The organism is Pseudomonas sp. S09G 359 (genome assembly GCF_002843605.1).
GTDB lineage: Bacteria > Pseudomonadota > Gammaproteobacteria > Pseudomonadales > Pseudomonadaceae > Aquipseudomonas.
Genome location: NZ_CP025263.1, coordinates 5,608,271 through 5,664,157, shown reverse-complemented (window position 1 = coordinate 5,664,157; position 55,887 = coordinate 5,608,271). Strand labels below are relative to the sequence as shown.

Genomic DNA, 55,887 nt, shown 5'->3' with positions numbered 1-55,887 from the left:
GCCTCCGAGCTGTTGCATTGCTCAAAAATGCTGGCATTAGATGCCGCCATGGAAAAGGGCGCAGATCGCTACGCCTGGGCGGCGCATTATTTGGGGGAGATGGCTAAGGCTGTGGTGGATGACTTGGCGAACGGGATGTTGCCGAATGGGGGGGTGGAAGAGGCCAGTGTTTAAGACTTTGGTTTGATGGTGTGGGGGGGGCGCTATCGGGGGCAAGTCGAATCGTCGCACCGCCCCTCCCACATTTTGATCGGTGTATATCCGCTGATCAGCTCAGCAGATGCTTGGAGATAATCCGCGAAATCTCCACAATCGAAGTCTTCCCGGTGAATTCAAACTTCACCTTCCCCAGCGACGAAAAGTAAATCTCCAGTTCCGAATCCAGATCAAACGTCCCGGACGTTTCCACCGAATACGCCACAATATTTTTGTACGGCAGCGACGTGAAGTCCTTCTTGCTGCCGGTAATCCCCTGCACGTTCACCGCGATGATGCGTTTGGTAGTGAAGACCACGCCGTCGCGCATGGCTTTGTAGGCGTCGATGACTTCTTCGCCGTCCAGCAGCAGGGCCGAGACGCGTTCGGCGTATTCGTTGTTTTGTTTGAGCTTGAAGAAGCCTTTGTTGTTGAAGTCGATCATTTGACGGTCCTTGTGGTAGGTCAGTTAGAGCGCGTTATCGTTGACGTCCATCGGGGGCAAGCCCCCTCCCACAGGGATCGCGTCATTGGATGGCTTTTAGGTAATGCTTGAGTGCGTCGAGCGGTGAGTTTAGTTCCTCCAGCGTCGCGGCTTTCTGTACGTCGGCAGCCAACCTCCCCAACTCCCGCCCCAACACCGTCTCCACCCCACCCACCGCCACCAGCGCCTGCCCGACGCATTCATCAATCTTCAACAAAATCCCCGCCAACGCCCCCTGGCGCACCAACAACCCGAACACCTCCCGCTCATACCCACCCATTACCAGGTCGTCGCGCAAAAGCGGGCTGCCGTCCTCGGTCTCGTGCACCAGTTTCAGTGCAAACAGCGCAACCGCTTCCAGCGTCAATTCCATGGTCTCGGGTCCTCGGGTTTCTTGGGGGGAGGGCGATGATCACTGTTCTGCGGCAGAAAAAAAAGACCCTGGCCTTCAGCGCTCCAGGATCAGTTCGACGCGGCGGTTGCGGGCGCGGCCTTCGGTGGTGGTGTTGTCGGCCAGGGGGCGAGTGTCGGCGTAGCCGATGGCGGCCAGGCGCTCGGGGTGGATGCCGTTGGCTTGCAGGTAACGCACCACGCTGCCGGCGCGGGCGCCGGAGAGTTCCCAGTTGGAGGGGAAGCGCGCGCTGCGGATGTCTTGGGTGTCGGTGTGGCCGGCGACGATGACTTTGTGTGGCACGCTGTCGAGCACCGGAATCAGTTGGCGCAGCACGGCGAGGCCGCCGAGGTTGAGGTCGGATTGGCCGGAGGGGAAGAGGATTTCGCTGCTGATCCGAAAGCTTACGCTGCTTTCGTTGGTGACCACCTCGATGTCGTTGCCCAGTTTATCCAAGGGCAGTTCGTTGAGCAGGTCTTGGGTGGTCGGTTTGGCTGGCTCGGGCTCAACCACGGCGACAGGTTCAACCACGGGCTCAGGCTCCACCACCGGCGGCGCAGGCACCAACAGCAATGCGCCCGGCGCCTGCATCGAGGTCAGGCTTTTGGCGGTAAACACCGGCGGCACACGGTAGTCGCTGCTGTGCTGTGTGCGCGCATGGCCCTTGCCCGCCAACGCCAGCATGGCCATGGTCACTACCAGCAGCAGGGTCATCATGTCCAGGTAGGTCATCATCCAGGTCTCGCCGCCCGCGTCCTCAACCGGCGGCAGGCCGCTGGCAATCGCGGCGGCCTGGTTGCGGGTGCCAGGCCTCATGCGCGGGGTTTCCACTTCAGCGGGATCAGCGCGCGGGCCGGGCGAACGGGTTCGTCGCGCAGGTCGTTCTGGTAGTGGGCCACAAAAGACTTGAGTGTTTCGCGCATCAACCCCGGGCTGCGTTTGTTGGCCATCATCGCCACGCCTTGCAGCACCATGTTCATCACCACCACGCGCTGTTCGGTGCGGCGCTCCAGTTTCACCGCCACCGGCTTGCACAGCAGGTTGGCCAGCAGTACGCCGTAGAGTGTGGTCATCAAGCCCACGGCCATTTGCCGGCCGATGGTCACCATGTCGCCGTCGCCAAGCACGAACATCAGGTTCACCAGCCCCACCAATGTGCCGAGCATGCCGAACGCCGGGGCGTAGCTGGCCATGACGCGAAACAGTTGCGCCTCGGCGTGTTCCTTGGCGCGCAGGCGTGCGATGCGCCATTGCAGCAGGTCGAGGATGTCGTCCAGCGGGGTCTTGTCGATTACCAGTTGCACGCCGGAACGCAGGAAGGGGTTTTTCACCCGGTCGAGTACGTCCTCCACTGCGCGCAAGTCGCCGTCCAGCCACAGGCGCGACAGGCTCACCAGTTCGTCGATGTCTTCCTGGGTGTATTCGCGCTCGTGGCGCACCACGGTTTTGATCAGGCTGAAAATGCGCAGCACTTCGCGCAGCGGGTAGCTGATAAAGGTCGCCGCAAAGGTGCCGACCACCACAATGCCCAGCGCCGGCAGGTCGATGAACAAGCCGGGTTGTTGCGCGCTGAACACCAGCAGCACCACCAGCAAGAGCAGGCTGGCGAGCATGCCGATCAGGGTTGAGGGGTTCATGCAGCACTCCTGTTATGGGCCAAGGCAGGCTTTATAACGCGCAGGAGGCACATTCAAATCGGCTAATACAGGCACTTTCAGGGGCGAAATCGGGTGGCTGCACAAATTTTTTCGGGGGCTGCCTAAAGACGGCAGATCGGATCGCCGATGTTCGCTTTGTCTGTACGGCAACGGCGCTGGAGGTCATCCGCGCCGGGCCACGAATCTGTCCCAAGCGGCTCACCCACGAGAAGGAACTGCACCATGTCAGTTATCAATACCAACATCACGTCCATGATCGCTCAACAAAACCTGAACTCCTCGGAGAGCAGCCTGAGCACCTCGATCGAACGCCTGTCCTCGGGCCTGAAAATCAACAGCGCTTCCGATGACGCCGCAGGGCAAGCGATTGCCAACCGCATGACCTCGCAGATCACCGGCCTGTCACAAGCCAGCAGCAACGCCAGCGACGGTATCTCGCTGGCGCAGACCACCGAAGGCGCGCTGGACCAGGTGAACGACAACCTGCAGCGTATCCGTGAGCTGTCGGTACAGGCTGCCAACGGCACCAACTCCCAGTCCGACCTGCAATCGATCCAGGACGAGATCACCCAGCGTTTGGACGAGATCGACCGCATCTCCTCGCAAACCGCGTTCAACGGCGTGGACGTGCTGTCCAAAGACCAGACCATCACCATCCAGGTGGGCGCCAACGATGGCGAAACCATCGACATCAAACTCAGCGAGATCAACGCCGACACCCTGGGCCTCAGCAGCTTCAACGTGAATGGCTACGACACCACCCTCACCGCCAGCACCCTGTCGGACTCCTCGGGCACCGCGATCACCGCCACCAACACCAGCTATGTCGACAAGTCCGGCACCACCATCAGCGGCGGCACCCTGTCCACCGACGCCGACGGCGACTACTTCCTGACCGTCGACGGCAAGACCTACGCGGCCGAAGTCACCCTGACCACCGATGGCACCACCACCACGGCCAGCGTGAGCATCGACACCGACAACGCGGTGACCAAGAAATCCACCAACACCCTCACCACCCTCGACAACGCGCTGAACACCGTGGACTCCATGCGCTCGGACCTGGGTGCGGTGCAAAACCGGTTTGACTCGGCGATCACCAACATTTCCACCACCACCACCAACCTGACGTCTGCGCGTTCGGGCATCCAGGACGTGGACTACGCCACCGAAGTGTCGGCCATGACCAGCGCCCAGATCCTGCAACAAGCCGGTACCTCGGTATTGGCCCAGGCCAACTCCATGCCGCAACAGATGCTGTCGCTGCTGCAATAAGCGCATCGCTACACAAAGAAGGGGCCAGCGCATGCTGCGCCCCTTTTTTTCTGCGCGTTCGCCGCACAATCCTCGGTAATCGCCCCCTGCACAGGGGTTTATCCACGCTTTGCCGGAGCCGCCGGCGCGCTAGCATTTCGCCCAGAATTTTCCCGCACAAGGCTGCCTTTGAATGCCCAGATCCCCGCGCCCCGGCTCGCACAAAACCACTGCCACGCTGACGCTTGCCCAGGCGCGACGGCTCAGCGAGCAACGCCCCCGCGACCCGCACGTGTGGAAAGACCTCGGCCATCTGCAACTGGGCAGTGACCCCGAGCAGGCGCTGGCCAGTTACGAGCAGGCCTTGCAACTGGTGCCCGAAGAACCCCAGGCGCTGGAGCTGGTCGCCAAGGCCGCGCAAAAGCTCGGCCAGGCGGATCGCGCCGTGGAACTTATCCACAGGGCGCTGGCGATCAGCCCGGATTTCGCCGCCGGCCACCATCGCCTGGCCACGCTGTATTTCGAAAAAGGCCAGTTCGCCAAAGCCCTGCCGCACATCGACCAGGCGCTGGTTTTATCACCCGGCGACTGCCGCATGCTGTCGCGCAAAGGCTTGATCCTCAACCGCCTGGAACGCCACGGCGACGCCATCGCCGTATTCGACACCCTGATTGAGCGCGAACCCGGCGACTACAGCCACTGGAACAATGCCGCCAACCTCTACAAAGACATCGGCCAGTTGGCCACCGCCGACACGTACTACCAAAAGGCCGTGGCCCTGGCCAAGCGCAAGGACGTGCTGCCGTACTCCAACCGCCTGACTTCGCTGCACTACGACCCCGAGCGCAGCCGCGACTTCATTTTTGAAGTGTGCAAGGAATGGCAGTCACGCTTCGGCCCCAAGGCCGTGCCGCCACGCCCCGAGGTGGAGCGCACGCCCGACCGCTGCCTGTGCATCGGCCTGGTGTCCGACGGCCTGCGCCAGCACCCGGTGGGCAACATGATTGTCGGCGTGCTGGAAAAACTACCGCGCCATCAGTTCCAGCTCTACGCCTACAGCACCAGCCAGGTGTGCGACCACCTGACCCGGCGCATCCAGGCCTCGGTGCAGCAATGGCTGGCGATCAAGCATATGGACGACACCGCGCTGGCCCAGCGCATTCGCGACGACCGCATCGATATCCTTATCGACCTGTGCGGCCATAACGCTGGCAACCGCATGGGCGCCATGGCGCTGCAGCCGGCGCCACTGCTGGTGAAGTGGGTCGGCGGCTTGATCAACACCACCGGCCTGGACGCCATCGACTACCTGCTGACCGACCGCATTGAATCCCCCGCAGGCGAGGACGCGTTCTACACCGAAAAACTCATCCGCCTGCCCGACGACTACATCTGCTACGACCCGCCGCCCTACACGCCGGACATCCGCCCCTTGCCGGCGCTGGCCAACGGTTTTGTCACCTATGGCTGCTTCAACAACCCGACCAAGATCAACGATGTGCTGCTGGCGCGCTGGGCCGAACTGATGCGCGCTACGCCAGATTCGCGCCTGCTGCTCAAGGGCGGCGCCTTTGGTAATGCCGAGTTGCGCGCCCATGTGCAGGGTTTTATGGCGGCCCAAGGCATTGCCGAAGAACGCGTGCTGATCGAAGGTCCGGTGGGGCACAAGACCCTGCTCGAAACCTATAACCGCATCGACATCGCCCTGGACCCCTGGCCGTATTCCGGTGGGCTTACCACCTGCGAAGCCTTGTTGATGGGAGTGCCGGTGGTGACCTTTCCCGGCCCGACCTTCGCCGGGCGCCACTCGGCCACGCACCTGGTGAATGCCGGGCTGCCGGAACTGGTGGTACATAGCTGGGAGCATTACCAGCAGCGCGTGATCGAGTTGGCCAGTGACCTGCCTAGCCTGGCGCGCATCCGCAGCCACTTGCGCGAGGTGCTGATGGGCTCGCCGGTGTGTGACAGCCAGCGTTTTGCCAACCACTTCGGCACGGCGATGCGCGCCATCTGGCAGCGCCACTGTGAAGGCAAACCCGTAGCGGCGCTGACGCTGGACAACCATGGGCAAGCCCGGTTCGACGGCGAGGCCGCAGCGGTGGCGCTTCACCACCCCATGGCGCCGGTCAAGGACGCAGGTTTTCGCTTCCGCTTCCAGGGCAAGGTGGTGACCCTGGACCACGGCGGCACACTGATCGCGTCGGCGCAGTTTGTGGCGCTGCAAAAAATGGCGGCGTTCTCCACCGTGGCCTTCGACCCCGCCAGCCGCATCGACAATGCCCGGCACCTGGCCCAGCTCGGCGAGTTGCATTACTACCCTCACGCCGCGCTGGGCGATGGCCAGCCCGCCACGCTTTATGCCTGCCTCGACCCGGCCATGAGTGCCACCCTGGCCCCGCTGGCGGCGTCCGGCGTGTTGGCCAAACTCGCGTTGCCCACCCTTAAACTGGATGCGATCAATGGCCTGCCGGCGGTGGACTGGTTGCTGTTGGACAACCTCAACGACAGCCTGGCGGTGATCGAACACGGCCAGCGCAGCCTCGCCGATACCCTGCTGGTGCAGGCACGCGTCAACTTCACGCCGACCCATGACCAGCAGGCCGACGTGGGCTTGATCAGCCGCTGCCTGGCCCGGCGCGGCTTCAGTTTTTACCGCTTGAACAACCTGCAACATCAACAGCACGCTTCACACCTGGTGTGCGCCGACGCGCTGTTTTTACCGGACGCGACGCGCATGGCCGCGCTGTCGGATAACCAGCGTCTGAAGCTCGCCTTCCTGTTGCACACGGCCTACGGGGCCAGGGATGTGGCGGGCGAGTTGCTCACGGCCATCGACGCCGACCTGGCCGCGCAGTACCACAAGTATTGCCAGAGCCCGAGCGTCGCGCCGGAACCGGTCGAACTGCCCCGCGCGCCGATGCAGGAACCCCAGGTAACGTTCCCCGCTGAAGTCGCCGCCTACGTGAAAAACCTCTACACCCAGGCCACGGTGATCCTCGAATACGGCAGCGGCGGTTCCACCCTGCTGGCGGGCAATATGCCGGGCAAAACCGTGATCTCCGTGGAGAACGACGCGCGCTGGGCCGAGGACATGCGCGCCTGGATCGCCAACGCGACGCTGCCCTCCAAGCCGCGCATCTACCCGGTGGACGTGGGCGAGACCGGCAAATGGGCACGCCCGAAAAACGCCCGGCACTGGAAGAAATTCCACACCTATCCGCTCAAGGTCTGGGACGAGCCGTACTTCGAGCAGCCGGATGTGATCCTGATCGACGGGCGTTTTCGCATCGCCTGTTTTGTCACCGCCTACCTGCGTGCGACCAAACCGGTCATCGTGCTGTTTGACGACTATGTGGACCGCCCGCATTACCACGTGGTGGAACGGCTGCTGGCACCGACGGAGTGTGTGGGGCGCATGGCGCGGTTTGATCTGCAGCCGTTGACGCAGTTGCCGAGGGCGGAGCTGACTTGGTTGGTCGCCAGCTTCAACGAAGTCGCCTACGCCGAAGGCTGAAACACACCCTTCTGAATCGTCTGAGGTCAAATGTGGGAGGGGGCTTGCCCCCTCCCACATTTGATCTCCGGTGATTTTGAGAGGGGTGACTCACTCCTTCATGCTCACCCGCAACCGCGCAATCGCCTGGGCATGCAACTGGCACACCCGCGATTCACTCACCTCCAGCACCACACCAATCTCGCGCAGGTTGAGTTTTTCGTGGTGGCACAGCGCGAGCAGCAGGCGTTCGCGGGCGGGCAGGGCGTCGATGGCGCGGGTCAGGTTGGTGCGGTTGCGGTCGTTGAGCAGTTCGGCAAACGGCGTTTGCAGCCGCGAGCTGGTGCCTTCGCTGTGTTCTTCGTCGACATCGTCAAAGGGCAGCATCTGGCTGCCGTTGGTGTCATCCAGCACCTTCTGGTATTCGGCCAAGGTCAGGCCCATGGCCGACGCCACTTCGCGCTCCTTGGCCGGCCGGCCGAGGTTTTGCTCCACGCGGTGCATGGCATCCTCCACCGCCCGCGCGTTGCGCCGCACGCTGCGCGGCACCCAGTCGCGGGTGCGCAGTTCATCGATCATCGCGCCGCGAATGCGCTGCGAGGCGAAGGTGGCGAAGGTGGCGCCGACGCTCAAGTCATAACGCGTCATAGCGTCGAGCAGGCCGATGCTGCCGGCCTGGATCAAGTCGTCCAGTTCAATATTGGAGGGCAGTCGGGTCTTCAAGCCCAGTGCTTGGCGCCGGACCATGGGTAGGTACTGCTGGAGCACTTCCTGCTGGTTTATCTTGCCCTGTGCCGTATACATCGTGCGCGCCTGCGAAAGACAAAAAATCCACAGGATTATTACTGCTGGCCGAGGCGGCTTAAGCGCGGAACAGCCCTATGCCGGATGACGTGTTCCCTGCTTAATGCATATCCAATGTGGGAGCTGGCCTGGCTGTTCTGTTCATGGGCTGTTGTGGCGAGCGGGCTTGCCCGCGTTGGGCCGCGAAGCGGCCCCAAAACCTGAAACTGGGATCCACCAGGTAGAACGTGTTGAATAGGATGGGACTGCTTCGCAGCCCAACGCGGGCAAGCCCGCTCGCCACAGGGGTCAAGTGTGAGTTTCAGTTATCAGTAGCAAGCGCACTCCCAAATACCGCTGTACCGCCTCGCGCAGATTATTGAGTAGCCCCTGCTGCGCAAAACCCGCATGCAGCGCCAACACCTGCACCGGCCCGCCTTGTTCGCGTAACCGGCGCAAGGTGGTGAATGTTCGGCGGAACGCGTCCAGGTCACTGTCGATCCACACGCCCCAGCGCTCAGGCAAGTCGCTGCGATAGTTATCCACAGCCCGCACCTGCCAGCATGCCGGGTCGCCGACCCAGCGCTGGCCCTGGCGGTGCCAGCGCTCCAGGGTTTGCTCGGCCAGGGCGGCCTCTTTCGCCGAGCCAAACAGCATCAACGTAGGCTGCGCTACCCGTTGCTGCGCCCACTGGCGCAGGCCGGCGGCCTGGTCATGCTGGTTCAGAGGCTGCTCGTCACAGCGGACAGGTACAGCAAACCGTCGAGGATTTCACTGGCATGGCCCCTGGGTTTTTTCGGCAACAGCCCGAGCAGTTGCGCGCGGGCCTGGAAGGCCCAGTCTTCGCTGGCGTGGGTCAGGTGCACGGCGGTCGCGGCGAGGCCGGTGGCCAGGTGCTGACGCAGGTCGGCAGGCAGGTGCGGATGGAGGTCGAGCAGCAGCGCTGAACCGCGCTCGGTCAGGCTTTTTAGCGCTTCATGTTTGATGGCTTGCACCAGGTCAGCCGCCTGTTCATTCAGCGCCCCTTGGGCCTCGGCCAGCCAATAGCGCTGCCCCAGGCGTTGGCCGCTGTGGCTGTCTTGCAGCGTACCGAACCAGGCGCGCAGCGGGGTGCCTTTGTGCACCAGCGGCAGATGGCGCAAGGTCAGCCGCGCGTGGCGGTTACGGTAACGCAGTTCATGGCTGCCAAAGCCCTCGGCCTGCCCGGCCAGGCTGCTCAGGCGCTGTGGCGCGCCTTGATACACCACGCGCCGGCTGCCTCGGGTGGCGGGCGCAGCGCGGGATGTTGGCGCGTTCAAAGGCTGCTGGATGTGCACGGCCAGGCTGTCGCGCAAGGCCATCAGCGCCTTGCGCTGCCCCAGCAGCCCACGCACCAGTGCATTCAGGTGCAGGCCCGTCGACATGCCGGGGGCCTGGGCGAACCGCGATGGGCGGCCACTGTCCAGCGCCTGCTGCAAGAAATTCGACGCGCCCGGCAGTTGCAAGTCCTCCGGCACCTGCTGGCCGGTCGACAGGTAGTTCAGCCGCAAACCATGCCGAATCACCGTGTCCAGCACCGGCCCCAGCCGCGCGGCTTCGTCGCATTTGCTGATGATGCAATCGTCCAGGCGGCAACCGGCGGCGTGCGCGGCCTCACGATAGGTGTGCACCACCTCGTCGAGGGTGTCGCCGTGGCTGGCGGCGTTGAGCACCAGCATCAGGCGCAAGGCGCGGCCACCGTTGCCAAGCTGTTGGATCTGCGTGAGCAGGCGCTGGTCGCGCTGGCTCATGCCCGCGGTGTCGATGAGTACCAGGCGCTTGGCCGCCAACCCGCCCAGCAGCGGGCCGAGCGGCGCATCCGGCGCCAGGGCGTGCAGCTCTACACCCAACAGTTGCGCGTAAATATGCAGTTGTTCGTGGGCGCCAATACGGAAGCTGTCCGTGGTCACCAGCGCGACCTGGCCTGGGCCGTGGCGCATCACATAACGCGCTGCCAACTTGGCGGTGGTGGTGGTTTTACCGACGCCGGTGGGGCCGACCAAGGCAATCACCGTGGCGTCATCGAACAGCTCGGCCTCATTGGTTAACTGGTTCAATTGGCTGTCGAGCCGTTGCAGCAGCCAGGCCTTGAGCCGTGCCGGTGTGGCGTCGGGCAATTGGGTCGGCGCCGAGGCAACCAATGTTGCGCTGAAGCCCGCACTGAAGCCCGCCTCCAGTAGCCCGTCGAGCAACGAAGGCGGGTTCTGCGGGGCGTCGCCCAGCGCCATGATTTCCACCCCGGCGGCGGTCATGCGGCTCGACAAAATCAACGCCTCCTCACCCAGGGCCAGGCGCACCTGGTTCATGGCATCGCGGCTATTGGCGCCGATAAAGCGTTGCGCACTCACTTGGGTTTGCCTCCGATCACGTTAGTCATGCGCAGGGTGCGGTCGTCGGGGATCTCGCTCAGGGCGATCACCGTTAGCTGGCGCAGACGCCGGCGCAGGAAGCGCGACAGCACCGGCCGCAGTTTGTTGGGCACCACCAGCACCGGCGGTTCGGCGCTGTTTTCCTGGCGCTTGAGGGTCAGGGTGGTCTGTTGCATCAGGTTGTCCGCCAGGCTCGGTTCCAGCGCGCCGCCATTGCCCACGGCCTGCATCAGCACCTGTTCGAGGTTGAAGTCCAGGCCGATGACTTTCAGTTCGGTCTTGTTGCCGAACAGTTGGTTGACGATGGAACGCCCCAACGCCACGCGCGCCACGGCGGTCAGCTCCTGCACGTCGGGAGGCTGCTGCACACCGCCGTGCTCGGCGAGGGCATCGAGGATGGTGCGCATGTCGCGGATCGAGACGTTTTCTTCCAGCAGGTTCTGCAGTACACGCTGCAATACGGTCAGCGACACCAGCTTGGGCACCACTTCATCGATCAGGCCCTTGCTGTCGGGGCCGAGCTTGTCCAGCAGCTTCTGCACTTCGCCCCGGCCGAGCATGTCCTTGGCGTGCTGGTGCAGCAGGTGGTTAAGGTGGGTGGCGGTCACGGTGCTGGCGTCGACCACGGTGTAGCCATAAATCTGCCCGTGTTCGCGCAGGTTGGCCTCGATCCAGATCGCCGGCAGGCCGAACGCCGGGTCCACTGCCGCGGTGCCTTCCAGCTCATGGGTGACCTTGCCGGGGTTGATCGCCAGCCACTTGCCGGGGAACACCTCGCCACGGCCGATTTCCACGCCCTTGAGGCTGATGATGTAAGTGTTGGCGGCCAGTTCGAGCTTGTCGCGCACGTGCACCACCGGCGGCAGAAAACCCACGTCCTGGGCGAATTTTTTGCGCAGGCTCTTGATGCGCGTGATCAGTTCGCCTTGCTGGCGCGCGTCCACCAGCTGGATCAGGCGATGGCCGACGCGCAGGCTCAGGGTGTCGACCAACTGCACGTCGTCCCACGAGGCTTCGCTGCTTTGCGAGGCGGCCTTGGGCAGCAAGGTCTGGGTCGGCGAGCCTTCCGGAGCCAGCTCCTCCTGCTTGGAAAACCACCAGCCCAGCCCGGCCAGCAACCCGGTGAGGATCAGGAACACCAGGTTCGGCATGCCCGGCACCAGGCCGAGCAGGCCCATCACGCCGGCGGTCATCATCAGCACCTTGGGGCGGCTGAACAGCTGCCCCATCATCTGCTGGCCGACGTCCTGTTCGGTGTTGACGCGGGACACGGTGACGCCGGCGGCAATCGAAATCACCAGGCCGGGAATCTGCGCAACCAGGCCGTCGCCGATGGTCAGCATGGTGTAGGTGTGCGCCGCATCGGAAAAGGCCATGCCGTGCTGCAGGATACCGATGGCCAGGCCGCCGATGATGCACACGCCCATGATCACCAGGCCGGCCACGGCGTCACCGCGTACGAACTTGCTGGCACCGTCCATGGAACCGAAGAAGTCGGCTTCCTGGGCCACTTCCTTGCGGCGCTGGCGGGCTTGGGGTTCGCCGATCAGGCCGGCGTTGAGGTCGGCGTCGATCGCCATTTGCTTGCCGGGCATCGAGTCCAGGGTGAAGCGCGCGCCGACTTCGGCGATGCGCCCGGCACCCTTGGTGATCACCATGAAGTTGATGGTCACCAGGATCAGGAACAGCGCCAGGCCCACGGCAAAGTTGCCGCCCACCAGGAACTCGCCGAACGCCTCGATCACCTTGCCCGCCGCGTCGGGGCCGGTGTGGCCTTCCATCAGGATCACCCGCGTGGACGCCACGTTCAGCGACAAGCGCAGCAGCGTGGTAAACAGCAGCACCGAGGGAAACGCCGAGAAATCCAGGGGCTTTTCCGTGAGCATGCTGACCATCAACACCATGATCGCCAGGGCGATGTTGAAGGTGAACAACAGGTCGAGGATGAAGGTGGGCAGTGGCAGGATCATCATCGACAGGATGAGCACGATCAGCACCGGGCCGGTCATGACCTTGAGGTCGGTGGTGGCCAGCCAGGAATCGGGGCCGAATAAATCGGTCATGGCTTTCATGCGTTGGGTTCATCCTCAGGTGTCGGGGTGCGCGGGCCACGCTGGTCCATGCCGGGCGGTACGTTCAGGTTCACCGGGGTAGGCGGCAGGTCGCCGCCGTGTTCGCTGACACGCTTGAGGCGAATAGCCCAGGCGACGACTTCGGCGACCACGGTGTACAGCTCGATAGGAATTTCACGGTCGAGGTCGACGTGGAAATACAGGGCCCGCGCCAGTGGCGGGGCTTCAAGAATCGGCAGGCGGTGTTCCTCGGCAATCCCACGGATACGCAGCGCCACGTCGTCCGCGCCCTTGGCCACCACGCGCGGGGCGCCGTTCTTGTCTTTCTGGTACACCAGGGCCACCGCAAAGTGGCTGGGGTTGGTCACGATCACGTCGGCCTTGGGCACCTTGCTCATCATGCGGCGCCGCGCGCGGGCCTGTTGCACCTGGCGAATCTTGGCCTTGATATGCGGGTCGCCGTCGGAATTCTTGTGTTCCTGGCGCTGCTCTTCCTTGGACATGCGCAGGTTCTTGGCGTAGGTCCACAGCTGGTAGGGCACGTCCATGCCCACCACGATAATCAACGCGGCCACGCACATGGCGCAGGCGCTGGCGGTGAGGCTCATCATCGCCGCCAGGGCTTTGGGCGCAGGCATGTGCGGCAGGTTGAGCAACTGGTCGATATGGCTGCGCAAAAAGAAGTACATCACCGTGCCGATCAGGGTGGCCTTGGCAATGGCCTTGGCCAGCTCCACCAGTACCTGCACCGAAAACAGCCGCGCCAGCCCGCTCATGGGGTTGACCCGCGAGAACTGCGGCCGCGCCGCCGCCAGGGTGATCACCAACCCGCCAAGCAGGGCCGGCGCGGCGAGGGCGGCAAAGGTCATCAGGGCAAAAAACGGCGCCAGGGCCAGCAGCGCGGTTTGGCTGAGGGTCCATAGCGTGCTGAGCATGCGCGCGCTGTCGAACAGTTGCGCGCGGTCGAACAGCAGCGCTTGTTCCATCACCTGGCCGAGGTTGTCATACAGGCTGCCGCCCATCAGCCACAGCCCGCCGATGCCGGCCAGCAGCATGACGAAGGTGTTCATTTCGCGGGAACGCGCGACTTGGCCTTCTTCGCGGGCCTTCTCAATGCGTCGCGGCGTGGCCGCTTCGGTCTGGTCTTCTTTGCTGGTCTCGGCCATAGCCGCTATTTTGCGCAGCCGCGCAGGCTTGCGATTGCACAAATAGCACGCACAATCCCCCGCTATTCCCTGTACCCGTGGCGAGGGAGCTTGCTCCCGTTGGGTCGCGAAGCGGCCCCAAAAGATGGGCCTGCTGCGCAGTCCAACGGGAGCAAGCTCCCTCGCCACAGGTTACGGTGTGCCGTATTCGTCCTGGGACAAGATGCGTTCAGCGACACGGCGGTCCAGCACGATGATTTCGATGCGCCGGTTGGCCGCGTCATAAGGCCCGGCGCCGTGGAAGCGAATGCGGTCAGCCATGCCCGAGACGCGCAGCAGCTTGTCGGAGTCCAGGCCGCCGGCCACCAGTTCCTGGCGCGAGGCCTTGGCGCGGTCGGCGGACAGGTCCCAGTTGTTGTAGCCGGCATCGCCGCCGGGGTAGGGGTGGCTGTCGGTGTGGCCGCTGATCTGGATGCGGTTGGGCAGCTCGTTGAGTACCGGTGCGAAGGTCTTGAGCAGCTTGCTCAGGTACGGCGCGACGTTGGCGCTGCCCAGCTCGAACATCGGGCGTTTGTCGGTATCCAGCAGTTGCACGCGCAGGCCTTCGGGGCTCAGTTCAATCGCGATCTGCTGCTTGAGTTCGCGCAGTTGCGGGTCACGGTCCACCGCGTTGTTCAGGCGCTGCTTGAGCGATTCGAGGTGGCGCCGTTCTTCACCGGACAGGCGCGGCGTGTGTCGGGTTTTCTCACCTTGCGTGGTCCGTGGGTCGGGCCCGCCGCCCGGAATTGCGCTGGCGCTGTTGGCCGTGCGTTCGCCTTTGCTGATGGCTGCCAGCAGTGGCGTACTGAAATACTCGGCGATCGCCTCCTTGTCGTTTTTGCTGGCGTTGGACAGCACCCACAGCACCAGGAACAACGCCATCAAGGCGGTCATGAAGTCGGCGAAGGCGATCTTCCAGGCGCCGCCGTGGTGCCCATGCTTGGCGACTTTTTTGCGCCGGATGATGATCGGCCGGTCGCTCATGCGCCGCCGCCATTGCGTACGTAGGTCTCCAGCTCCAGCGCGCCGGGGCGTTCACTGGTGTGCAGGGCCTTGCGGCCGAACTCCACGGCCAATTGCGGCGGCAAGCCCTGCACGCTGGCCAGCAGCGTGACGCGGATGCACTGCAGCATCTTGGTCGACTCGGCGGCCTGCCGGTCGATGCGGCTGGCCAAGGGCGCCACCAGCCCGTAGGCCAGGTAAATGCCCAGGAAGGTGCCGACCAGGGCATGGGCGATCATCTGGCCCATCAAGTCCGGCCCCACGTTCACTGCGCTCAAGGCTTTGACCACACCCATCACCGCCGCAACGATGCCAAAGGCGGGCAGGGCATCGCTGACTTTATACAGCGCGTCGGAAGGCAAGCCTGCCTCGTGCTCGAAGCCTTCGATTTCGTGCAGCATCAGCTCGTCGAGTTCGTGGGCCTGCATGGCGCTGCTGACCAATAAGCGCAGGTAGTCAGTGATAAACAGGATGATCAGCGGGTCGGACAACAGCCGCGAGTACTGCGAGAAAATCGGGCTTTGCGTGGGGTCGTCGATATCCCGTTCGAGGGATAGCATGCCTTCGCGGCGGGCCTTGCTGAGCAAGGCGTAGAGCATGGCCATCAGCTCCAGGTAGAGGCTTTTGTCGTACTTGGCGCTGCGCTTGAAACGCGAGACAGCGGTGAGGGTGGCGCGGATCGCCTTGCCGTTGTTGGCGGCAATAAACGCGCCGACGCCGGCGCCGGCAATCATCAGCAATTCGGTGGGCTGATACAGCGGGCCAAGGCTGCCACCGGACAGGACAAAGCCACCGAACACGGATAACAGTACAACGATAAGCCCGGAGACGATGAGCACGTGGTCGTTCCTTAGATTCAAGCAATGGGTACTTGCTGACTATCGGCAACGGCACAGGGTGAATTGAGGGCTTTTCTTAGACGGTGAAATTGAAAACACCCTAGATCAAATGTGGGAGGGGGCTTGCCCCCGATAGCGGTGGGTCAGCTACAAATAAGTTAACTGACCCACCGCCATCGGGGGCAAGCCCCCTCCCACATTTGCCCTGTGTTCGGCTCAGGCTTTGCGTATTAACAACTGCGCATCAATATCCCTGCGCTTCAAGGTCTTCCCCGCCCGCGACGGTGGCTGGCAAATCCCGCACACATAATGCTGCGCCGGCGCATGGGAGTGGGCGACGAACTCGCCGGAGCAGCATGAGCAGCGAATCAGCTCGAGCATGTCGCTTTCAAAAAAACGCACCAGGGTCCAGGCGCGCGTGAGGCCCAGCACCAGCTCGCCTTCCTGGTCGCCAACCTGTTCCAGGTACAGGCGATAGGCTTTGACGAACGCATCGATGCGATGCCCGCCGATTTCCATCAGGCTGCGATAGATGCCGTAGAACAGCGACGAATGAATGTTCGGCAGCCACGTCACGAACCAGTCGGTGGAGAAGGGCAGCATGCCCTTGGGCGGGGAGGCGCCTCGCACTTCCTTGTAGAGACGGATCAGTCGACCTCGGCTCAGCGAGGTCTCCGTTTCCAGCACCTGCAGCCGCGCGCCGAGCTCAATCAGTTCGATTGCCAGCTGCACTTGCTGCATTTCGGTGACCAGGCTTTTGTCTGACATGGATCAGCCTTCCCCGATGCGCAAATCGCCCGTGCGGTCGGCGGCGGCCATCAGCAGTGCGGAGTGAATCTCCACCATGCCCAGTTCACGCGCGTTGCCCAGCACCCTGGACAAGCGGTCGGTCTCCTCGAACACCGGGCGACAGATCAACTGGTTGACCCGCGCCAGTTGGGTCATTTGCTTGCTGCTGAGTTTGGTCAGCAGGTCGGCCATGGGTTCGCTGAGTTTCAGTCGGAAAATGGCGATCTCGCGATCTTTGCGCAACAAGTTTTGGGCCAGTAGTAAATACGAAAGATTCAGGTCCTGGATGTCTTCAAGCTCAGTGTTGGTATTTGGCAACTTTCTACCCCTCCCGTTGGGTACTACAGTTCGGCACGCCTAATGGCGCGACCTCTGGCAGACAGTGCTGCAAATCGACAAGTACTAAAGTCAGGCATTTAGAGTTGTACAACGAGTGCCTGTTTGTAGCGTTATTCGGTTATTCATGCTCCCGACCATCCGCTAGCTGGCCGTGAATACCGATTTTTTTAATTTTTTCTAAAGTATCAAGTAAACCTTACGATAACAGACTGAGGGGTGTTATTTCTTGTCTGTTTTCAGTGATTTATCGTACCTCAAAGATAATTTCACACTTATATGTCGTGCGTAGGTGCAGCGTGTAAGTGCTTGTTATTTCTTTCGATACAAATAATGGCTTATTGGTATCACTTGATGGGATGATGCGCGATACGCGCTGTTCAAATTGCTCTTCTTGCGGTTGATCTGCATCAACTCGCCGAGGTCATTCTGGCGCGCGTGCAAAAAATAATTAACTTGCTCTTCCAGTGCCAGTATCTGGCTAAGAAGTTCAAGCTTGTATTGTTGGCCGCTGGCATCTAGATCAACTTGGTCTTGGGCGCGGCGCAAATAAGCAGCGTCGATCAAGCCTTGGGACTTGAGCGCAAATATCCCATCCCAGTCGGCCTTTTTTGCGCACTCGAGCAGGCGCTGGGATTGTTCGAGCAGTTGTTCGTAAGCGGCGATCAATTGTGTTTGCATCATGGCTACCGCTCTTCCTCGGTGTGCGACCCAATAGCCAGCCAGGCGGCGGCGACATTTTCCAGCAGCTCGGCGGCCGTGGTCAGTGCTGTGTCGTCGTTGTTCAGGTTGGCGCGCAGCAGCACACGCACCACGTAGTCGTAGAGTTGGTCCAGTTGCACGGCGATGTCACCTCCTTGTTCCAGGTCCAGCGAGGCCCGCAAACCCTGGCTGACGATGTTGATTGCCTTGGTAATGGCCTTGCCTTTTTCGGCAATGTGGCCGGCCTGCATATGCAGGCGCGCGATGCGGATCGAGGCTTGGTAACTGTCGAAGAGCATCACGATTCTTTGGTGGGGAGAGGCCGCCAGAATGCCGCTTTCCACGCCCACCTTGGCGTAGGCATTCGCGTCTCGAAGAGAATTCATCTGATTTGCTCCGCGTGTAGTCGTCAGCTGTCGCTGTTAAGGGCGTCGAACTGGGTGGTGAGGTAATCGGCCGTGGTGTTGAGCGACGAGATCAGGGTGTCGAGCTGGGTGAACTGCTCGGTCCAGCGCGCCATTTCGGAGTCGATCAGCGCTTGTTTTTCGTCGTAACGGTCTTCCAGCTGCTCCAGTTTGGAGGCCAGGCTGTCGGTGCGTGCGACGATCAGGCCATTGTCTTCGTCGAGGTAGTTGTCGAGGTCGTCGGTCATCTGGCCGATGAAGCCTGAGGTGCCGTCGGTGCCGATAAAAAACTCCGACACGGCGTCGATGTTGTCGGTGATGGCGCTGGTCAGGGTGTCTTCGTCAATCAGCAGGGTGCCGTCGACTTCCAGGGAAATACCCAGCTGCGACAGGTAGCTGAAGGTGCCGCTGCCGATAGCGGTGTAGAGGTCGCTGCTCAATTCCCGGCTGATGCGCCGGGTGGTCGAGTCGCCCAGCAGCTCGCCCGCCGTGTCGGCATCCGCGTCGTAGGAGGTGAGGGTGTCGACGCTGGAGACGTAGCTGTTGTAGGCCGAGACAAAGGTGGAAATGGCGTCGTAGATCGCGTCGGTGTCCTGGGCAATCGTCAGGGTTTGCGAGCTGCCGGTGGCGGACAGGCTCAAAGTCACGCCTTGCAGGGCGTCTTCCACGGTGTTGCTTTGGCTGGTGATGGCGATGCCGTTGATGGTCAGCTCGGCGTCCAGGGCTTCCACGGTTTCGGTCATGTTGCCGCTGCTGCCGTCGTAGCCGAACAGGCTGGAGGCCGTGTCGGTGCTGTCGGTGCCGCTGTAGGTCACGGTCATTTCCGACTCGGTGCCGGTGCTGTCCGAGGTCAGCACCAGGCGGTACGGCGTGTCGCTGCCATCGTTGACGATGGAGGCGGTGACGCCGGCGCCGGACGCATTGATCGCAGTACGAATGCCTTCCAGGGTGTTATTGCTGCTGTCGAGGGTGATCGACACCGCGTCCGCCGTGCCCACTTGAATGGTCAGCGTGCCGGTGCCCAGGGCCGTGGTTTTGCTGGCGATGCCGTCGGTGGTCAGGCTCTGTGCCTGGGCCAGTTGCGTCACTTCCAGCTTGTAGGTACCGGCTTCGGCTTCGCTGGTGGTGGCGGCCGTGACGCCGCTGCCGGAAAACGAGGTGGTCAACGACTCGTACAGGCTGGAGTCGGCCAGGGCTTCGGCGGCGGTTTGCAGTTTGGTGAGGGCGCTGGTCAGGGTGCCGTAGGCGGAAATTTCGGCGTTTACCGAGGTTTCCTGGTTGGTGATCGGCGTGAGCAGGCTGGCTTCCTTGGACTCTTCCAGGCTGGTCAGGATGCTGTCCAGGTCCAGCCCGGAGCCGACTCCCAGGGAAGTGATCGATGCCGTCGACGTAGTAGAGGTCGTGGTTGCCATGTGAATGCCTGTCCTGGTTTGTGTTCACCGAACATCGGCAAACGCTCAGCCCGTCTTTAGGAGCGCCGCGAGGTTTTTCACACCTGCATGGCCATCACGTCTTTGTAGGCGGTCAGCAGGCGGTTGCGCACCTGTACGCCCATCTGGAAGGCCACGCTGGCTTTTTGCGAATCGGCCATCACATCGCTCAACGACACCGACTCGCTGCCGGCCTGGAATGCATTGGACTGAGTGGTGGCGGTCTGTTGCAGGCGGTTGATGCGCTGCAACGACGACTGCAACTCACCGGCAAACCCGCTGGCGGGGGCCATGCGCTGGCTGCTTGCGCCTTCGGCCTGTTCGGCCAGCAGCGACAGTTGTTGCAGGGCATTGGTCAGGGCGGACGAATTCACGGCGCGGGCTCCATAGGTAGCGATCAGGCCAGCAGATTACCGCGCCCGGCCAGCGGCACATTCGCCCAATTGAGCACAAAAGCGGCGGCTTTTCCGGGGTTTAGCTTTTGGCATTTTCGCCAGAATGAAGCCCTTACTACTGTTACCGGACGCCGCAATGTCTTTCGCACAGGCCCTACCTTCGTGAGTACCGCAGTCCTGGCCAAAGGCGCGCAAAAGAACCTGGCAACCCCCTTGAAGGCCAAGCCCTTGGACGCGTTGGCCACGCTGTTTCGCAATCAGCCGCTGTTGCCATTGCTGCTGGCCGCCGCTGCCGCCATCGCGGTGGTGGTGGCGTTGCTGCTGTGGGCGCGCGAGCCGGAATACCGCGTGCTGTTTTCTGGGCTCAGCGAGGCCGATGGCGGGCAAATCATCAGTGAGCTGGACAAGCGCGCCATCCCTTATCGCCTGAGCGAGGGCGGCAACACCATCCTGGTGCCCGGCGACAAAATGAGCGCCCTGCGCCTGCAACTGGCCGAGCAAGGCTTGCCCAAGGGCGGCAGTGTCGGCTTCGAATTGCTCGACAAGCAGGCCTTCGGCGTCAGCCAGTTCGCCGAACAACTCAATTACCAGCGCGGCCTGGAAGGCGAGCTGGCGCGCACCATCGAATCCCTCGGCCCGGTGGCCAAGGCGCGGGTGCATCTGGTGATGGCCAAGCAATCGGTATTCGTGCGCGACCGCGAGGCGGCGCGCGCCTCGGTGGTGCTGACCCTGCAACCCGGCCGCGAACTCGGCCAAAGCCAGGCCAGCGCGATTGTGCACCTAGTCACCTCCAGTGTGCCGGAGCTGAGTGTGGATGCGGTCACCGTGGTCGACCAGAACGGCCGCCTGCTGTCCCAGGTCCACGGCGACACCACCGGCCCGGACGGCACCCAACTCGACTACGTGCATGAGATCGAGCGTTCCTACCAGCGTCGCATCGAAGACATCCTCACGCCGTTGCTCGGCAGCCAGAACGTGCATGCCCAGGTGGTCGCCCAGGTGGATTTTTCCACGCGTGAAAGCACCGCCGAACGCTACGCGCCGAACCAGGACGAAAACACCGCCGCCGTACGCAGCAAGCAAACCTCCGAGCATGTGGTGGAAGGCGATGACGCCGGCCGTGGCGTGCCTGGCGCGCTGACCAACTCGCCACCGAATACGCCGGCGCCGACCAAGGCCACCGCGCCGACACCGGCGGGCGCTGCTGCAACCACCGATACCAAAGCCGCCAAACCCGCCGGCGCCACCCAAAGCGAGCGGATGATCAATTACGAGGTCGACCGCAACGTCGAGCACGTCAAGTCGAGCCTGGGCACCATCCAGCGCCTGACCACCGCCGTGGTCGTCAACTACCGCACGGTGCTCAAGGACGGCGCGCCGAGCACCGAGCCGTTGAGCAAGGAAGAACTGGAGAACATCAACAACCTGGTGCGCCAGGCCATGGGCTTTACCGAAAGCCGTGGCGATGCGCTGCAGGTGATCAACAGCCCGTTCGTAAGCGAAGACACCTCGGTGGCCGAGCAACCGTGGTGGCGAACACCCGAGGCCTACAACCTGCTGATCAGCGGCTTGCGTTACGTGCTGGTGGCCTTTGCCGCATTCCTGTTGTGGTGGCTGGTGCTGCGTCCGATGCAAAAACGCAACGCCCGCCACACGGCGCAGATGCTTGCGACCAGCGCCGAACCGGGCACCGCGCTGGTGCCGACCAGCACTGACACCAGCCTGGTGGTTGCCGGCCAGGAAAGCGGCGCGCCGCATACCCTGCCGCGCAAGTCGGCGGTGTATGAACAGAACATGCAGAGCCTCAAAGAGATTGCCGCTGAAGACCCGCGGTTGGTCGCCATGATCGTGCGCGGATGGATGAAGAAAAATGACTAGCAAAATGACCGGCTCGCGCCGCAGCGCCATCCTGCTGCTGTCGCTGGACGCCGATAGCGCGGCGGAAGTGTTCAAGTTCCTGCCCAGCACCGATGTGGAAGCCATCAGCATGGAAATGGCGCGCCTGAGCCAGGTGTCCCACGAAGAAATGCGCCAGGTGCTCGAAGAGTTCATGGACGAGACCGACCAATATGCCGCCATCAATATCCAGACCAGCGACCATATCCGCGCCGTGCTTACCAAGGCCCTGGGCAGCGAGCGCGCCGCCAGCCTGATCGACGACATCCTGGAAAACACCAACACCGGCTCGGGTATCGACAAGCTCAACCTCATGGAGGCTTCGATGGTGGCCGAGATGATCCGCGACGAACACCCGCAGATCATCGCCACCATCCTCGTGCACCTGGAGCGCCACCAGGCTTCCGACATCCTGCAATTGCTGCCGGATCGGCTGCGCAACGACATCATCCTGCGCATCGCCACCTTCAGCGGCGTGCAGCCGGTAGCCTTGCAGGAACTGACCGAAGTGCTCGGCGTGATGCTCGACGGCCAGAGCCTCAAGCGCAGCAAAATGGGCGGTGTGCGCACGGCGGCGGAGATCCTCAACCTGATGAGTTCGGCCCACGAAGAGCTGGCCATCGGCACCGTGCGCGAGCACAGCGAGGACTTGGCGCAGAAGATCCTCGACGAGATGTTCCTGTTCGAAAACCTTATCGACGTGGACGACCGTGGCATTCAGACCCTGCTGCAACAGGTGGACCAGAACTCCCTGGCGATCGCCCTCAAAGGTTGCCCGCCGGCGCTGCTCGAACGCTTCCTGCACAACATGTCCCAGCGTGCCGGGCAGTTGTTCCGCGAAGACATGGAAGCGCGCGGGCCGATCCGCATGTCGCAGATCGAATCCGAACAGAAGGCCATTCTCGCGGTAGTGCGACGCCTGTCCGACAGCGGCGATATCGTCACCGCGCGCGGCAATGACACTTATGTCTGACTGGCAGCCCTGGCAGATGGACCCGTTGGGCAGCGCCGCCTCGCCCAGCGACGACCCCCACTCCAGCCACCGCGAGCGCCTGCGCAAGCAAGCCTTCCAGCACCGCCTGGAAATGCAGGTGTTGCGCGAAAAAACCATCGCCGAAGCCCAGCCCATCGGGCATGCCCAAGGCGTGGAGCAGGGCTATGCCCAAGGCTTGAACGAAGGGCGCCAGGCCGCTGCGGTGGAGTTGCAACAGCAGTTGGTGCACACCCTGCAACCGCTGCTGGAGTTATGCCGCAACTTTGACCAAGCGCTGAAGGCGATGGACGCGCAGATTGCCCGCCAACTAGTGCGCATTGCCCTGGAGGCCGCTGAGCAATTGGCCGGTGAGGCGCTGACCGCCCAGCCGGAGCAGGTGCTGACGTTGGTGCAAGGCATGCTCGACAGCGACCTGGAACTCACCGGCAAACCCAAGTTGTGGCTCCACCCCGAGGATGTGCAGCGCGTGCAGGCAGGCCTCGGCGAGCAGCTCGAATTGGCTGGTTGGGTGTTGCACGCCGACCCTTCGATGCTGCCCGGTGGTTGCCGCGTGGTCAGTGCCGGCGGCGAGCTGGATGCTACGCGGCCGTCGCGTTTGGGCCTGCTGCAATCGAATGTCGAGCGCAGCCTGGAATGAATGCCCATGTCGCACGCTGGAGCCTTGTGCTCGACGCCGTCCAAGGCCCAGCCTTGCAGGTTGCGCCGCACCTGCGCAGCGGGCGTATCACCCGCGCCACCGGCATGGTGCTGGAGGCCGTGGGCCTGCGCCTGCCGCTGGGTGGCGCGTGCCGCATCGAACTCACCGCCCATGAAGGCGTGTACGCCGAGGCTGAAGTCGTCGGCTTTGCCGGTGACACGCTGTACCTGATGCCGCTGGCGGAAATCCACGGCCTGCAGCCCGGCGCGCGGGTGTTTGCCGCCGATGAGGGCCAGACCGGCGCCGGTGGCAATCGTCATTTTCCCTTGGGCATGGCGCTGCTCGGCCGTGTGCTCGACAGCGGCGGCCAGCCCCTGGACGGCCGTGGCCCGCTGCTGGGCGCGCATCACGCCGGCTTGCACACGCAGCCACTCAACCCGCTCAAGCGTGCGCCGATTGATCGCCAGATCGACGTGGGCATCCGCGCCATCAATGCCTTGCTTTGCGTCGGGCGTGGTCAGCGCCTGGGCCTGTTTGCCGGCTCGGGCGTGGGCAAGTCGGTGCTGCTGGGCATGATGGCGCGCTACACCCAGGCCGATGTGATCGTGGTGGGGCTGATCGGCGAGCGCGGCCGCGAGGTGCAGGACTTTATCGACAATATCCTCGGCGAAGACGGCCTGCGCCGCTCCGTGGTAGTCGCCGCGCCGGCGGATACCTCGCCGTTGCAACGCTTGCAGGGCGCGCTCTATGCCACGCGGGTGGCCGAGGATTTTCGCGACCAGGGCAAGGACGTGCTGCTGATCATGGACTCCCTGACCCGTTACGCCATGGCCCAGCGCGAGATCGCCCTGGCCGTGGGCGAACCGCCGGCGACCAAGGGCTACCCGCCGTCGGTGTTCGCCAAGTTGCCCAAGCTGGTGGAGCGCACCGGTAATGGCCCGCCCGGTGGCGGCTCGATCACCGCGTTCTATACGGTGCTCAGTGAAGGCGACGACCAGCAGGACCCGATTGCCGACTCGGCGCGGGCGATCCTCGACGGGCACATCGTGCTGTCCCGGCACCTGGCCGAAAGCGGGCACTACCCGGCCATCGACATCGAAGCCTCGATCAGCCGCGCGATGACCGCCATCGCCAGCGATGCCCAGCAGCGCAAGGCCAATCAACTCAAGCAGGCGTTGTCGCGCTACCAGCGCAACCGCGACCTGATCAGCGTGGGCGCCTACACCCAGGGCCACGATGTGCAACTCGACCGCGCGGTGGGTTTGTACCCGCATATCGAACGTTTTTTGCAACAGCGTATCGACGATCGCGCCAGCGTCGACGAGACCCTGCACGGCCTTTCTTTATTATTCCCGGGGTGATGTTCCATGGCTGACCAATCCCTGCGCCTGCTGATCGAACTCACCGCCAAGGCCCGTGACGTGGCGGCTCGCGCCCTGGCGCAAAGCCGCAACGCCGAGCAGCAGGTCATCAAGCAGTTGCACACCCTCGACCAGTACCAGCAGGAATACCGCCAGAACCTGCAACTGGAACTGGCCAAGGACGGCATGAGCCCGTCGGCCCTCACCAACTACCGGGGCTTTTTGCAGTCGCTGGAAGAGGCCGTAGAGCGCGCGCAAAAAAGCCTCGAGCGCCACCGCAAACAAGTCGCGCACCACCAGCTCACCTGGATGGTGCAGTGGCGCAAGGTCAGCGCGATTGAAGCGTTGCTGAGCCGCCGCGCCGAGCAGGCGCAGGTCCGCGCGGGGCGTATCGAACAACGCCACACCGACGAAATGGCCAGCCAGTTGCGGCGCCGTGCGGCAGCGTTTCCCTCTTCTATCGACAGCAGCCTCTAAGGGACACCATGGATATTCTTGCGACGTTAGTGCCCGCCGTGCCCGTTGCGCCGAGTGCGCCAGCAGAGGCCCCGGCGGCACCGAGTGCGGCGTTTGCGGCGGTGTTGAGCCAGGTGACGGCCGCCGTGGCGGAGCCTGTGCCCGCGCTGCCGGTGGTGCAGCCAGAGGTGGCGCCGGTGCTACCGCAAGTGGCGCCAGTCGCCGAGCCCGTCGAGGTGCCCGCGCCGGTCGTTGTGCAACCGCTGGCGGTGGCCGAGCCGCAACCCCCGATGGTCGACGATGTGCTGAACCTGATGCCCGATGCCCCCGTGGCGCAGGCCGAAGCGGCCGAGCCCAGCACAGAGGCCGACACCACCCTGGACGATATTCGCCAGCGCATGGCGCTGATCGAAAATGCTGGCGAGCCCGATACGGCCGCAGTCATCGTGATCCCATCGATTGCGCTGAGTGTGCCGGTGCCGGTCAGCGTTACGCCAACGGCTCCAGTGGTCACCAGCAGCGCGCCGGTGCATACCCAAAGCCTGTCCCAAAGCCTGTCCGCCACGGATGACGACACCGACACCCCGGACCCCGTCGACCTGCCCGACGCCATGCCGGCGCTGGTCGCCAGCGTCGCCGACACGGTACCCACCGTGCGTGCGCACACCGAGGAGCGCCAGCCCGACAGCCAGCCCGACCCGCAAACCCTGGTCAGCTTCGCACCGAGCGCGTTCAGCCCAACGAGCGTGGCCGCCAACGACGCGGTTACCCGCACGGGCCTGGTCCTCAGCGCCGCCATTGGCAGCACCGATTGGGCGGCGGACCTCGGCCAGCAAATGGTCGACATGGTCACCCGTGGCGACCAACAGGTGGACTTGCGCCTGCACCCCGCCGAGCTTGGGCCGTTGTCCATCAGCCTCAACCTGAATGACGGCAGCACCCAGGCGCAGTTCCAGGCCGCGCATGCCTCCGTGCGCGCGGCGGTGGAGCAGGCGTTGCCGCAATTGCGCGAGGCGTTGGCCACCCAAGGCATCGCGCTGGGGCAGGCCTCGGTCAGCGACCAGTCGTCACGCCAGGCCGCAGGCGGGCAGGCGCAACGTGACCCGCAGGCCAACCCGGGCACCGCAACCGCCAGCAGTGTCGAGGTGCCGCCGGCTCCGGTGCAGCAGGTGGTGCTGAGCGGTTCGGGGGTCGACCTGTACGTCTGAATCCCAAATCAAAACAGCGAGATACCGCCGTTACGGCGGTCTTATCGCGCCATGGGCGGGGCAGGGCGATGGTCATACTTGAGCCCTGCCTTCATTCCACGGTTCCAGCCCATGCCCACCACCCGCAAAACCCCCTGGCTCTTGATTCTGCTGCTGGCGTTGGTCGTCATTGCGGGCAGCAGCGCCGGCACCTACGTCTACATCAGCCAGAACGCCACCGCCGGCGAAGCGAAGCAGGCCGCGCCCACCGAGCAAGCACCCCAGGCGCCACGGCTGGTGAACGTCGCGCCGATGACGGTCAACCTGGTGAACGAGCGTGATGAGCAAAACCTGCTGTACGTCGGTTTTGCCCTGGAAGTGGCGGACGACGCGACCCAGGCGCTGCTGCAGCAATACATGCCGCAAGTGCGCAGCCAACTGCTGACCCTGCTCAGCGGCCAGGACACCTCGCGGCTGATCACGCCCCAGGGCAAGGCGGCGCTGGCGGACACCATTCTGCAGGCCCTCAAGCAACCCCTGGCACCGCAGCAGCCAGCACCCTTGGTGCTGCGCGTGCTGTACACCGACTTTATCGTGCAGTAACCCATGGCTATCGACGATTTGCTCTCCCAGGACGAGATCGACATGCTGCTTCGCGGCGGCGACGAAACCGACGCCGTCCACGAAGAAGCCGGCACTCTCGACGCCTCGCGGGTGCGCCCGTACGACCCGGCGACCCAGCACCGGGTGATCCATGAGCGCCTGCATGCGCTGGACATCATCAACGAGCGCTTCGCCCGTTACTTTCGCATGGCGCTGTTCAACCTGATCCGGCGCAGCATCGACATCACCGTCAAAAGTGTGCGCTACCAGAGTTACAGCGAATTCTCGATGCACATGCCGATGCCCACCAACATCAACCTGCTGGCGATGAAACCGCTGCGCGGCACGGCCCTGGTGGTGTTCCCGCCGAGCGTGGTGTTCATGGTGGTGGACAACCTGTTCGGCGGCGACGGGCGCTTTGTCACCAAGTCCGAAGGCCGCGAGTTTACCCACACCGAGCAACGCATCATCCGGCGCCTGTTGGGCTTGTCGGTGGACGCCTACAAGGACGCGTGGAAGTCGGTGTACCCCCTGGAAATCGAATACCTGCGCTCCGAGATGCAGGCCAAGTTCGCCAACATCACCAGCTCGCCGAATGAAATCGTGGTGAATGCCACCTTCCACCTGGAGGTCGGCAACCTCTCCAGCGATTTCAACATCGTGATCCCGTACCTGATGATCGAGCCGATGCGCCAGCTGCTCAATGGCCCGCTGACGGACACCAATCCCGAGGAAGAGCGCCACTGGAACAAGCGCATGGCTGGCGAAATCGCGCATTCGGAGGTCGAGCTGATCGCCGATTTTGTCGAGATGGACGCGCGGGTCGGGCAGGTCATGGCACTCAAGGTCGGCGATGTATTGCCCATCGAACTGCCCGACATCATCAATGCGCGGGTCGATGGCGTGCCGGTCATGACCTGTGAATACGGCAGCCAGAACGGCCTGCGCGCATTACTCGTCAAGGACCTGGTCGACCACTCCCTGAGCCTTTCCTCTTCTTCTACCAGCCGATTCGTGAAGGGCCACGTGTCCACTGCCAAGGAATCCGACCATGACTGATGCAAACACCCTCGAACCCCAAGAGCCCGACGAGTGGGCCGATGCCCTGGCCGAGCAGGCCGCCGAGGCCGGTGACGACGACCCGTGGGCAATTGCCCTGGCCGAGCAGCAACAGGCTGATGCCGCTGCGGTTGCCGAGCCGGCGCCGAGCGTGGGGTCAAGCCTGTTCAAGCCGCTCTCGGCGCCGCAACCCACGGCCGCCGCGCGTGAGCTGGAAATGATCATGGATATTCCGGTGAAGCTCAGCGTCGAGCTGGGCCGCACGCGGATCACCATCAAGCAATTGCTGGAACTGGCCCAAGGCTCGGTGCTGGCCCTGGACGGCCTGGCGGGCGAACCGATGGATATCCTGATCAACAGCTACCTGATCGCCCAGGGCGAAGTGGTGGTGGTGGATGACAAGTACGGGATTCGCATCACCGAAATCATTACCCCGTCTGAACGCGTCCAAAAGCTCAACCGATGAGCCAGCCCCTCGGTGTGCCTTCCGACAATGTGATGAACCTGGCGCTGCTGGGTAAAACCGGCATGGCGCTGCTGATCGTGGTGGCTTGCGTGCTGGCCTGCGGTTGGCTCGCGCGGCGTATGGGCTCGCGGCCATTGGCCCCCGGCAAAATGCTGCGGGTAGTCAGCAGCACCGGCCTGGGCCAGCGCGAAAAAGTCGTGATTGTGGAGGTGCGCGGCCAGTGGCTGGTGCTGGGCGTGACCGCGCAACAGGTGACCGCGCTGGCGCAGATGGAAGCACCGGCACCTGAACCCGAGGTGGTCATTGCCGCTGGCGAGAGCTTTGCCGAGCGCCTGGCGCTGGCGTTGAAACACAACCTCAAGCGCAAGGGGCGCTCGTCATGACCGCCTTGGAGCCGGCGATGCAAGGCCTCAGTGCCTTCACCGGGCAAGCTGGCGGCCAACAATGGTCGCTGAGCCTGCAAACCCTGCTGCTGCTGAGTGCCATGGCGTTCCTGCCGGCGGTGCTGCTGATGATGACCGGTTTCACCCGCATCATCATCGTGCTTGGCCTGCTGCGCACCGCCATCGGCACCACCTCGGCACCGCCGAACCAGGTGTTGTTGGGGCTGGCGCTGTTCCTGACGTTTTTCGTGATGTCACCGACCCTGGACCAGGCTTACGAAACCGCCTGGAAACCGTTCTCCCAGGATGAGATCACGGTGGAGCAGTTTCTCGACAAGGGCAGCCTGCCGTTTCGCACCTTCATGCTGACCCAGACCCGCCAGGGCGACCTGGCGTTGTTCGCGCGCATCGCCCGCCTCGCCGACCTGCAAGGCCCCGAGGATGTGCCCATGCGCGTGCTGCTGCCGGCGTTTGTCACCAGCGAACTGAAAACCGCGTTCCAGGCCGGCTTCACCATCTTTATCCCGTTTTTGATCATCGACCTGGTGGTGGCGAGCGTGCTGATGGCGCTGGGCATGATGATGGTGCCGCCGTCGACCATTTCGCTGCCGTTCAAGCTGATGCTGTTTGTGCTGGTGGACGGCTGGCAATTGCTGCTCGGCTCCCTGGCGCAGAGTTTTTATACCTGATAAGGAGGTAGACGATGACCCCGGAAATGGTCATGGACCTGGCTTACAAAGGCATGCGCATGAGCATGATCGTGGCCGCGCCCGTGTTGTTCGTGACGCTGTTTATCGGCTTGCTGGTGAGCCTGTTCCAGGCCGCCACGCAGATCAACGAATCCACCTTGTCGTTTATCCCCAAGATCATCGGGGTGTGCGTGGTGCTGGTGCTTGCAGGGCCGTTGATCATGGAAATGCTGGTGGACTACACCCGCGCGCTGTTCACCAGCTTACCCACGCTGATTGGTTGACGCGCGGTGATCGAGGTCAGTTCGGCGCAGTTGCAAGTATGGCTCAGCAGCTTTTTCTGGCCGTTCTGCCGCGTGCTCGCGTACCTGATGAGCGACCCGATCCTGGGCCACAAAAATGTGTCGAGCCAGGTCAAAGTCGGCCTGGCGATGCTGTTGGCGTTTTTGCTGGCACCCAACCTGCCACCGCTGCCGGAGGTACCGGTGTTCTCCTGGGCCGGCCTTGGGGTGATGGTGGAACAGGTGATGATCGGCATGTCATTGGGCATGGTAATGCGCGTGACCCTGGCGGTGGTGGAGATGACGGGCGATATCTGCGGCATGCAGATGGGCCTGGCGTTTGCTACGTTTTTTTCCGCCGACACCGCCACCAACAGCCTGGTGCTGTCGCGCTACCTGGGCATGATTACGGTGCTGATGTTCCTCGCGCTGAATGGTCATTTGATGGTGCTGGAGTTGCTGGCCAACACCTTCAAGAGCCTGCCCATCGGCCACCTGCGCTTTGACCCGAATGCCTGGAACCTGATTGCCCGCTACGGCAGCACGATCTTCCTCACCGGGCTGTTGCTGGCGTTGCCGATGGTGGCCACGCTGCTGATCATCAACCTGGCCATGGGCATTCTCAATCGGGTGTCGCCACAGTTGACGGTGTTTTCGGTGGGCTTCCCGCTGACCCTGTCCGTGGGCCTGATACTGCTGATGGTGGTGATGGGGGATCTGGGGCAATTCCTGGCTAGTCTGCTGACCAATACCTTGCAGTTCATGCAGTACCTTGTCGAGAACATGACCCTGCCTTGATCTGTAAACCACAATCAAATGTGCTTTAGATGTATTTGAGCTGAGACATCTTTGCTGCACCGGTTCCACTGGCCTGCGAACCCAATCAAGTGTGGGAGGGGCGGTGCGACGATTCGACTTGCCCCCGATGGCGGTGGGTCAGTTGTAGATTCTTTGCCTGGCACACTGCAATCGGGGGCAAGTCGAATCGTCGCACCGCCCCTCCCACATTTTGATCCAGTTGTTCTTTAGATGTACTCGAACAAGGACATCTTCTGGATGCTCACAAACGTCTGTTGCGCCGCTTGCAATGCCACTTGCAGGGCGGTGTATTGGGTGACCGACTCGGTGTAGTCGGCATCCACCAGTCCTGACAGACGCTCGGTGTAGCTCAGTGCCAGGTCGTCGCCGATGGTGTCGAGCACGTCCAATTGATTCAGGCGTGAACCCACCGAGGTCTGCACCGTGAGTACGTTGTCCTGGGCATTGCTCAGTTGGCGGCTGGCGGTGGACAGGGTGTTGTTCAGGTTGGCCTGGTCGGCGTCGGTTTCCACCGGGGTTTGCAGCACCGAGATCAGGTTTTTCAGGGTGGCGAACAGGTCCGGGTCGGCGTCGGCGGCTTTGCTCACGGTAATAGTGTCGCCAGCCACCGGGGTACCGCTGAGGGTCAGGGACAGGCCGTTGATTTCCAGGGTGTCGCCTGAGGTGTAGGCCACCGGGTCGGCACCATCCACGCTGTATTGTGCGGTGCCGTCGGCGGCGGTGCTGAAGGTCAGGCTGAAACCGCTGCCGTAGTTGGCGTCCTGGGTGTCACTGATGCTGGGGCCGGTGTAGGTCACGCTGCCGCTGTTGTCGCCAGCCTCGGCGATAAACCCGGCCGAGCTGCTGACCGAAAGGAAAATCGTCGCCCCGGTGTCGCCGCTGGCCATGCTCTGGGTGGAGCTGACCAATTGCGTAACCGCATTGTCGTCGCCCTGGTACACCAGGTCGCCATTGGCATCGGTGGCAAACGCCGGACTTTGGCTCTGGTAGCCGGAGAACAGGTAGTTGCCGTTGCTGTCCGTGGCGTTGGCCAGGGTCACCAAGGTGTCGTATACCCCTTGCAACGAGGTGGCGATGGACTCGCGGTCGGCGTCGCTCAAGGTGCCGTTGTTGGCCTGAACGATCAGCGCGCGGGCGCTGGTGATCGCGTCGTTGATGCTGTCCAGGGTGCTTTCCTCTTGGGACAGCGAGGTGCTGATGGCGCTGCGCGAATCGGCGTATTGCGCGTTCGCGGCGATGGCCTGGCGCACATTGACGGCCTGGGCGGCGGCCAGGGAATCGTCTGAAGGGTTGACCACCCGGGTGCCGCTGGACACTTCCTGGGCCGCGTCCTGGTAGGCGCTTTCCTGGGCGAGCATGGCACTCAGGCTCTGGTTGTAAATCGTCGCACTGCTGAGGCGCATGGGGTCACTCCGCTCAGTTGATATCGAGAATGGTGTCGAGCAGGCTGGTGCCCACTTCGACCACCTTCGCGCAGGCCTGGTAGTACTGCTGGTAGACGATCAGGTTGGCCGCCTCTTCATCCAGGTTGACCCCCGATTCCGACTGCTGCAGCGCGGTCAGTTGGTCGGTCAGGCTGGTTTGGGTTTCCAGTTGGCCGGCGACTTTGCTGGCGGTGCTGCCCACGTCGCTGACCAGCGCCGAATAGGTTTGGGCCAGGGTTTTGCTGCCGCCGACGATGCTGTCGGTCTGCAGGTTGAGCATCAACAAGGCGTTGCTGTTGTCGCTGGCGCCGGTGGACGTGCCGGCGGCGATCAGGCTGCCGTCGCTGGTCAGGGTGGTGAAACTGCTGGCGGCGTTGCGCGTGGGCAGGACCAGGAAGCTGTCGCCATTGTCGGCGGTGCCGCTGATAGTCACGCTCATGCCGGCGAAGGTCAGCGTGTCGCTGTCGTAGGTGGCGTCCACGCTGGCGCCGGTGTCGTTGCGGGTGACGGTGTAGCCGTCGGTGTCGGAATACTTCACGGTGTAGTCGGTGGCGCTCAAGGCGCTGACATCGTCGGTGAAGGTCGCGCTCAATACCGCGTCGCCGCTGTTCTGGGTGTTGCCGTAGACGCTCGGGTCAGCCACCGAAAACAACGCGCTGCCGGTGTCGCCATTCAGGTCCACACCGGCGGCCTGCAAGGTGTTGAAGGCCTGGGTCAGGCTGACCGCAAGGATGCCCAGCTGGTTCTGCGCATCGCTCAGGCTGTTGTCGCGAAAGTCCATCAGGCCGCCGAGAGAGCCGCCTTCAAAGGTGGAATCGTCGAGGGTGGTGGTGTGGCCGGCGGCGTCCACGTAGGTCACCACGGTTTGCGTCGGGTCGCTGGCGGAGACCGCGGTTTGCAGCTCGAAGCTGTCGTTGCCCGAGACCAGCGCCAGGCCGTTGCTCAGGGACACGGTGTAGCTGCCGTTGGTTTGGGTGGTCACGTCCACGTCGACCAACTCGCTGAGCTGGCTGACCAGCAGGTCGTGCTGGTCCAGCAGGCTGTTGGCGGTGGAGCCCAGGGCATCGGACAGGCTGATCTTTTTGTTGAGGTCGGCGATCTGCTCGCTGAGGTCGTTAACCTGGCTGACCTGGTCGTCGATCTGGCTGTTCACGTCGTCGGCCATGTCGTCGAGGTAACTGCCCAGCTGCGTGAACTGCGAGGTCAGGGTTTGCGCGGCGCCGATCACTTCTTCGCGCGCGGCGGTGTCGCTGGCGTCGGAGGTGAGGGTCTGGATCGAGGAGAAAAAACTCTGCATCAGCGTGTCGAGGCTGGCATCACCGTCGGCGAGCAGGCTGTCGATCTGGTCGATTTCGGTCTGGTAGGTCGACAGCGCGCTTTCGGCGCTGGTGGAGCTATTGAGCTGGCTGGTGACGAACTGGTTGTACTGGCGGTCGACGCTGGAGACCTGCACGCCGCTGCCCGCCGTGGCCTCGGAGAAATTCGCGACCTGCAAGGTATAGCCCGCCGTGTAGGCGTTGGTGGTGTTGCTGCTGCTGGTGCTGAGGGCGATCTGCGCGGCGGTCAGGCCGCTGACGCCAATGGAAATAATGCTCATCGAGAAGCTCCTGGGCTACATGGTTGGCACTATCGGCCCGGCGCGAGGGCATCTTGACCCCGGCGCTATAAATCCTTTTGCAACTGCGCCATCGGCGTTACGCCGCGCAGCGGGCCGATGGTGGCCATGACCGAAATCAGCTTTTGCGCATAACGCGGGTCGGTGGCGTAACCACCCTGTTGCAGCGCGATGGCGGCTTGCGGCGCGTCATTGGCGTTGCGCACGGCGGCGTAGCCTGGGCGGCTGCGCATCAGCCGAGCGTAGTCGTTGAAGGCGGCGTCATCGGAGGGGTATACGCGGAATGCCTCCAGCTGTTTTTGCGCCTCGGCGTCGGTGTATTCGGTGGTCATCACCTGGGTGGTCGCGCCTTGCCATTGGCCGCCGGCCTTGATGCCGAACAGGTTGTGGCTGTCGGCGCCCTGGGCGGTAGTAATGGTGCGCCGGCCCCAGTCGGTTTCCAGGGCGGCCTGGGCCAGAATCAGCTCGGCCGGTACGCCACTGCTGCGCGCGGCTTTCTGGGCGGGTTCGCTGAGGCGGGCGATGAAGGCTTGCACGTGATCGGGCTGGTTGTTGTCCACGCCGCTGACTTCACGGCGCTTCCAGGCCTCGAATGGCGAGGGGCGGGTGGGCGGCAGGTCGAGGAACGTGCTGGTGGCGGCGTTCAATTCGGGCGGCTGTTGCGGCGTATGGCCGCCCAATTGCCGGGTCAGTTGCTCGGCCAGGCCGATGCCTTTGCCCGCCAGGCTCTGCGCCCACTGCTGGTCGAGCATCTCGGTGTACATCTCGGTTTGCGAGTTGCTCGACAGTTCGGACTTGGGCACCGCCGCGCGCATGCTCTTAAGCATCATCTGCAAGAACAGCGCCTCGAACTGCTTGCTGGCCTCCTTGAGGCCCGCGTGCGGGTCCAGGTGCGCGCTGTTGCGCAGGTGGTCCAGGCCCTGCACATCCAGGGCAAAATGGTCGGTGCTTTTCATCAGATGATTTCCAGCTCGGCGCGCAACGACCCGGCGGCCTTGAGTGCCTGCAGAATCACCATCAGGTCCTGGGGCGTGGCGCCCAGTGCGTTCAGCCCTTTGATCACATCCATCAGGTTCGCCGTGCCTTCGAGCAGATGCAGCGAGCCGCCCTGGGATTCGATCGAGATATTGCTCTGGGAGGTCACCGCCGTCTGCCCGCCACTGAACGCGCCGGGCTGGCTGGCGGTGTTGGTGGTGTCGATGATCACCGACAGATTGCCGTGGGCCACGGCGGCGCGGTACAGCTTGACCGAGCTGTTGAGCACGATGGAGCCGGTGCGCGAATCGAGGATCACCTTCGGCCGCGCCTGGATCGGCAGCACGTCGATGCTTTCAATGCGCGCCATGAAGTTGGTGCGCTCGTTGGGCGCCACCGGCCCCTGGATCTCAATCAGCCCGCCGTCCACCGCCGACGCCACGGTACGGCGCAGCTCCAGGTTGATCGCCGAGACCACACGCTGCGCCGTGGCCGAGTCCGGCTCATGCAAGGCCAGCCCGAGCAGGCCGTGCTCGTTGTTGAGGTTCAGCGGCACGCTACGCTCGATAATTGCGCCGCGGCTGATGCGCCCGCCGGCCAACTGGTTGACCGTCACGCTACTGCCGTTGGCCGACGCGCCGGCACCGCCCACCAGCAGGTTGCCCTGGGCCACGGCGTAGACCTCGCCGTCGGCGCCCTTCATTGGCGTCATCAGCAGCGTACCGCCACGCAGGCTCTTGGCGTTGCCGATGGACGACACCACCACATCGATCTGCTGCCCCGGCCGCGACAGGGCGGGCAGGTTGGCGGTGACGATTACCGCGGCAATATTGCGCATCTGCATGTTCGCCCCGGCCGGTAGGGTCACGCCCAGTTGCGAGAGCATGTTGGTCAGGCCCTGTTCGGTGAACGGGCTTTGGGTGGTCTGGTCGCCGCTGCCGTCCAGGCCGACCACCAGGCCATAGCCCACCAGGTTGTTGGGGCGGATACCGGCAAAGTCGGCGATGTCGCGGATTTGCTCGGCGTGCACCGTTGCGCCCAGCCACAGCGGGCAGCTCAGCAGCAGGGTTCTGGCGGCTCTCATGAACATGGCGTCAGTACTCAGAAAGGTGAAACGTTCAGAAGGATGCGATGGAGCCAGCCCATCCGCTGCGCTTCATTGATGTAGCCGTCGCCCACGTACTCGATGCGCGCCTGGGACACCTGGGTCGACGACACGGTGTTCTCGCCGGTGATGCTGCGCGGGTTGACCAGCCCGGAAAAGCGGATGAACTCAGTGCCCTGGTTGATCGCGATCTGTTTGTCACCGCGTACCCGCAGGTGCCCGTTGGGCATCACTTGCATCACCGTCACCGAGATGGTGCCGGTGAACGAGTTGTTCGCCTGGGAACCGCCGGCGCCGATAAAGTCGTGGGTGGTAGACGCGTCCATGCCGAACGAGCCAACCTGGCTCGCGCGCGCTGAGGTAGTGGCGAACTTCAAGCCCATCGACCCGGCACGGCTGGCATTGGATGACGAGTTCTTGCTCGCGCTGACTTGTTCTTCCAACTGGATGGTCAAGGTGTCACCGACCCGGCGTGGGCGGCGGTCCTCGAACAGCGGCTGCGAGCCCAGGCTGCCCTGGTAGATCGAGCCGTTGGCCTGGCGCAGCGGGTACACCGGCGCCGGCAGGTCTTCTTCCGGCACCACCGGTTTGTGCGGCAGTTGATCGCAGCCGGCGAGGGCCAGCAGGCAGGCCAATAGGTACTGTCTAGCCATGGGCATCACAGCTGGGTCAGACGCTGGAGCATTTCGTCTGAACTCTCGACCGCTTTGCTGTTGATCTCATAGGCGCGCTGGGTCTGGATCATGCCGACCATCTCTTCCACCACGTTGACGTTGGAGGTTTCCACGTAGCCCTGGGACAAGGTGCCGCCGCCGTTGAGGCCTGGTGTGGTTTCGGTGGGCGCGCCCGAGGCGTCGGTTTCCAGGTAGAGGTTTTGGCCGATGCTTTCCAGGCCTGCCGGGTTGATGAACAGCGCCAGGTTCAACTGGCCGACCTGGGTCGAGGTGGACGCGGCGGGGGTGGTGACTGAGACAATGCCGTCGCTGCTGATGGTGATCGCGGTGGCGTTGGCCGGGATGGTCACGCCGGCCGAGAGTTTGTAGCCGTTGGAGGTGACCATCTCGCCATTGGCGTCGAGCTGGAAGCTGCCGTCACGGGTGTAGCCGGTGCTGCCGTCGGGCATGTCCACCTGGAAAAACCCCAGGCCGTTGATGGCCAGGTCCTTGGAACTGCTGGTCTGCTCGAGGTTGCCCTGGGTGTGCAGGCGCTCGGTGGCGACTTCACGCACCCCGGTGCCGACCTGCAAGCCGGACGGCAAGCGCGTGTCGGTGCTGCTCTGGGCGCCGGGCTGGCGCACGTTCTGGTACACCAGGTCTTCGAACACTGCGCGCGAGCGCTTGAAGCCGTTGGTGCTGACGTTCGCCAGGTTGTTGGCGATCACGTCCATTTGCCCCTGCTGGGCTTCCAGGCCGGTTTTTGCCGTCCACAGTGATCGGATCATGGTTGGGTTCCTTGTCGGTGCAACGGTGCGGTCAGCTCAGGGAAAGCAGGCTGTTGGCGCTCTTGGCGTTTTCGTCGGCGGTGCTGATGGCTTTCATCTGCATGTCGTAGCGCCGCGAGTTGTCGATCATCGCGACCATGGCGCTGGTGGGGCTGACGTTGCTGCCCTCCAACGCGCCGGGGGCCACGCGCAGGCTGTCGTCGGCTGGCAAGGGTTGGCTGTTGGCGGTGCGAAACAACCCGTCGGTGCCGGCCTGCAAGGTGCCGGGCAGGGCCGACACCAGCTTGAGCTTGCCCACCGGGCTCAGGCCGCGCGGGCTCATGCCCAGCTCGCGCACGCTGATGGTGCCGTCGCTGCCGAGGGTGACTTCGCTGCCCAGCGGCACCGTGACCGGCCCGCCATCGCCGATCACCGGGCGGCCGCCGACGCTCATGGCGCCGGTGCCGTCCACCTGCAAGTCGCCACGCCGGGTGTAGGCCTCGGTGCCGTCGCCGGCCTGCACCGCGAGCATCACGTTATTGCCCAGGGCCACGTCCAGCGCGCGGTCGGTGTGCACGATCGGCCCTTCGCTCCAGTCCACGCCGATGCCGTTGGCGGCCACCGACACACGGGTGGGCAGGCCTTCGCCCGCCACCGGTGAAGACTGCATTTCCACCAGTTGCGCGCGAAACCCCGGGGTCACGATATTGGCCAGGTTGTTGGCCACGACGGCCTGCTGTTCGAGCGCCTGGTTGGCCCCGCTCATGGCCGTGAAAAGCATGCGATCCATAGGTTCAGGAACCGATGTTCACGGCTTGCTGCAGCACTTCGCTCTGGGCCGTCACCGACTTGGCGTTGGCCTGGAAGTTGCGCTGGGCAATGATCAGGTTCACCAGCTCAGCGGTCAGGTCGACGTTAGAGTCCTCGGTGGTGCCGCTCAGGATCGAGCCCAGCGAACCGCTGCCGGCCACGCCGAGCAGGGCCTGGCCCGATGAGGTGGTGGCCAGCCAGGTGTTGTCGCCATTGGCCTTCAAGCCGTTTTCATTGCTGAAGGTGGCGAGCTGGATCTGGTCGATGTTCTTGGTCTGGTCGTTGGAGTAGGTGGCGACCACGGTGCCGGTTTCATCGATGGTGAAGCTCACCAGGCTGCCGGAGGTGTAGCCGTTCTGGGTGATGTCGGACACCGCCGAGTCATTGCCGAACTGGGTGGTGCCGGTCAGGTCCAGGGTCAGGCTGATGGATTCGGCGCCGTTGGCCGGGTCGTAGGTGTAGGTGCCGGTGGCGCCGCTGTCGATCAGGCCGCTGGCGCTGAAACTGACGGTTTGGGTGTCGGTGAGCAGGTTGCCGTCGATGGCGGTGTGCACGTCCCAGGTGTTGGCGGCGGTCTTGGTGAAGTACAGGGTGCTGGTGTGGCTGATGCCCAGGGAATCGTAGAGCGTGGCGCTGGTGGAGTAGGAATAGGTGGACGAGTCGGTCTGGTCGAAGGTGCTGGTGATGATGTCGTCGCTGGCGTCCAGGTTCAGCTCGGCGTCCAGCTCGGTGCTGGCGCTGGCTTGCATGCCGGTGGTGGGGATCTGGATCACCCCGTTCACGCCCAGCAGTTGGTCGCCGGCGGCGTTTTCCAGGTAGCCGTCGGCGGTCAGGGTCAATTGGCCGTTGCGCGAGTACACGGTTTGCGTGCCGTCGGTGAAGGTGAAAAAACCGTCGCCGTTGATCGCCAGGTCCAGTGAGTTATCGGTGGTGGTCAGGCTGCCGGATTCGAAGTTCTGCACCACCCCCGACACCTGGGTGCCCAGGCCCACGTCGGCGCCGGAGTACACATCGGCGAACTGCGTGGTGGAGCTTTTGAAGCCCACGGTCTGGGAGTTGGAAATGTTGTTGCTGACCACGTTGAGGTCGGTAGACGCCGCCGACAGACCACTGAGCGCTTGGGAAAAAGCCATGGTGTTTCTCCTTCTTTATAGGACGAGGCTGATGTCGCTCAGGGCGACGTTTTCGTTGACGCCGCCGAGGTCCAGCGCGACGGCATTGCTGCTGTCGGTGGTGACGCCGGTGACCAGCGCGTATTTCAGGGCGGTGCTGGCCACGGCGACGTCGTCGGTGGTGGCGCTGATGGAGAAGGTGTAGGCGCCGTCGGCGGCGGTGCTGCCGTCGTCTTGCAGGCCGTCCCATGAAATCGTTTGGGTGCCGGCGCTCATGTCGCCCTCATCCAGGGTGCGCACCACGGTGCCGCTGCTGTCCTTGATGGTGACCGTGACGCTGTCGGCATCACTGCCCAGGGTGACGCCGAAGGGGGTGGTCACGCCGTCTTCGACCTGGATGGTATTGCCGTCGATCAACACGCCATTGCCCACCAGCGCCGAGGCTTGCAGGGTTTCGGCGGCGCTGATCTGGCTGGAAATGCCTTCGAGGGTGGAGGTGACAGTTTCGATGCTGCTGATGGTGCTGATCTGCGCCAGCTGGGTGACCATCTCGCTATTGTCCATCGGGTCGGTAGGGTCCTGGTTCTGCAGCTGCGTGGTCAGCAACGTGAGGAACTGGTCCTGCAAATCATCCGCCGCCGAGGTGCTGCTGTCGGTGGTGGAACTGGTGCTGTTCATGGTCGACAGCACCGAGCTGGCAATCGTACTGGTCATGGTTTACGCCTCACCCAGGGTTAAAGTTTTGAGCATCATTTCCTTGCTGGTGGACATGACTTCGACGTTGGCCTGGTAGGAGCGCGAGGCGGAAATCATGTTGACCATCTCGCCCACCGGCTCGACGTTGGGCATGGTCACGTAGCCCGACTCGTCGGCCAGCGGGTCGCCGGGGCGGTACTCCTGGCGCATCGGTGAACCGTCCTCGACCACCTGGCTCACGCGCACGCCACCGATGCTGCTGCCGGCCTGGTATTGCGACTCGAACACCACCTGCCGGGCGCGGTAGGCCTCGTTGTCGGGGCCGCTGGTGGTGTCGGCGTTGGCCAGGTTGCTGGCGGTTACGTTCATGCGCTGGGACTGGGCGCTGAGCGCGGAGCCGGCGATATCGAAAATGCTGAACATCGACATGGTGGTTTCTCTGGGTTATTCGGACTGCATGGCGGTCTTGAGCGACTGCAGGCGGCTGCTCAGAAAGGTCAGGCTGGCCTGGTAGCGCACGGCGTTATCGGTGAACTGCGCGCGCTCGCGGTCCATGTCCACGGTGTTGCCGTCCAGGCTCGGCTGGTCGGGGATGCGGTAGAGCAGGTCTCTGTTGGCGATGCTGCTGGAAGCGGCATGCAGGTGGCGGTCCGAGGTGGTGGAAAGGCGCATGCCGCTGCCCTGGGTGTGCTGTTTTTGCAGGGAGCTGGCCAGCTCGGCGCTGAAGTCGAAATCCCGCGCGCGGAAGTTGGGTGTGTCGGCGTTGGCGATGTTATTGGCCAAAACCTGCTGGCGCTCAGCGCGCAAACTCATTGCGTCCTGCTGAAAGCGCAGCTCGTTGTCGAGCTTGTCGATCATGGGTGCGGACCTGTGCATCAAATAAATGAACGGCTCGCAGGTTAGTCCCAAGGAGGCAACGGCAAAGGCCGAAACAGGCGGGTATTTGGCGACCAATTCCGGCCTTGCCGCGTGCATGGGGCGACTAGAATTCTGCGCTGGCTACCTAGGAGGGCTCTGGTGATGACTGGGCGATTGGCGGGCGTTTTGTTTTTGCTGTGCAGCACTGTGGCTCAAGCCGATGGCTTGCAGGACCGGGTGCGCGAGGTGATTGCGCCGCGCTTGCCGGCGCGCGCGCAACTGTTGGCGGTGGACATCGGCCAGCCGGCGGCGCGCATTGACGCGTGCGCGAACCCACGGCCGTATCTGGTGCACCCGGAGCAAAGCGTGGTTGGTCGCGTGGCTGTTGGCGTGCGCTGTGGCAGCGAGGTCGCCGGTTACCTGCAAGTCAGCGTGCGAGTGGTGGGCGACTATATAGTCAGCCGCCAGCGCATCGCCGCCGGTGACGTGATCAAGGCGCCCATGCTGGAAACCAAACGCGGCCCTCTGGAGCGGCTGCCTAAAGGAAGCGTGTTGGAGGCTTCGCAAATTATCGGTCGACAAGCCAGCCGCAGTCTCAGCCGCGGCATGGTGATCACCCTCAACCACGTGCGCGAGCGCTGGCTGGTAGAACGCAACGCTCGCGTGGTGCTACAGGCCCAAGGCGCCGGCTTTACCATCAGCCGCGACGGCAAGGCCCTGGACAATGGCGGCCTGGGCAGCACCGTGCGAGTCATGGGCAACGACGGCAAAATGCTCAGCGCCCAAGTGGTGGGCCAGAACGAATTGCTGCTGCGCTATTAATTTTTATCCCAGGTCAAAGTTTGCCGTCGCGCTTGCCGATAGTGACTTCAACCACAGCCAATCGAAGCCTCTAACGTGAAAATCATCAGCGCAAACCTCACCAACACCCTGGCCCCCACCGACGGCAAAGCGGCCAGCAACCCACGCGTGGACCTGCAGCCGCTGGAAGCCACCGTCGACGACAGCGTGCAAATCTCCACCGGTACCGCCAGCGCAGAAGTGGCGACGTCGGCGGATGTGGATATGGAAAAAGTCGCCGCCGTGCGCCAGGCCATTGATAGCGGGACTTACCAGGTCAGCGCGGATTCAATCTTCGACGGCCTGGCCGCGAGTGTGCGTGAAACTGAATGAGCGCTTGTCGATGAGCCGCAGGTACCTATGAGTCTGGGTAAACACTTGGCATTGCAGCAGCAGGCCATCGAACAGTTGGTGCAATTGCTGGAGCAGGAGCGATTGGCGTTGGCGCAGGCCAAGGTCGACGGTGAACGCTTGCAGGAACTGACCGCGAGCAAGCAGGCGGCGTTGTTCAGGTTGGAGCAATTGGAGGCGATCCGGTCTGGGGCGCAGCTGAAGCTTGGGTATGGGGCCGGGCGGAAGGGCGCGTTGAAGGCGGCGGCGGATGCTGATTGTTTGGAGGTTTGGCGCGAGGTGCAGGGGGTGGCGCGCAGGGCTCGGGAGCTGAATACCGCGAATGGGGAGGCGTTGGGGATGCGGATGGCGTGTAATCAGCGGATTGTTGGGTTTTTGAATAGTGTTAGCGGTAATAAGTTATATGGTCCGGATGGGCGGGCTCAGCGGGATGACCGCTGAGCCGGCCTTTTTATTTAGCTCGTGTGGCAAGGGTTGCAGCAGTAGAAGCAGCCATTGATCCGTTCATTGGGCCAATTGGACCGAGCTGCTGAGACAGCACCTATACATGTAAGATGACTCCCTAACGCGATTTGATTCTCTGCTAAGGGCATATAGCTGCAACCTGTGGTGGTGTTGTGTACCTCATGGTCGCCGTTGGCTTGCATATTCTTATTGATTACAAATGACTGCATTGCTAAGTCCTCGCTTCCGTGTGACGGATAAGTAGTGGCGCAAAGTCCGCTCTTCAGCTTCCCCCATTGCGGTTATTCCGGGAGCTTCAGGTGCGGCAGGAAGGAGGTTAGCCTAGGCTTGAAGTAGTTCAATTCGTATCGGCCCTCGCCTAGCTTCGACCGAGCTGTTGCATTGCTCAAAAATGCTGGCATTGGATGCTGCCATGGAGAAGGGCGCAGATCGCTACGCCTGGGCGGCGCATTATTTGGGGGAGATGGCGAAGGCGGTGGTGGATGATTTGGCGAATGGGATGTTGCCGAATGGGGTGACGGAGGAGGCGGGTGTATAAGCAGGATGGGGTATGGGGTTGTAGTGGCGAGCGGGCTTGTCGAATCGTCACACCGCCGCGTTGGGTCGCGTAGCGGCCCCAAAACCAGGCGCTGAGTTTTTTCAGGAGAGCATGGGGTGGCTTTACTGGGGCTGCTGCGCAGCCCAACGCGGGCAAGCCCGCTCGCCACGGGGTAGGGGGCTTTCAATGACGCCTTCTAGGCAGCGACCTGGCAATTGCGAGGCGCACCGGTTCAAAGCTACACTTGCTAATCATTCTTATTAGCAAACAAGGCCGGCTCTCCATGAACGTTCCGCCGGGTGCCCCTGCGCCCAGTTCCAACCTGGAGTCTCTGTACCGCTCGCACCACGGCTGGATGCAGCAGTGGTTGCAGCGCCAGCTGGGCAATGCCAGCGATGCGGCGGAGCTGGCGCATGACGTGTTTTTGCGGTTGCTGGCTACGCCGCGGGCGTTCAATGATGACGAGCATGCGCGCGCCTACCTGGGGCGCATGTCGCGGCATATGTGTGTGGATTTCTGGCGCCGTCGGCGCATCGAGCGGGCTTACCTGGAGGTGCTGGCGGCGCAGCCTGAGCATCAGGTGCCGTCGCTGGAGTATCAAGCGATCATCCTGGAAACCCTGGGGCAGTTGCAGGCGATGCTGGAGCGCATGCCCAAGCGGGTCGCCGAGGCGTTTCTGCTGATCCAGTTGCAAGGCCTGACCCAGCGCGAAACGGCGCTGCGGCTGGGGGTCAGTGAGCGAAGTGTGAATAGCTACCTGGCCCAGGCGATGTATCAGTGCCTGTTGCTGGAAGTCGAGCTGGCGCAGTCGCTGACATGAGCCAGCCCGCTCCCGATCACCGTGTGTTGCAGGCCGCCGCTCAGTGGTTTGCGCGTTTGCATGCCATGCCGGATGACATTGGCACGCGCAACCAATGGGCGACCTGGCTCGCGGAAGACGCCCAGCACCGCCAGGCCTGGCAGTACGTTGAAGGCATCAACCAGCGCTTCGGCAACCTCGGCGGCAACGCAGACCAGGCGCATCAGGTACTCACCACCTTGCGCCGCAATCCGGTTTCACGCCGTACCCTGCTCGGCAGTTTGTGTGTGGCCGGTGTCGGTGGCCTGCTGGCGGCGGCGAGCTGGCGAAATGGTTGGGTGGATTCGCCGCGTGCCTGGTTTGCCACCTACCGTACCGGGCCGGGCGAGGTGCGCCCGGTCCGGCTGGCGGACGGCAGCCAGGTATGGCTGAACGGTGCCACGGCGCTGGACGTGCAGTTTGATCAACACGTACGGCAGTTGCGCTTGTATCGCGGCGAGTTGCTCATCGAAACCGGTAAAGACTTACGCCCCTTGCAGGTGGTGACGCGGGCCGGTCGCATGCAACCGCTAGGCACAGTGTTCAGCGCGCGCGCCGAGGGGCTGCAAACCACCTTGAGCGTATTTGGCGGCGCTGTGCAGGCGACGTGTGCCGAGAGTGGCCGACAGGCGCGGGTCGAGGCGAGGAAGTCGATGATTTTCGATGCGCAGAGCAACGGCGCGCTGTTGCCTGCGCAAGCCCAGCGCCAGGATTGGAGCCGGGGAGTGTTGGTGGCTGAGGACATGCCGCTCGGCGAGGTGGTACGGATTCTGGGGGATTATCGCCACGGTCATCTCGGTATTGACCCGGCGCTTGCCGGCTTGCGGGCGGTGGGAACTTATCCGCTGCTCGACACCGATCGGGCCTTGGTGATGCTGGAGCGCGCGTTACCTATAAAGGTGGTGCGCACGTTGCCGTGGTGGGTCTCGATCGAGGCGCTGTGAAAATAATTCGAACATCGCTTTCCGGTTTTGCGCGGCTCGTTCGCTTGGTTGGATAACGCTCCTCAATTCGACCTGCGAAAGGATTCAGTCATGCTTGTTCGCGCTACCGCTTTCTCGCGCCGCCATCCACTTGCCCTGGCCGTCGTCATGGCTTTTGCCGGCGACGTCGCCGCCGTCCAGGCCGCCAGCCCCGATACCTCTCAGCGGCAGACTCTGGAAATCCCCGCCGGCCCACTGGCCCGCCAACTGAACCTGCTGGCCAACCAGGCAGGCATCCTGATCGGTGGCGATGCGACGCTCACGGCCAACAAGCAGAGCCAGGCAGTGCACGCCCCCAGTGTGGAGCAGGCGCTGGCGCAAATGCTGGCGGGCACCGGCGTACAGGCGGTGCAAACCGGTGAGCGTGAGTTTCGACTGGTCGCAAAAGCCACCTCGGGTTTGACCTTGGGCGCGACCACCATCACTGGCCAAGGCCTGGGCGCAGTGACCGAGGGCAGCGGTTCGTATGCGCCTGGGCGTTCCGCGACCGCCACCAAGCTGGCGATGTCCCTGCGCGAAACGCCGCAGTCGGTAACCGTCGTCACCCGCCAGCGCATGGACGACCAGAGCATGAAGAACCTCGATGACGTGATGCAAAGCGCCACGGGCATCATGGTGGTCAAGAACGGCGGCGAGCGCTCCCTGTACCAGGCACGCGGCCAGTTGGTCGACAGCCTGCAGATCGACGGCGTACCGACCAATATCAGCAATGCCTATTCGATGGATGCCATTTCCAAGCCCACCACCGATATTTACGACCGGGTCGAGATCGTGCGCGGTGCCACCGGTTTGATGGAGGGCGCGGGCACGCCATCGGCGTCCATCAACCTGATCCGCAAGCGGCCCACGGCCGAGCCGCAGGCGCTGATCGAAACCTCGGTTGGCTCCTGGGATGACTACAAGACCATGGTCGACCTGTCCTCGCCGCTTAATGAAGAGGGCACCTTGCGTGGGCGTTCGGTCATTTCCTATAACAACGCCAACAGCTATCTGGACACCGCCCAGAAGGAAAACCAGCTGTTCTACGGCATCCTCGAAGCGGACGTGAGCGAGTCGACCCTGGTGACGCTCGGCTACAGCTACCAGAAGGAACGTAACTCCGGCTACGACTGGTCGGGCCTGCCGATCCACACCAACGGCGCGTTCTACCCGTTGTCGCGCTCCACTTCGCTGACCGGTGACTGGAACCACCTCGACAAGCGCAACACCACGGTCTTCACCGATATCCAGCACACCTTCGCCAATGACTGGAAAGCTGTGGTGGCCGTCAATCAGATGTGGTCCAAGTCGGATTTCCTCGGCAACTACACCTGGCCGGCGGGCACCACTGACCAGTTCACCCTGAACCCGCGTCACTTCCGCTATGACGACACCCAGACCAGCATCGATGGCTACGCCTCCGGCCCGTTCCAACTGTTGGGTCGCGAGCACGAGCTGATCATCGGCGGCAACTGGCGCAAGGATGACTTCGACTATCACGGCGGCCGCGATGCCACGTACCGTTATGTGGTCGATATGAACAATGTCGGTGCCTTCGATCCGCCCAAGCCCGCGGCCTTGAACGTCAACCAGTGGAGCTATAACCGCACGCAGGAACAGAAGGGCGTCTATATAGCAGGCCGCTTCAGCCTCACGGACTCTACCAAGTTCATCCTCGGCAGCCGCTTGAGCTGGGTCAGCTACGACAACCTGGACGTGGTCAGCAGGCCGGTAAGCACCCATTACTCCAAAAGTGGCGAACTCACTCCGTACGCGGGCCTGGTCCAGGACCTGAACGAGAACCTGACGGCGTACGCCAGCTACACCGAGATTTTCAAACCGCAGAACAACCAGGATGACAGTGGCTCGGTGCTGGAGCCCATGACCGGCAGTAATTACGAGATCGGGCTCAAGGGCGAATTCTTCGACAAACGCCTGCAGGGTTCTATCGCCGTGTACCAGGCCGACCAGACCGGCCGCCCGGAACTGGTGACCTGCGATCGTGACTGGGCGTGCTACCGCGCCTCCGACAAAGTGCGCAATCGTGGTTTCGAGTTGGAGCTGAACGGCGAGATCACTTCGGATTGGAACCTGTCGGCGGGCTATACCTACAATCAATCCAAATACGTTGGTGGCGAACAGAAGGGCGAGAACTTCAATAGTGCAGCGCCGCGCCATCTATTCAAGCTTGCCACGGACTATCGCCTGCCGGGTGGCCTCAACCACCTGCGCGTGGGTGGCAGCTTCTATGCGCAGAGCACCATGGTGCAGAGCGAGTATGGCAAGACCTACAAAATCCAGCAGGACGCTTACCACCTGACCAACCTGCACGCAGTCTACGAGATCAACAAGAACCTTGAGCTGCAGTACAACCTGGATAACGTGTTCGACAAGAAGTACTACCAGACCCTGGGTAACCCGAACTACTGGAACTTCTATGGCGAGCCGCGCAATTTCAATATGGCGCTGCGGGCGAAATTCTGAGGCCCGGGTGCGCTGCCCGCGCAGGCGGGCAGCGTTGTGGGCTGTTTATTACCTTAGGAAAATAATTTCAAGGCAGGGGTTGACCATGCATTTTAATACTGTACTATTCGCCTCCCGCTAACGAGCAACGCGAAGTTGCCGTTAACGCAAGTGATTGAAATTGTTGAAATAATCACTTGACAGCAAATGAGGCTGCTGTAGAATGCGCGCCTCGGTTGAGACGAAAGATCTTAACCAACCGCTCTTTAACAACTGAATCAAGCAATTCGTGTGGGTGCTTGTGGAGTCAGACTGATAGTCAACAAGATTATCAGCATCACAAGTTACTCCGCGAGAAATCAAAGATGTAACCAACGATTGCTGAGCCAAGTTTAGGGTTTCTTAAAAACCCAAAGATGTTTGAACTGAAGAGTTTGATCATGGCTCAGATTGAACGCTGGCGGCAGGCCTAACACATGCAAGTCGAGCGGTAGAGAGAAGCTTGCTTCTCTTGAGAGCGGCGGACGGGTGAGTAATGCCTAGGAATCTGCCTGGTAGTGGGGGATAACGTTCGGAAACGGACGCTAATACCGCATACGTCCTACGGGAGAAAGCAGGGGACCTTCGGGCCTTGCGCTATCAGATGAGCCTAGGTCGGATTAGCTAGTTGGTGAGGTAATGGCTCACCAAGGCGACGATCCGTAACTGGTCTGAGAGGATGATCAGTCACACTGGAACTGAGACACGGTCCAGACTCCTACGGGAGGCAGCAGTGGGGAATATTGGACAATGGGCGAAAGCCTGATCCAGCCATGCCGCGTGTGTGAAGAAGGTCTTCGGATTGTAAAGCACTTTAAGTTGGGAGGAAGGGCAGTTACCTAATACGTGATTGTTTTGACGTTACCGACAGAATAAGCACCGGCTAACTCTGTGCCAGCAGCCGCGGTAATACAGAGGGTGCAAGCGTTAATCGGAATTACTGGGCGTAAAGCGCGCGTAGGTGGTTTGTTAAGTTGGATGTGAAATCCCCGGGCTCAACCTGGGAACTGCATTCAAAACTGACTGACTAGAGTATGGTAGAGGGTGGTGGAATTTCCTGTGTAGCGGTGAAATGCGTAGATATAGGAAGGAACACCAGTGGCGAAGGCGACCACCTGGACTAATACTGACACTGAGGTGCGAAAGCGTGGGGAGCAAACAGGATTAGATACCCTGGTAGTCCACGCCGTAAACGATGTCAACTAGCCGTTGGAAGCCTTGAGCTTTTAGTGGCGCAGCTAACGCATTAAGTTGACCGCCTGGGGAGTACGGCCGCAAGGTTAAAACTCAAATGAATTGACGGGGGCCCGCACAAGCGGTGGAGCATGTGGTTTAATTCGAAGCAACGCGAAGAACCTTACCAGGCCTTGACATCCAATGAACTTTCTAGAGATAGATTGGTGCCTTCGGGAACATTGAGACAGGTGCTGCATGGCTGTCGTCAGCTCGTGTCGTGAGATGTTGGGTTAAGTCCCGTAACGAGCGCAACCCTTGTCCTTAGTTACCAGCACGTAATGGTGGGCACTCTAAGGAGACTGCCGGTGACAAACCGGAGGAAGGTGGGGATGACGTCAAGTCATCATGGCCCTTACGGCCTGGGCTACACACGTGCTACAATGGTCGGTACAGAGGGTTGCCAAGCTGCGAGGTGGAGCTAATCCCATAAAACCGATCGTAGTCCGGATCGCAGTCTGCAACTCGACTGCGTGAAGTCGGAATCGCTAGTAATCGCGAATCAGAATGTCGCGGTGAATACGTTCCCGGGCCTTGTACACACCGCCCGTCACACCATGGGAGTGGGTTGCACCAGAAGTAGCTAGTCTAACCTTCGGGAGGACGGTTACCACGGTGTGATTCATGACTGGGGTGAAGTCGTAACAAGGTAGCCGTAGGGGAACCTGCGGCTGGATCACCTCCTTAATCGACGACATCAGCTGCTCCATAAGTTCCCACACGAATTGCTTGATTCATTGAAGAAGACGATATAGAAGCAGCCCGAAATTGGGTCTGTAGCTCAGTTGGTTAGAGCGCACCCCTGATAAGGGTGAGGTCGGCAGTTCGAATCTGCCCAGACCCACCAATTTTGTGTGGGAAACGCCTGTAGAAATACGGGGCCATAGCTCAGCTGGGAGAGCGCCTGCCTTGCACGCAGGAGGTCAACGGTTCGATCCCGTTTGGCTCCACCACTACTGCTTCTAGACGTTAAGAAAGCTTAGAAATGAGCATTCCATCAAATTGATGGTGAATGTTGATTTCTAGTCTTTGATTAGATCGTTCTTTAAAAATTTGGGTATGTGATAGAAAGATAGACTGAACGTTAATTTCACTGGTAACGGATCAGGCTAAGGTAAAATTTGTGAGTTACTCAGTTTTGAGTATTATCGAATTTTCGGCGAATGTTGTCTTCACAGTATAACCAGATTGCTTGGGGTTATATGGTCAAGTGAAGAAGCGCATACGGTGGATGCCTTGGCAGTCAGAGGCGATGAAAGACGTGGTAGCCTGCGAAAAGCTTCGGGGAGTCGGCAAACAGACTTTGATCCGGAGATGTCTGAATGGGGGAACCCAGCCATCATAAGATGGTTATCTTAAGCTGAATACATAGGCTTAAGAGGCGAACCAGGGGAACTGAAACATCTAAGTACCCTGAGGAAAAGAAATCAACCGAGATTCCCTTAGTAGTGGCGAGCGAACGGGGACTAGCCCTTAAGTGGCTTTGAGATTAGCGGAACGCTCTGGAAAGTGCGGCCATAGTGGGTGATAGCCCTGTACGCGAAAATCTCTTAGTCATGAAATCGAGTAGGACGGAGCACGAGAAACTTTGTCTGAATATGGGGGGACCATCCTCCAAGGCTAAATACTACTGACTGACCGATAGTGAACTAGTACCGTGAGGGAAAGGCGAAAAGAACCCCGGAGAGGGGAGTGAAATAGATCCTGAAACCGTATGCGTACAAGCAGTGGGAGCCCACTTTGTTGGGTGACTGCGTACCTTTTGTATAATGGGTCAGCGACTTATTTTCAGTGGCGAGCTTAACCGAATAGGGGAGGCGTAGCGAAAGCGAGTCTTAATAGGGCGTCTAGTCGCTGGGAATAGACCCGAAACCGGGCGATCTATCCATGGGCAGGTTGAAGGTTGGGTAACACTAACTGGAGGACCGAACCGACTACCGTTGAAAAGTTAGCGGATGACCTGTGGATCGGAGTGAAAGGCTAATCAAGCTCGGAGATAGCTGGTTCTCCTCGAAAGCTATTTAGGTAGCGCCTCATGTATCACTGTAGGGGGTAGAGCACTGTTTCGGCTAGGGGGTCATCCCGACTTACCAAACCGATGCAAACTCCGAATACCTACAAGTGCCGAGCATGGGAGACACACGGCGGGTGCTAACGTCCGTCGTGAAAAGGGAAACAACCCAGACCGTCAGCTAAGGTCCCAAAGTTATGGTTAAGTGGGAAACGATGTGGGAAGGCTTAGACAGCTAGGAGGTTGGCTTAGAAGCAGCCACCCTTTAAAGAAAGCGTAATAGCTCACTAGTCGAGTCGGCCTGCGCGGAAGATGTAACGGGGCTCAAACCATACACCGAAGCTACGGGTATCACGTAAGTGATGCGGTAGAGGAGCGTTCTGTAAGCCTGTGAAGGTGAGTTGAGAAGCTTGCTGGAGGTATCAGAAGTGCGAATGCTGACATGAGTAACGACAATGGGTGTGAAAAACACCCACGCCGAAAGACCAAGGTTTCCTGCGCAACGTTAATCGACGCAGGGTTAGTCGGTCCCTAAGGCGAGGCTGAAAAGCGTAGTCGATGGAAAACAGGTTAATATTCCTGTACTTCTGGTTATTGCGATGGAGGGACGGAGAAGGCTAGGCCAGCTTGGCGTTGGTTGTCCAAGTTTAAGGTGGTAGGCTGGAATCTTAGGTAAATCCGGGATTCTAAGGCCGAGAGCTGATGACGAGTTAACTTTTAGTTAACGAAGTGGTTGATGCCATGCTTCCAAGAAAAGCTTCTAAGCTTCAGGTAACCAGGAACCGTACCCCAAACCGACACAGGTGGTTGGGTAGAGAATACCAAGGCGCTTGAGAGAACTCGGGTGAAGGAACTAGGCAAAATGGCACCGTAACTTCGGGAGAAGGTGCGCCGGTGAGGGTGAAGGACTTGCTCCGTAAGCTCATGCCGGTCGAAGATACCAGGCCGCTGCGACTGTTTATTAAAAACACAGCACTCTGCAAACACGAAAGTGGACGTATAGGGTGTGACGCCTGCCCGGTGCCGGAAGGTTAATTGATGGGGTTAGCTAACGCGAAGCTCTTGATCGAAGCCCCGGTAAACGGCGGCCGTAACTATAACGGTCCTAAGGTAGCGAAATTCCTTGTCGGGTAAGTTCCGACCTGCACGAATGGCGTAACGATGGCGGCGCTGTCTCCACCCGAGACTCAGTGAAATTGAAATCGCTGTGAAGATGCAGTGTATCCGCGGCTAGACGGAAAGACCCCGTGAACCTTTACTATAGCTTTGCACTGGACTTTGAATTTGCTTGTGTAGGATAGGTGGGAGGCTTTGAAGCGTGGACGCCAGTCTGCGTGGAGCCAACCTTGAAATACCACCCTGGCAACTTTGAGGTTCTAACTCAGGTCCGTTATCCGGATCGAGGACAGTGTATGGTGGGTAGTTTGACTGGGGCGGTCTCCTCCTAAAGAGTAACGGAGGAGTACGAAGGTGCGCTCAGACCGGTCGGAAATCGGTCGTAGAGTATAAAGGCAAAAGCGCGCTTGACTGCGAGACAGACACGTCGAGCAGGTACGAAAGTAGGTCTTAGTGATCCGGTGGTTCTGTATGGAAGGGCCATCGCTCAACGGATAAAAGGTACTCCGGGGATAACAGGCTGATACCGCCCAAGAGTTCATATCGACGGCGGTGTTTGGCACCTCGATGTCGGCTCATCACATCCTGGGGCTGAAGCCGGTCCCAAGGGTATGGCTGTTCGCCATTTAAAGTGGTACGCGAGCTGGGTTTAGAACGTCGTGAGACAGTTCGGTCCCTATCTGCCGTGGACGTTTGAGATTTGAGAGGGGCTGCTCCTAGTACGAGAGGACCGGAGTGGACGAACCTCTGGTGTTCCGGTTGTCACGCCAGTGGCATTGCCGGGTAGCTATGTTCGGAATAGATAACCGCTGAAAGCATCTAAGCGGGAAACTAGCCTCAAGATGAGATCTCACTGGAACCTTGAGTTCCCTGAAGGGCCGTCGAAGACTACGACGTTGATAGGTTGGGTGTGTAAGCGCTGTGAGGCGTTGAGCTAACCAATACTAATTGCCCGTGAGGCTTGACCATATAACACCCAAGCAATTTGCTTCTCCTGATTTGGAAACAAAGAGGAGCATCAGATTGCGGTGTGTGAAGACGAAATGAACCGAAAGTTCGATCTCGCAAAAACACCGAAAGCTGTCACATACCCAATTTGCTGAAGCGAAGCCGTTTGGCTACGACTCAGTACCCGAATTTCTTGACGACCATAGAGCATTGGAACCACCTGATCCCATCCCGAACTCAGTAGTGAAACGATGCATCGCCGATGGTAGTGTGGGGTTTCCCCATGTGAGAGTAGGTCATCGTCAAGATTAAATTCCAGAACCCCTGTTTGCTAACGCAAACAGGGGTTTTGTTTTGGGCGGTCGAAAAGGGCGCGCACGTCATCTCACCAAAACGTCAACGCTAACGCGCATCGCCAGGTGCGCGGTGCACGTCAGAAGTTGCCTCCTTTCCCTTGCAAAAATGGGCATGCCTACAATGGCTGCCGGCACGCTGCCGCAGGCCCAAATCGTCCAATCGATGAGGAGCGTTATTCAGTTCGAGGGTTGAGTGTTAATCGCGGAGCTCTGGCAGCCTCTGAGCGCTCTCGCTGGGCTTTAAAGGGTGTCACTGCCTTGCCGGCTTGGTTTGTCACGATTTTGCCTTCTAGGTGCCATTGCGGCCTCCAGAGGTTGATGCTTACTTTTCTGCAGACGAAAAAAAAGACCTTGAAATTCAAGGTCTTTCTTTAAGATGGTGCCCGAGGGAGACCATCGGGGTCCATATAATATAGGGCCTTGAGCGTTATTTTTAAGCTAGGGATACATGCAGGGATACAAGGCCCTGCGGCCTAGCGGTGCTCACTGTACAGGATGTGTGAGCAACTGTTCGATTTCGACGCGTTGCAATGCCCCAGTCCCTCCGCCGTCCACAACCTTCTGCGTGAGAGCATCAGCGATAGCGCAAATCGGTTTGGCGTTCAACTCTACCAACGCGAGAGTGGTTCCAAGGAGATTGTTCAGCAAATCTACTGAGGAGTGATCCTGTCCCGTTTCTACGTGGACTCCTGCCTGGGAGGAGTTGTGTAGCAAATTGACCAGCTCCCTCGCGACTGCAAAATCTTGACTAGCTCCCGTCGCCCCTTCGTTGAGAATTTTGTAAGCAGTCACGGCATTTACTTTCAAGGTCGAACGATCAATTGCCTCCCCCATAGCCCCCGATAAGGCAATTATCACCCTGTTGGTCATCAGCTTATGCAACTCGATAAGTGACTCACAGCGTACGTTGTAGTCACCTCGGGCATTGCCTCGATGCGCATATGGCTCTATTTGGTAATGCAGGCTGATTTCGCGTCCTTCGAATCCCAATGCTGAAGCAGTCACGTAGTGTGCGGCCTCATGCTGGGCTATAGCTCCAATGTTGAGGAGCATTTGGTGGATCTTTGGCGTTTCCATACGTGACTATCTCTGGAAGGATCTGTGGCCGACAGTCTAGGCATCTCAAGAACGTAACGTCGAACCTCTAGATCGCGTTCGAAGCGTCGGGGCCCCTGGAGAAATCTTTTGCACACGGGGCATGAAACCCGCGGGATCGAGTTAGTGGGAGGCATTGGAAGTTACTGAAATTTCAATCGTTGAGATTGAAAGGATCTTGAAGAAAAAGGGCCATCGTTACAGCTTCGGCAAAGGTTGCTGTATCTGTTGCTGATAGTGAACACCTGCGAAGCGTCAACCACGGTAATGGGTGTCAACCACGTTAACCTGTCAACCAACTTAAAAAATCCAGCCGCTAACACGAACGCGCGGGTTTCATTCCCCGTACCTAGAAGAACTCTCCAGGGTCCCCCACCATCGAACCAAAGCCAAGACCTTGACCCATCTCGCTCGCTGAAGGTGCAATACTAAAGGGGCTAGGGGGCTACCCTAATAAAAACCGTGTTACTGGTGTTACGCGTGTTACATAAGTATATAACTATATGATTTTAATGGATTTATATTGCGTTACACAGCTGGGGCTGGTTTGCCGATATGTGTGTTACATGGCGAAGAGGTGTTACATCAAACAATGCCTTGTCATGAGCTGTTAGTTAGGATTGCAGCGGGTGCCGTCGACCTAAGGGCTTCGTTCAGAAGGGCCGCTACCGGCCAAATGCATTCATTCAGCCATATGGTGAGTAGCGGATCTGAGATTGTGCGAAACCTCTGCCCACCGAAGGCGCCCGCGCAAAAATGCCGTTACGAGCTAGGTTCACAGGCAATCGTGAGCTGGTATAACTGTTTGGTATACAGGCTGCGAAGGTAGGGAAACCATGGCTCTCATTGATGACGTTGAAGGCTTGCAATCGATCTACATCAATCGTGCGACGGGGAATGGAAACGACGATGATGAGCGGGATTACCCTCTTTACCGGCAGAGCGTGCTCGATGACCCTCGTGTGGCCTCACTGGTGCCCGCGTGGGTGCGTCGTTACAGGAACTTGGATCAGTTTTGGGGGTTCATCCAGCCGAAATTCCCAAGCTACGCAGAGCGCAGGAAGTTCATCTGGGATGATTTTAGGGAGCTCGTCGATTTCGCTGAATCGGGTGCGGAGCACCCTTCGGATATCGCTGTCTCGGAGGCGCTGGACCGCATTGACGCTGAGCACGTTCGGATAGCTTGGACAAAAGCGCTTGAAAGGCGCTCAACTGACCCCGAGGGAGCTATCACCATGGCTCGTACGCTCCTAGAATCGGTATGCAAACACATTCTTGACGAAGCCGGAACGAGCGACCATGAGTCGACTCCTGATCTGAACAAGCTCTACAAACAAACAGCCACGCTTTTAAATCTGACGAAGGCACAGCATGAAGAGGTCGTGTTCAAGCAAATCCTTGGAGGGTGTACAGCAGTTATAGAAGGGTTAGGAGCGCTTCGGAATCGTCTAAGCGATGCTCACGGAAAAGGAAAAGGCGGGGTGAAGGCTGCTCCACGGCATGCAGAACTGGCAGTGAATCTGGCGGGCTCAACTGCGCTTTTCCTGCTGCCACATGGGAGGCGAAGAACGGGGATTGAGAGTGGTATCGCTCAATAAGGAGTGAATCAAATTCAGTACCGATGCATGGTCAACTCAATCTAGTACCGACAACTCAAAGCGTCCGCTCCCGGCCTGTAGCGGCCCTTCGTGGCCGGGAGTTCCCGACCGACTGCTGCCGTCGGCGACCGGCGGCTTTCGGCCATTAGCGGACTTTCCGCACTGACTATCCCCTAAGGGCATAAACAGAGTGGTTTGGTGATCGGCGATACATAGGTGAAAGAGATACTTTGTCTATAGCCTGAGAACTCAGCGTTCTGGTCTCGCCAAAAACACCTTCTTTAACAGTCGAGAAAGGCCCGGACACCCTGGATGGAATGTTCCGGGCCTTTGCAAGCGTGCTTACTCGCCAAAGGCTTCCATAAGCACTTGAACCAGTTCACCGCCTTC

The 55,887-nt window shown here is 61.2% G+C and carries 53 protein-coding genes, 2 tRNA genes, 3 rRNA genes and 1 pseudogene (2 of these 59 only partly in view); 29 read left to right on the top strand and 30 right to left on the bottom strand.

The window, feature by feature from the left end; all coding sequences use genetic code 11:
• A protein-coding gene (locus tag CXQ82_RS25985) for a DUF3077 domain-containing protein (RefSeq protein ID WP_101272915.1) crosses the window boundary here: on the top strand, nt 1–174 show its 3' portion. 126 nt of this gene lie to the left of the window's left edge; the window shows 174 of its 300 coding nt (coding positions 127–300); the start codon falls outside the window, past its left edge; the stop codon is at nt 172–174.
• 94 nt (nt 175–268) lie between these two features.
• On the opposite strand, the gene CXQ82_RS25980 is transcribed toward CXQ82_RS25985, so the two are convergent.
• The 4 genes from CXQ82_RS25980 to CXQ82_RS25965 all read right to left on the bottom strand — a co-directional run bounded on the left by CXQ82_RS25980 (nt 269) and on the right by CXQ82_RS25965 (nt 2,707).
• Complete coding sequence (locus tag CXQ82_RS25980; RefSeq protein WP_053257892.1) at nt 269–640, bottom strand: PH domain-containing protein; 372 nt, start codon at nt 638–640, stop codon at nt 269–271.
• A gap of 82 nt (nt 641–722) precedes the next feature.
• On the bottom strand, nt 723–1,052 hold the full coding sequence (locus CXQ82_RS25975) for a hypothetical protein (protein WP_101272914.1): 330 nt from the start codon (nt 1,050–1,052) through the stop codon (nt 723–725).
• A 75-nt stretch (nt 1,053–1,127) separates the two neighbouring features.
• A complete protein-coding gene (locus CXQ82_RS25970; protein WP_101272913.1) occupies nt 1,128–1,886 on the bottom strand; it encodes an OmpA family protein in 759 nt (252 codons plus the stop codon).
• A complete protein-coding gene (locus tag CXQ82_RS25965; protein WP_101272912.1) occupies nt 1,883–2,707 on the bottom strand; it encodes a motility protein A in 825 nt (274 codons plus the stop codon). The genes CXQ82_RS25970 and CXQ82_RS25965 overlap by 4 nt, the downstream gene beginning before the upstream one ends.
• Nucleotides 2,708–2,950: 243 nt before the next feature.
• Here CXQ82_RS25965 and CXQ82_RS25960 point away from each other — a divergent pair, with 243 nt between their 5' ends.
• Nucleotides 2,951–4,003 carry a FliC/FljB family flagellin gene (locus CXQ82_RS25960; RefSeq protein WP_101272911.1) on the top strand — a complete coding sequence of 351 codons (1,053 nt, stop codon included), beginning with the start codon at nt 2,951–2,953 and terminating at the stop codon, nt 4,001–4,003.
• 172 nt (nt 4,004–4,175) lie between these two features.
• Nucleotides 4,176–7,496 carry a tetratricopeptide repeat protein gene (locus CXQ82_RS25955; protein WP_101272910.1) on the top strand — a complete coding sequence of 1,107 codons (3,321 nt, stop codon included), beginning with the start codon at nt 4,176–4,178 and terminating at the stop codon, nt 7,494–7,496.
• Between the two features lie 90 nt (nt 7,497–7,586).
• On the opposite strand, the gene CXQ82_RS25950 is transcribed toward CXQ82_RS25955, so the two are convergent.
• From CXQ82_RS25950 to fliE, 13 genes are all read right to left on the bottom strand, one after another.
• Nucleotides 7,587–8,279, bottom strand: coding sequence for an RNA polymerase sigma factor FliA (locus CXQ82_RS25950; RefSeq protein WP_101272909.1), 693 nt, complete (start codon nt 8,277–8,279; stop codon nt 7,587–7,589).
• A gap of 288 nt (nt 8,280–8,567) precedes the next feature.
• The gene (locus tag CXQ82_RS25945; RefSeq protein WP_256581830.1) at nt 8,568–8,915 is read right to left on the bottom strand and encodes a hypothetical protein; all 348 of its coding nucleotides are present in this window, start codon (nt 8,913–8,915) and stop codon (nt 8,568–8,570) included.
• Between the two features lie 65 nt (nt 8,916–8,980).
• Nucleotides 8,981–10,624, bottom strand: a complete 1,644-nt coding sequence (locus CXQ82_RS25940; protein ID WP_101272907.1) for an AAA family ATPase — start codon at nt 10,622–10,624, stop codon at nt 8,981–8,983.
• Entirely contained in the window at nt 10,621–12,717 is a 2,097-nt protein-coding gene (flhA, locus tag CXQ82_RS25935) for a flagellar biosynthesis protein FlhA (RefSeq protein ID WP_101272906.1), read from the bottom strand. The genes CXQ82_RS25940 and flhA overlap by 4 nt, the downstream gene beginning before the upstream one ends.
• Nucleotides 12,714–13,883 carry a flagellar biosynthesis protein FlhB gene (gene flhB / locus CXQ82_RS25930; protein WP_101272905.1) on the bottom strand — a complete coding sequence of 390 codons (1,170 nt, stop codon included), beginning with the start codon at nt 13,881–13,883 and terminating at the stop codon, nt 12,714–12,716. The genes flhA and flhB overlap by 4 nt, the downstream gene beginning before the upstream one ends.
• 171 nt (nt 13,884–14,054) lie before the next feature.
• Nucleotides 14,055–14,885, bottom strand: coding sequence for a flagellar motor protein MotB (motB, locus tag CXQ82_RS25925; RefSeq protein WP_101272904.1), 831 nt, complete (start codon nt 14,883–14,885; stop codon nt 14,055–14,057).
• The gene (gene motA / locus CXQ82_RS25920; protein ID WP_101272903.1) at nt 14,882–15,742 is read right to left on the bottom strand and encodes a flagellar motor stator protein MotA; all 861 of its coding nucleotides are present in this window, start codon (nt 15,740–15,742) and stop codon (nt 14,882–14,884) included. The genes motB and motA overlap by 4 nt, the downstream gene beginning before the upstream one ends.
• 216 nt (nt 15,743–15,958) lie before the next feature.
• Entirely contained in the window at nt 15,959–16,510 is a 552-nt protein-coding gene (flhC, locus tag CXQ82_RS25915; RefSeq protein WP_101272902.1) for a flagellar transcriptional regulator FlhC, read from the bottom strand.
• Nucleotides 16,511–16,513: 3 nt separating this feature from the next.
• The gene (gene flhD, locus CXQ82_RS25910) at nt 16,514–16,849 is read right to left on the bottom strand and encodes a flagellar transcriptional regulator FlhD (RefSeq protein ID WP_017735858.1); all 336 of its coding nucleotides are present in this window, start codon (nt 16,847–16,849) and stop codon (nt 16,514–16,516) included.
• Between the two features lie 330 nt (nt 16,850–17,179).
• A complete protein-coding gene (gene fliT, locus CXQ82_RS25905) occupies nt 17,180–17,551 on the bottom strand; it encodes a flagellar protein FliT (protein ID WP_101272901.1) in 372 nt (123 codons plus the stop codon).
• Nucleotides 17,552–17,553: 2 nt separating this feature from the next.
• On the bottom strand, nt 17,554–17,955 hold the full coding sequence (fliS, locus tag CXQ82_RS25900; protein ID WP_101272900.1) for a flagellar export chaperone FliS: 402 nt from the start codon (nt 17,953–17,955) through the stop codon (nt 17,554–17,556).
• Nucleotides 17,956–17,978: 23 nt separating this feature from the next.
• Nucleotides 17,979–19,385, bottom strand: a complete 1,407-nt coding sequence (gene fliD, locus CXQ82_RS25895) for a flagellar filament capping protein FliD (protein WP_101272899.1) — start codon at nt 19,383–19,385, stop codon at nt 17,979–17,981.
• 77 nt (nt 19,386–19,462) lie between these two features.
• The gene (fliE, locus tag CXQ82_RS25890; protein WP_101272898.1) at nt 19,463–19,777 is read right to left on the bottom strand and encodes a flagellar hook-basal body complex protein FliE; all 315 of its coding nucleotides are present in this window, start codon (nt 19,775–19,777) and stop codon (nt 19,463–19,465) included.
• Between the two features lie 183 nt (nt 19,778–19,960).
• Between fliE and fliF the strand changes: the two genes are divergently transcribed.
• From fliF to fliR, 13 genes are all read left to right on the top strand, one after another.
• Nucleotides 19,961–21,676, top strand: a complete 1,716-nt coding sequence (fliF, locus tag CXQ82_RS25885) for a flagellar basal-body MS-ring/collar protein FliF (RefSeq protein WP_101272897.1) — start codon at nt 19,961–19,963, stop codon at nt 21,674–21,676.
• Entirely contained in the window at nt 21,669–22,667 is a 999-nt protein-coding gene (fliG, locus tag CXQ82_RS25880; protein ID WP_101272896.1) for a flagellar motor switch protein FliG, read from the top strand. The genes fliF and fliG overlap by 8 nt, the downstream gene beginning before the upstream one ends.
• Nucleotides 22,660–23,325, top strand: coding sequence for a flagellar assembly protein FliH (locus tag CXQ82_RS25875; RefSeq protein ID WP_101272895.1), 666 nt, complete (start codon nt 22,660–22,662; stop codon nt 23,323–23,325). Before fliG ends, CXQ82_RS25875 begins: the two co-directional genes overlap by 8 nt.
• Nucleotides 23,322–24,686 carry a flagellar protein export ATPase FliI gene (gene fliI, locus CXQ82_RS25870; protein WP_101272894.1) on the top strand — a complete coding sequence of 455 codons (1,365 nt, stop codon included), beginning with the start codon at nt 23,322–23,324 and terminating at the stop codon, nt 24,684–24,686. Before CXQ82_RS25875 ends, fliI begins: the two co-directional genes overlap by 4 nt.
• Before the next feature lie 6 nt (nt 24,687–24,692).
• Complete coding sequence (fliJ, locus tag CXQ82_RS25865) at nt 24,693–25,163, top strand: flagellar export protein FliJ (protein ID WP_101272893.1); 471 nt, start codon at nt 24,693–24,695, stop codon at nt 25,161–25,163.
• 8 nt (nt 25,164–25,171) lie between these two features.
• A complete protein-coding gene (locus CXQ82_RS25860; RefSeq protein ID WP_101272892.1) occupies nt 25,172–26,350 on the top strand; it encodes a flagellar hook-length control protein FliK in 1,179 nt (392 codons plus the stop codon).
• A 111-nt stretch (nt 26,351–26,461) separates the two neighbouring features.
• Nucleotides 26,462–26,932: a flagellar basal body-associated protein FliL gene (gene fliL / locus CXQ82_RS25855; RefSeq protein WP_101272891.1), complete on the top strand. Its 471-nt coding sequence runs from the start codon at nt 26,462–26,464 to the stop codon at nt 26,930–26,932.
• 3 nt (nt 26,933–26,935) lie between these two features.
• Nucleotides 26,936–27,991: a flagellar motor switch protein FliM gene (gene fliM, locus CXQ82_RS25850; RefSeq protein ID WP_101272890.1), complete on the top strand. Its 1,056-nt coding sequence runs from the start codon at nt 26,936–26,938 to the stop codon at nt 27,989–27,991.
• A complete protein-coding gene (gene fliN, locus CXQ82_RS25845; protein ID WP_101272889.1) occupies nt 27,984–28,457 on the top strand; it encodes a flagellar motor switch protein FliN in 474 nt (157 codons plus the stop codon). The genes fliM and fliN overlap by 8 nt, the downstream gene beginning before the upstream one ends.
• Nucleotides 28,454–28,840: a flagellar biosynthetic protein FliO gene (gene fliO, locus CXQ82_RS25840; RefSeq protein WP_256581829.1), complete on the top strand. Its 387-nt coding sequence runs from the start codon at nt 28,454–28,456 to the stop codon at nt 28,838–28,840. Before fliN ends, fliO begins: the two co-directional genes overlap by 4 nt.
• Nucleotides 28,837–29,529, top strand: a complete 693-nt coding sequence (fliP, locus tag CXQ82_RS25835) for a flagellar type III secretion system pore protein FliP (RefSeq protein ID WP_101272888.1) — start codon at nt 28,837–28,839, stop codon at nt 29,527–29,529. Before fliO ends, fliP begins: the two co-directional genes overlap by 4 nt.
• A 14-nt stretch (nt 29,530–29,543) precedes the next feature.
• Nucleotides 29,544–29,813 (top strand): flagellar biosynthesis protein FliQ, encoded by a 270-nt coding sequence (gene fliQ, locus CXQ82_RS25830; protein ID WP_101272887.1) that lies wholly within the window; start codon nt 29,544–29,546, stop codon nt 29,811–29,813.
• Between the two features lie 6 nt (nt 29,814–29,819).
• A complete protein-coding gene (fliR, locus tag CXQ82_RS25825; RefSeq protein ID WP_101272886.1) occupies nt 29,820–30,608 on the top strand; it encodes a flagellar biosynthetic protein FliR in 789 nt (262 codons plus the stop codon).
• Nucleotides 30,609–30,835: 227 nt separating this feature from the next.
• Here the strand turns inward: fliR and flgL are convergent, their stop codons facing one another.
• The 11 genes from flgL to flgB all read right to left on the bottom strand — a co-directional run bounded on the left by flgL (nt 30,836) and on the right by flgB (nt 40,644).
• Nucleotides 30,836–32,032, bottom strand: a complete 1,197-nt coding sequence (gene flgL / locus CXQ82_RS25820) for a flagellar hook-associated protein FlgL (protein WP_101272885.1) — start codon at nt 32,030–32,032, stop codon at nt 30,836–30,838.
• A 13-nt stretch (nt 32,033–32,045) separates the two neighbouring features.
• Nucleotides 32,046–33,650 carry a flagellar hook-associated protein FlgK gene (gene flgK, locus CXQ82_RS25815; protein WP_101272884.1) on the bottom strand — a complete coding sequence of 535 codons (1,605 nt, stop codon included), beginning with the start codon at nt 33,648–33,650 and terminating at the stop codon, nt 32,046–32,048.
• 65 nt (nt 33,651–33,715) lie between these two features.
• Entirely contained in the window at nt 33,716–34,624 is a 909-nt protein-coding gene (gene flgJ, locus CXQ82_RS25810; protein WP_101272883.1) for a flagellar assembly peptidoglycan hydrolase FlgJ, read from the bottom strand.
• Nucleotides 34,624–35,733, bottom strand: a complete 1,110-nt coding sequence (locus CXQ82_RS25805) for a flagellar basal body P-ring protein FlgI (RefSeq protein ID WP_101272882.1) — start codon at nt 35,731–35,733, stop codon at nt 34,624–34,626. Before CXQ82_RS25805 ends, flgJ begins: the two co-directional genes overlap by 1 nt.
• Before the next feature lie 11 nt (nt 35,734–35,744).
• A complete protein-coding gene (locus tag CXQ82_RS25800; RefSeq protein ID WP_101273871.1) occupies nt 35,745–36,401 on the bottom strand; it encodes a flagellar basal body L-ring protein FlgH in 657 nt (218 codons plus the stop codon).
• A 5-nt stretch (nt 36,402–36,406) separates the two neighbouring features.
• Nucleotides 36,407–37,189, bottom strand: a complete 783-nt coding sequence (gene flgG, locus CXQ82_RS25795) for a flagellar basal-body rod protein FlgG (protein WP_101272881.1) — start codon at nt 37,187–37,189, stop codon at nt 36,407–36,409.
• 31 nt (nt 37,190–37,220) lie between these two features.
• Nucleotides 37,221–37,958 (bottom strand): flagellar basal body rod protein FlgF, encoded by a 738-nt coding sequence (locus CXQ82_RS25790; RefSeq protein WP_101272880.1) that lies wholly within the window; start codon nt 37,956–37,958, stop codon nt 37,221–37,223.
• A 4-nt stretch (nt 37,959–37,962) separates the two neighbouring features.
• The gene (gene flgE, locus CXQ82_RS25785) at nt 37,963–39,111 is read right to left on the bottom strand and encodes a flagellar hook protein FlgE (protein WP_101272879.1); all 1,149 of its coding nucleotides are present in this window, start codon (nt 39,109–39,111) and stop codon (nt 37,963–37,965) included.
• Nucleotides 39,112–39,126: 15 nt separating this feature from the next.
• A complete protein-coding gene (locus CXQ82_RS25780) occupies nt 39,127–39,804 on the bottom strand; it encodes a flagellar hook assembly protein FlgD (RefSeq protein WP_101272878.1) in 678 nt (225 codons plus the stop codon).
• A 3-nt stretch (nt 39,805–39,807) separates the two neighbouring features.
• Nucleotides 39,808–40,215, bottom strand: coding sequence for a flagellar basal body rod protein FlgC (flgC, locus tag CXQ82_RS25775; RefSeq protein ID WP_101272877.1), 408 nt, complete (start codon nt 40,213–40,215; stop codon nt 39,808–39,810).
• A 15-nt stretch (nt 40,216–40,230) separates the two neighbouring features.
• Nucleotides 40,231–40,644 (bottom strand): flagellar basal body rod protein FlgB, encoded by a 414-nt coding sequence (gene flgB, locus CXQ82_RS25770; RefSeq protein ID WP_101272876.1) that lies wholly within the window; start codon nt 40,642–40,644, stop codon nt 40,231–40,233.
• Between the two features lie 162 nt (nt 40,645–40,806).
• Between flgB and flgA the strand changes: the two genes are divergently transcribed.
• From flgA to rrf, 12 genes and pseudogenes are all read left to right on the top strand, one after another.
• Nucleotides 40,807–41,466, top strand: a complete 660-nt coding sequence (flgA, locus tag CXQ82_RS25765; RefSeq protein WP_101272875.1) for a flagellar basal body P-ring formation chaperone FlgA — start codon at nt 40,807–40,809, stop codon at nt 41,464–41,466.
• A gap of 75 nt (nt 41,467–41,541) precedes the next feature.
• A complete protein-coding gene (gene flgM, locus CXQ82_RS25760; RefSeq protein ID WP_101272874.1) occupies nt 41,542–41,817 on the top strand; it encodes a flagellar biosynthesis anti-sigma factor FlgM in 276 nt (91 codons plus the stop codon).
• 27 nt (nt 41,818–41,844) lie between these two features.
• Nucleotides 41,845–42,276, top strand: coding sequence for a flagella synthesis protein FlgN (locus CXQ82_RS25755; protein ID WP_101272873.1), 432 nt, complete (start codon nt 41,845–41,847; stop codon nt 42,274–42,276).
• A 388-nt stretch (nt 42,277–42,664) separates the two neighbouring features.
• A pseudogene (locus CXQ82_RS25745) lies at nt 42,665–42,838 on the top strand (DUF3077 domain-containing protein); the annotation flags it as partial.
• 283 nt (nt 42,839–43,121) lie between these two features.
• The gene (locus CXQ82_RS25740) at nt 43,122–43,658 is read left to right on the top strand and encodes a sigma-70 family RNA polymerase sigma factor (protein WP_101272871.1); all 537 of its coding nucleotides are present in this window, start codon (nt 43,122–43,124) and stop codon (nt 43,656–43,658) included.
• The gene (locus tag CXQ82_RS25735) at nt 43,655–44,620 is read left to right on the top strand and encodes a FecR domain-containing protein (RefSeq protein ID WP_101272870.1); all 966 of its coding nucleotides are present in this window, start codon (nt 43,655–43,657) and stop codon (nt 44,618–44,620) included. The genes CXQ82_RS25740 and CXQ82_RS25735 overlap by 4 nt, the downstream gene beginning before the upstream one ends.
• A gap of 90 nt (nt 44,621–44,710) precedes the next feature.
• Nucleotides 44,711–47,122 carry a TonB-dependent siderophore receptor gene (locus tag CXQ82_RS25730; RefSeq protein WP_256581828.1) on the top strand — a complete coding sequence of 804 codons (2,412 nt, stop codon included), beginning with the start codon at nt 44,711–44,713 and terminating at the stop codon, nt 47,120–47,122.
• Between the two features lie 401 nt (nt 47,123–47,523).
• A 16S ribosomal RNA gene (locus CXQ82_RS25725) occupies nt 47,524–49,060 on the top strand.
• An 83-nt stretch (nt 49,061–49,143) separates the two neighbouring features.
• A tRNA-Ile gene (locus CXQ82_RS25720) sits at nt 49,144–49,220 on the top strand.
• Between the two features lie 30 nt (nt 49,221–49,250).
• Nucleotides 49,251–49,326, top strand: a tRNA-Ala gene (locus CXQ82_RS25715).
• 251 nt (nt 49,327–49,577) lie between these two features.
• Nucleotides 49,578–52,469: ribosomal RNA gene (locus CXQ82_RS25710) — 23S ribosomal RNA — on the top strand.
• 171 nt (nt 52,470–52,640) lie between these two features.
• Nucleotides 52,641–52,756, top strand: a 5S ribosomal RNA gene (rrf, locus tag CXQ82_RS25705).
• The 16S, 23S and 5S rRNA genes sit together here with 2 tRNA genes alongside, the layout of an rRNA operon.
• A gap of 531 nt (nt 52,757–53,287) precedes the next feature.
• Here the strand turns inward: rrf and CXQ82_RS25700 are convergent.
• Nucleotides 53,288–53,881 carry a hypothetical protein gene (locus CXQ82_RS25700; protein ID WP_101272869.1) on the bottom strand — a complete coding sequence of 198 codons (594 nt, stop codon included), beginning with the start codon at nt 53,879–53,881 and terminating at the stop codon, nt 53,288–53,290.
• 854 nt (nt 53,882–54,735) lie between these two features.
• On the opposite strand from CXQ82_RS25700, the gene CXQ82_RS25695 reads away from it, so the two are divergent.
• Entirely contained in the window at nt 54,736–55,497 is a 762-nt protein-coding gene (locus CXQ82_RS25695; protein WP_177409929.1) for an abortive infection family protein, read from the top strand.
• A gap of 342 nt (nt 55,498–55,839) precedes the next feature.
• Here CXQ82_RS25695 and CXQ82_RS25690 read toward each other — a convergent pair whose 3' ends face one another.
• Nucleotides 55,840–55,887, bottom strand: partial view of an isochorismatase family protein gene (locus tag CXQ82_RS25690; RefSeq protein ID WP_101272868.1) — the final stretch only. The gene runs 537 nt beyond the window's last position; 48 of the gene's 585 nt are visible here — the last part of the coding sequence; the start codon falls outside the window, past its right edge; it ends in the stop codon at nt 55,840–55,842.

Excerpts from the sequence above, each read along its gene's own strand:
- fliN (WP_101272889.1), top strand. The coding sequence starts at position 27,984 with ATGACTGATGCAAACACCCTCGAACCCCAAGAGCCCGACGAGTGGGCC.
- fliM (WP_101272890.1), top strand. The coding sequence starts at position 26,936 with ATGGCTATCGACGATTTGCTCTCCCAGGACGAGATCGACATGCTGCTT.
- CXQ82_RS25800 (WP_101273871.1), bottom strand. The coding sequence starts at position 36,401 with ATGGCTAGACAGTACCTATTGGCCTGCCTGCTGGCCCTCGCCGGCTGC.
- flhB (WP_101272905.1), bottom strand. The coding sequence starts at position 13,883 with ATGGCCGAGACCAGCAAAGAAGACCAGACCGAAGCGGCCACGCCGCGA.
- flgC (WP_101272877.1), bottom strand. The coding sequence starts at position 40,215 with ATGTCGATGTTCAGCATTTTCGATATCGCCGGCTCCGCGCTCAGCGCC.
- fliS (WP_101272900.1), bottom strand. The coding sequence starts at position 17,955 with ATGAATTCTCTTCGAGACGCGAATGCCTACGCCAAGGTGGGCGTGGAA.
- CXQ82_RS25755 (WP_101272873.1), top strand. The coding sequence starts at position 41,845 with ATGAGTCTGGGTAAACACTTGGCATTGCAGCAGCAGGCCATCGAACAG.
- CXQ82_RS25945 (WP_256581830.1), bottom strand. The coding sequence starts at position 8,915 with ATGCTGTTTGGCTCGGCGAAAGAGGCCGCCCTGGCCGAGCAAACCCTG.
- flgG (WP_101272881.1), bottom strand. The coding sequence starts at position 37,189 with ATGATCCGATCACTGTGGACGGCAAAAACCGGCCTGGAAGCCCAGCAG.
- CXQ82_RS25950 (WP_101272909.1), bottom strand. The coding sequence starts at position 8,279 with ATGTATACGGCACAGGGCAAGATAAACCAGCAGGAAGTGCTCCAGCAG.
- fliP (WP_101272888.1), top strand. The coding sequence starts at position 28,837 with ATGACCGCCTTGGAGCCGGCGATGCAAGGCCTCAGTGCCTTCACCGGG.
- CXQ82_RS25860 (WP_101272892.1), top strand. The coding sequence starts at position 25,172 with ATGGATATTCTTGCGACGTTAGTGCCCGCCGTGCCCGTTGCGCCGAGT.
- fliT (WP_101272901.1), bottom strand. The coding sequence starts at position 17,551 with ATGATGCAAACACAATTGATCGCCGCTTACGAACAACTGCTCGAACAA.
- CXQ82_RS25970 (WP_101272913.1), bottom strand. The coding sequence starts at position 1,886 with ATGAGGCCTGGCACCCGCAACCAGGCCGCCGCGATTGCCAGCGGCCTG.
- fliL (WP_101272891.1), top strand. The coding sequence starts at position 26,462 with ATGCCCACCACCCGCAAAACCCCCTGGCTCTTGATTCTGCTGCTGGCG.
- fliQ (WP_101272887.1), top strand. The coding sequence starts at position 29,544 with ATGACCCCGGAAATGGTCATGGACCTGGCTTACAAAGGCATGCGCATG.
- CXQ82_RS25980 (WP_053257892.1), bottom strand. The coding sequence starts at position 640 with ATGATCGACTTCAACAACAAAGGCTTCTTCAAGCTCAAACAAAACAAC.
- flgK (WP_101272884.1), bottom strand. The coding sequence starts at position 33,650 with ATGAGCATTATTTCCATTGGCGTCAGCGGCCTGACCGCCGCGCAGATC.
- CXQ82_RS25955 (WP_101272910.1), top strand. The coding sequence starts at position 4,176 with ATGCCCAGATCCCCGCGCCCCGGCTCGCACAAAACCACTGCCACGCTG.
- CXQ82_RS25875 (WP_101272895.1), top strand. The coding sequence starts at position 22,660 with ATGTCTGACTGGCAGCCCTGGCAGATGGACCCGTTGGGCAGCGCCGCC.
- flgA (WP_101272875.1), top strand. The coding sequence starts at position 40,807 with ATGACTGGGCGATTGGCGGGCGTTTTGTTTTTGCTGTGCAGCACTGTG.
- fliI (WP_101272894.1), top strand. The coding sequence starts at position 23,322 with ATGAATGCCCATGTCGCACGCTGGAGCCTTGTGCTCGACGCCGTCCAA.
- flgL (WP_101272885.1), bottom strand. The coding sequence starts at position 32,032 with ATGCGCCTCAGCAGTGCGACGATTTACAACCAGAGCCTGAGTGCCATG.
- fliG (WP_101272896.1), top strand. The coding sequence starts at position 21,669 with ATGACTAGCAAAATGACCGGCTCGCGCCGCAGCGCCATCCTGCTGCTG.
- CXQ82_RS25730 (WP_256581828.1), top strand. The coding sequence starts at position 44,711 with ATGCTTGTTCGCGCTACCGCTTTCTCGCGCCGCCATCCACTTGCCCTG.
- CXQ82_RS25695 (WP_177409929.1), top strand. The coding sequence starts at position 54,736 with ATGGCTCTCATTGATGACGTTGAAGGCTTGCAATCGATCTACATCAAT.
- flgE (WP_101272879.1), bottom strand. The coding sequence starts at position 39,111 with ATGGCTTTTTCCCAAGCGCTCAGTGGTCTGTCGGCGGCGTCTACCGAC.
- flgB (WP_101272876.1), bottom strand. The coding sequence starts at position 40,644 with ATGATCGACAAGCTCGACAACGAGCTGCGCTTTCAGCAGGACGCAATG.
- CXQ82_RS25740 (WP_101272871.1), top strand. The coding sequence starts at position 43,122 with ATGAACGTTCCGCCGGGTGCCCCTGCGCCCAGTTCCAACCTGGAGTCT.
- CXQ82_RS25805 (WP_101272882.1), bottom strand. The coding sequence starts at position 35,733 with ATGTTCATGAGAGCCGCCAGAACCCTGCTGCTGAGCTGCCCGCTGTGG.
- fliD (WP_101272899.1), bottom strand. The coding sequence starts at position 19,385 with ATGGCAACCACGACCTCTACTACGTCGACGGCATCGATCACTTCCCTG.
- CXQ82_RS25965 (WP_101272912.1), bottom strand. The coding sequence starts at position 2,707 with ATGAACCCCTCAACCCTGATCGGCATGCTCGCCAGCCTGCTCTTGCTG.
- flgJ (WP_101272883.1), bottom strand. The coding sequence starts at position 34,624 with ATGAAAAGCACCGACCATTTTGCCCTGGATGTGCAGGGCCTGGACCAC.
- motB (WP_101272904.1), bottom strand. The coding sequence starts at position 14,885 with ATGAGCGACCGGCCGATCATCATCCGGCGCAAAAAAGTCGCCAAGCAT.
- flhC (WP_101272902.1), bottom strand. The coding sequence starts at position 16,510 with ATGTCAGACAAAAGCCTGGTCACCGAAATGCAGCAAGTGCAGCTGGCA.
- CXQ82_RS25960 (WP_101272911.1), top strand. The coding sequence starts at position 2,951 with ATGTCAGTTATCAATACCAACATCACGTCCATGATCGCTCAACAAAAC.
- fliO (WP_256581829.1), top strand. The coding sequence starts at position 28,454 with ATGAGCCAGCCCCTCGGTGTGCCTTCCGACAATGTGATGAACCTGGCG.
- CXQ82_RS25975 (WP_101272914.1), bottom strand. The coding sequence starts at position 1,052 with ATGGAATTGACGCTGGAAGCGGTTGCGCTGTTTGCACTGAAACTGGTG.
- flhA (WP_101272906.1), bottom strand. The coding sequence starts at position 12,717 with ATGAAAGCCATGACCGATTTATTCGGCCCCGATTCCTGGCTGGCCACC.
- CXQ82_RS25700 (WP_101272869.1), bottom strand. The coding sequence starts at position 53,881 with ATGGAAACGCCAAAGATCCACCAAATGCTCCTCAACATTGGAGCTATA.
- CXQ82_RS25780 (WP_101272878.1), bottom strand. The coding sequence starts at position 39,804 with ATGACCAGTACGATTGCCAGCTCGGTGCTGTCGACCATGAACAGCACC.
- CXQ82_RS25735 (WP_101272870.1), top strand. The coding sequence starts at position 43,655 with ATGAGCCAGCCCGCTCCCGATCACCGTGTGTTGCAGGCCGCCGCTCAG.
- fliJ (WP_101272893.1), top strand. The coding sequence starts at position 24,693 with ATGGCTGACCAATCCCTGCGCCTGCTGATCGAACTCACCGCCAAGGCC.
- CXQ82_RS25790 (WP_101272880.1), bottom strand. The coding sequence starts at position 37,958 with ATGGATCGCATGCTTTTCACGGCCATGAGCGGGGCCAACCAGGCGCTC.